The sequence below is a fragment of the Corallococcus sp. AB018 genome (assembly GCF_003986945.1).
Lineage (GTDB): Bacteria > Myxococcota > Myxococcia > Myxococcales > Myxococcaceae > Corallococcus > Corallococcus exiguus.
On record NZ_RAWR01000024.1, the window covers coordinates 1 to 56,642 of the forward strand.

A 56,642-nucleotide genomic window follows, 5' to 3' on the forward strand; every position below is an offset into this window, starting at 1 on the left:
GCGTTGGATCGTCAGGGGGATGTGGCTGCTGGCCCTCGTGCTGGTGGGGGCGACGTGGCTGGTGGGCCGCGGGACGCAGGCGGCGCCGCGCGAGGCGGGGGGCGTGGCGGCGAAGGTGCGGACCGGGGACGTGGTGTTCCAGACGTCGGGGTCACGCCAGTCGAAGGCCATCCAGGTGGCCACGCACAGCCCGCTGTCGCACGTGGGGCTGGTGGAGGTGACGCCGGACGGGACGTTCGTGGTGGAGGCCGTGCAGCCGGTGAAGCGCACACCGTTCGCGAAGTGGAAGGCGCGCGGGGTGAAGGGGCGGCTCCTGGTGATGCGGCCGCAGGGGGTGGATGACGCGGCGAAGGCGCGTGCGGTGGAGGAGGCGAAGCGTCACCTGGGCAAGCCGTACGACGCGCTCTTCGGGTGGGGAGACGAGGCGATGTACTGCTCGGAGCTGGTGCGCAAGGCGTACGCGACGGGCGCGGGCGTGGAGTACGGGAAGATGGAGCGGCTGGGCGACCTGGACGTCGCGGGGCTGCAGCGTGAAATCGCGGAGCGCTACCGCGGTCCGGTGCCGGTGGACCTGGAGCTGGTGACGCCCGCGAGCCTGGCGGCGGATGCCCGGCTCGCGGTCGTGTATTCGAACTTCCCGCGGGCGCCCTAGCGCTTCACGCGCAGGACCTGGAACCCCTTCCCTCCGGTTCCGAAGCCCCTCAGGTTCTCCGCCCGCACCACCAGGTCGCCGCCGGGCAGCACGCCCCAGACCTCCGCGCGGGCCAGGACGCCGCTGGTGGCCCGCTCGAATCTCCGGGCCTCCGTCCACGCCACACCGTCCGTGCTGGTGAAGAGCCGCGCGTAGAGGTCCGACGCGGGCTGCACATCGCCCACGTCCGCCCTCGCCGTTCCCATCACGAAGCCGCCTCCCATCAGCGCATCCACCGAGTACGCCGGCCCCGGCAGCGTCATCAGCGCGTCCACCCGTCCGCTCGCGTACACGCGCAGGAGCTTCGGGTGCTCCGGCTCATAGAGCGTGGACTGCCCCAGCAGCAGCTCTCCTCCCGGCAACACCGTGCCCGTCACCGCGTTGGCAGCGTAGCCACCCATCACCTTCGTCCAGGTGCGCCCGCCGTCCGTCGAGCGCACCACCGCCGCCTGCGCGCTGCTGCTCCCGAACGTGGCCCACAGCACGCTGCGCGTCGCATCCGCGTACAGCGCCGTGCCGTGACGGTGGTCCTGGAACGTCGCTCGCGTGGCCCACGTCGCTCCGCCGTCCGTGCTCGCCCACAGCCGCAGCGGCGTGTTCCCGGAGGTGAACGTCTGGTACTCCAGGAAGAACACCGTGCTGCCCAGCTCCGCGAAGCTCGCGGGCGACATCGCGCGGTAGCTCCCCAGCGAGGCCACGTCCGCCCACGTGCGCCCGCCGTCCGTGGAGCGCTCCAGGTGGTAGCTGCCACCGCGGCTCATCTGCGCCAGCAGCGTCCCGTCTTTGAGCGCCGCCATCACCCAGAACGACGCGCCGCCCACGCCCTGCCCTCTCGCGCTGAAGGTGCGCCCGCCGTCCGTGCTCGCCCACAACTTCGAACGGCTCCCGTCCAGCGCCAGCGCGTACACCGTGCCCGCGCCGTCCACGGCCAGCACCTCGTGCGTGGTGTTCGTGAACACCGGCTCCAGCGTCACCGGTCCCTGCACGCCGCCATCCACCGGCGGAGTCCCCGCGTCCACGCCGGCATCCGTGCCCGCCCCCGCATCCGTGGTGCCCGCGTCCACGCCGCCATCCAAGGTGCCCGAGCCTGCGTCGCTCGAACCCGCATCCGGCGTTCCCGCGTCCACGCCGCCATCCGTGGTGCCCGCGCCGCCATCCGGAGTCCCGCCGTCCTGACCGGAACCGCCGCCTCCTTCCGGCTGGCGTGCCAGCGCCACGCGCATCACCCGGCCGCTGGAGTTCGCGTCCACCGCGTCGCCGTAGAAGCACGGCACCTCCGTGACGCTGTCCGGCAGCACGTCCAGGGTGCTCAGGTAGCCCTTGAAGCTCGTGCGCGAATCCAGCGTCACCGGGTCGCTGAACACGCCGTTGCGCAGCACCCGCACGCGGATCTCGTAATCCGTCGCCGTCTGGAAGTGATTGTAGAAGACATACAGCGCGTCCCCGATGCGCGTCACCGCGGGCTGCAACGCCCAGTCCGGCGTCCCCTCCACCAGGATGCGCGAGCCGAACGACGTCCCGTCGAAGCGCCGGTAGTACAGCCGCTCCGTCTCGTCCTTGTAGACCAGGTGGATGCCGCCCTTGCCGTCCTCCACCGCGCTCAGCGCCGCGCCGTGGTAGATGCCGTCGGAGAACGCGTCCCGCTGCGGACCCCACGTGTCCAGCGGATCCGCCGCGTCGCGCACCCGCAGCCGCGTGGGCTCGAAGCCGTCGTGCATGGCCCAGAAGAAGACGAGCTTGGACCCCACGCTGAGCAGCCGTCCCCCGCCCCGCTTCCGCGTGCGCCCCAGGTCCAGCTGCTTCTGGAAGCTCGTGCCCCCGTCCGTGGACACCGCCACCACCGCCGTGGAGCCGCCGTCCGACTCCAGCCGGAACGCCTGCACCCACAGCCGTCCCTTGGAGTCCCGCGCCAGCAGCGCCCGCGAATACGCCGTCGCACTGTCCGCGTTGAACACCCGCACCGCCGGCTCCGGCGTCCAGGTGTCCTGCGCCGCGTCGTAGCGCCACCACTGGAAGTACACGTCGTGCCGCGACGACGCCGCCAGTGAGGGGCCTTCGTACGCGTGGACCATCGCCACGTCGCGCCCCACCGCGACCAGCTCCGCCCGGTCGTGGTGCGACGCATCCGGCTGGATTTCCGCCAGCTTGGAGAAGCCCTGGAACCCGTCCTCGGAACGGAACAGGTTCAGCCCCTCGCCCTCCGCCCCCTGCTGCTGGATGGCCAGGAGCCACGTGGGCGCATGTCCATTGCCTGTCTCAATTCGCACCGCGTGCCGATGCGCCGGCAGCGTCAGGGCATTGCCCCCGCCGGCCGGCACCATGGGCACTCCTCCCGCCGCCACCACCGTGGTCAGCAGGGCCCCCACCCAGGACATCATGTGTTTTAGCGCCCCCTGTCGTATCCCCTCCCGAAAGGTAGGGATGACAGACCCGGGGGCAATCCGGCGGAGGCGGACCTAAAGGGCCCGGCATTCTCCACGCGGACAGGTGAACACACCGCACACCGCGCGACGCCCCCGGACCTGGGGAGCGTCGCGTCAGCGTCCTGCGACTACTTCTTGCGGCGGCGCGGAGCGACGGTGCCCGCGTCGGTGGCCGTGCCCGCGTCCGCACCCTCAATCGTGCCCGCGTCCGCGCCCGTGCCGGCGTCCGGCGTGACCGTGGTGATGGCCGGGGGCGGGTTCACCAGCTTCAGCGAGTTGAGGAACGGCTCCGCCGTGGTGTTGGGGTGGTTGGGGTTGTAGATGACCAGCAGCGTGTACAGGCGCGGGCCCACCAGGAAGTTGCGCGCCTTCACCTCGCCGTGGACAGGCGAGCTGACCGAGTAGGCCTTGCCGGGGTAGCCATCCAGGGTGATGTCCGACTCTTCCTTGAGGGTGCCCTGGACTTCCTTCACCAGGCCGTCCTTGCCCTCGTTCAGCAGGGCCTCCGGGGGACGGCTCGCCACCAGCCGCTCCGGGTAGTCCGCGGTGCTGACGGAGTAGACGGTGTTGTCCTCGGTGCGCACGGTGAAGGCCGCGGTGTTCACCGTGTTGGCGCCCAGCGGGATCTGCCTGCGCGCGACCTGGGGCTCCATCGGCATGCCGATGGTGAAGCCTTCCGCTGCCTCGTAGGGCTTGAATTCCGGGGCCGGAGTGGCCGCGGTGCCATCCGCGCCCGGAGTGGGCTCGTTGGGCACGTCCTCGATGGTGGAGGTGGCCGAGGGACCACCGGTGCCGCCCGAGGAGGAGCCGTCGGTCTTCTGCTGGTTGGCGCACGCGCCGGCGATGAGCGCGAGCGTGGTAAGCGAGGCAAGGAGGAGGCGGGACAACGGGCGCATGGGCACGCTTCCTGAGCGGGAAGTGGAAGAAAACAGCTTGTCTTGTCGGACGCTAGACGAAGTCCTCCGCCGCTGACTACCCGAGTTTCGACGCGGCGCGAGCAACTTGCCCTGGCCCCGCCCCCGGAAGCGTCCGGGGGCGGACACCGAGCCGGGGCCGGAAAGTCGGCGCGGGAGGGCTATTCCCCCAGGTACGCGCGCCGAATCTCGGCGCTCTCCAGCAGCGCCTTGCCGGGGCCGGCCATCACCACCTCGCCCGTCTCCAGCACGTAGCCGTAGTGGGCGGCGTTGAGGGCCAGGTGCGCGTTCTGCTCCACCAGCAGCACGCTGACGCCGGTGGCGTTCACCTCGCGCAGGGTGCGGAAGATGGTCTCCGTCACCTGCGGCGCCAGGCCCAGGGACGGCTCGTCCAGCAGCAGCAGCTGCGGCTTGCTGAGCAGCGCCCGGGCGATGGCCAGCATCTGCTGCTCGCCACCGGACAGCGTGCCCGCCAGCTGCTTCTGACGCTCGCGCAGCACCGGGAACAGGCTGAAGCCCTTGTCCATGTCCAGGCGCACCTGGGCGGTGTCCTTGCGCAGGTACGCGCCCAGCTCCAGGTTCTCGAACACGGTGAGGTTGGGGAAGATGCCCCGGCCCTCCGGCGCGTGCGCCATGCCGCGCGGCACCAGCTGGTGCGCCTTCAGGCCGGTGATGTCCTTCCCCGCCAGCGTGATGCGGCCCGCGGTCGGCTTGAGCATGCCGCTGACCGCGCGCAGGGTGCTCGTCTTGCCCGCGCCGTTGGCGCCGATGAGGGCCACCATCTCGCCCTTGCCCACCGTCAGGGACACGCCCCGGAGCGCCTGGATGGCGCCGTAGCGGACCTGGATGCCCTCCACCGACAGGAGCGGCTCGAACGCGCGCCGCTCGCCCAGCACCTTCACCGGCTCGCTCACGCCGCGCCTCCGTGGGACTCCAGGTAGCTGTCGCCCAGGTACGCCTCGATGACCTTGCGGTCGCTGCGCACTTCCGCCGGAGCGCCGCGGGCAATCGTCTCGCCGTGGTCCAGCACGGTGATGCGCTCGCAGATGCCCATCACCAGCTTCATGTCGTGCTCGATGACCAGCACCCCCAGCGAGAACTCGTCGCGCAGCCGGCGGATGAGCACCATCAGGTCCGCCTTCTCACGCGTGTTCATGCCCGCCGCGGGCTCGTCCAACAGCAGCACCTTGGGGCGGGTGCCCAGCGCGCGGGCAATCTCCAGCCGGCGCTGCTCGCCGTAGGGCAGGTTCTTCGCCTCTTCATCGCGGCGGTGCGACAGGCCCATGACCTCCAGCAGGTGCTCCGCCTGGCGCGTCAGCTCGCGCTCCTCGGCCTGGAAGCCGGGGGTGAGCAGCAGCGCGCGCCACCAGTCGCGGTAGTTGCGCATCGCCGTGCCCGCCTTGGCCAGCGGGCCCATGACCACCGGGTGCAGCGCCCCCTGCGCGCGGCAGGCCACCTTCACGTTGTCCAGCGCCGTCAGCGCGCGGAACAGGCGGATGTTCTGGAACGTGCGCGCCAGGCCCAGGTGGTTGATTTGATGCGGCACCCAGCCGTTCACCCGCTGCCCGGCCACGCGCACCTCGCCCTCGGTGGGCTGGTACACGCCGGTGAGCACGTTGAACGCGGTGGACTTGCCCGCGCCGTTGGGACCAATGAGGCCCAGCAGGTCGCCCTGGCGCACGGAGAGGTTGAAGTCCGTAAGGGCCTTGAGGCCCCCGAAGCGGATGCTCACGCCGGACGCCTGGAGCAGCGCGTCCCCGGAGCCCGAGGCGGAGACAGGAGTCACGGCGGCGCTCATGTCAGCCCCTTCTTCTTCCGGGGAAGCCACCGGGGAAGCACGTCCCAGAGCTCCTTCGTGCCGAACAGGCCCTGCGGCCGCGCCAGCATCAGCACGACCAGCAGGACGCCGTACACGGGCATGCGGATCTGATCCACCTTCTGCGCCAGGCTTCCCCCCGCGCCCAGCGCGCCGAACAGTGAGCGCAGGCCTTCGGGCAAGAGCGTGAGGAAGATGGCCGCGACGATGGCGCCCGTGCTGGAGCCCAGCCCGCCCAGCACCACCATGACGACGATCTCCATGGACTTCACGAAGGTGAACGAGCCCGGGTTGATGATGGGCACGAAGTGCGCGAACAGGCCGCCGGCGATGCCCGCGAAGAACGACGAGATGACGAACGCGCGGACCTTGTAGCCGGTGGTGTCCACGCCCATGGCCTCCGCGGCCACTTCGTCCTCGCGGATGGCCCACAGGCTGCGGCCGTGGCTGGAGCCCGCGATGCGCCGGGACACCAGCACCACCAGGAAGACCCAGAAGTACACCATGGCCACGCTGGAGTACTGCGGGATGCCGGACAGGCCCAGCGCGCGGCCGAAGGCCTCCGTGTTCTGCACCACCACGCGGATGATTTCACCGAAGCCCAGCGTCACGATGGCCAGGTAGTCCCCGCGAAGCCGCAGCGACGGCAGGCCCACCAGGAAGCCACACAGCGCCGCGCAGGTGCCGCCCGCGAGCAGCGCCACGGTGAAGAGCACCTGGTCACTGGCGGCCACCGGCAGGAAGGACAGCGCCACCTCCTTCAACTCCAGGGACGTGACGCCCGCGATGTACGCGCCCACGGCCATGAAGCCCGCGTGGCCAATGGAGAACTGGCCCGTCATGCCGTTCACGATGTTGAGGCTCACCGCGAGGATGATGTTCACCCCCACCACGGACAGCAGGTACGTGGCGAAGGGCGAGGTGTTCAGCAGCACATCCGCCAGGACCACCAGCGGCACCGCGATGAGCACGGGCAGGATGCCGCGCAGGGCCGGGGGCACGCGGCCCACGGACTCGTCCGACAGCGTCGTCACACCAGGGGCCGCCATCAGACCTTCTCCGCCGCGACGCGGCCGAACAGACCGCCCGGCTTCACCAGCAGCACCAGGATGAGGAAGCCGAAGGCCACCGCGTCACGCCAGGTGCTGGCCGCGTAGCCCACCACGAACTCCTCCACCAGGCCCAGCAGCAGCGCGCCCACCACTGCGCCCGGCACGTTGCCGATGCCGCCGATGACCGCCGCCACGAAGGCCTTGAGGCCCACGTACAGGCCCATGAGCGGGCTCACGGACGTGTCCTTGATGGCGTAGAGCAGGCCGGCGCCCGCCGCCAGCGCGCTGGAGAGCATGAACGTCAGCGCGATGATGCGGTCGGTGGGGATGCCCATCAGCGCCGCGGTGCGGTGGTCGTAGGACACCGCGCGCATCGCCTTGCCAAAGCGCGTCCGGTACACGAGGAACTGGAGCCCGGCCATCAGCGCCACGGCGATGATGAAGCTGATGACCTGCCAGTTCCACACCACCACGTCGCGGTCGCCAATGATGAACCACTCACTGGGGACGATGACCTCCGGGAAGGCCCGGGGGGACGCGCCCGGCAGGAAGCCGATGTCCAGCTGGAAGCCGTACGACAGCGCGAACGAGATGCCGATGGCGGTGATGAGCGCGGTGAGGCGCGGCTTCTCGCGCAGCGGCCGGTAGGCGAAGCGCTCGATGAGGAAGCCAAGCAGCGCGCACCCCACCATGGCCACCGCGAAGATGAGGACCACGCCCCACATGGAGCGCTGCGCCTGCCGCCCGAGGGCGAAGGCCGTGGCGTAGCCCATGTAGACGCCGACCATCATCACGTCGCCGTGGGCGAAGTTGATGAGCTTGAGGACGCCGTACACCATCGTGTAGCCCAGCGCGACCAGGGCGTAGATGGTGCCGGCGGCCAGACCGTTGATGAGGTGCTGGATGAGCTGCGACATATGCCGGGGTGGGCCCTGGGTTTAAGGCGAGATGGTGGTGACGTAGGTGGACTTGCCGTCCGCGACCTTCAGCACCACGGCGGACTTCACCGCGTTGCGCTTCGCATCCAGCGTGATGTTGCCCGCCACGCCGGGGAAGTCCTTCGTCTTCGCGATGGCCGCGCGCAGGGCCGGGCCGCTGGTGTCCGGGGCGTTCTTGAGCGCCTCGATGGCGACGCGCGCGGCGTCGTAGCCCAGCGCCGCGAGCGCGTCCGGCACCGCGCCGTTGTTGTCCGCCTTGTAGTCCGCGATGAACTTCTTCACGCGCTCGTCCGGGTTGTCCGGCGAGTAGTGGTTGGAGAAGTAGCTGCCGTCGATGGCGCTGCCGCCCAGCTCGAAGAGCTTCTCGGAGTCCCAGCCGTCGCCGCCCATCAGCGGCACCTTCAGGCCCAGCTCGCGCGCCTGGCGGGCGATGATGCCCACCTCGCTGTAGTAGCCCGGCACGTAGATGCCCTCCGGCTGCGTCTTCTTGATGGCCGTCAGCTGCGCGCGGTAGTCCGTGTCGCCCTGGCTGTAGCTCTCCGTGGCGGTGATTTTCCCGCCCATCTCCGCGAACTTCTGGCGGAACACCTCCGTGAGGCCAATGGAGTAGGCGCTCTTGTTGTCCTGGAGCACCGCGACCTTGTTCAGCTTGAGGTTCTCCCGCGCGAACTTCGCCATCACGAAGCCCTGGAACGGGTCGATGAAGCAGACGCGGAAGATGTTGTCCCCCTTCTCCGTCACGGAGGGGTTGGTGGACGACGGGGTGATCATGGGCACGCCGGCCGCCTGCGCCTTCTCCGCCATGGCCAGGGAGCTGGACGAAGCCACCTCGCCCAGGATGAGCGCCACCTTGTCCTGCGTGATGAGGCGGGTGACGGCCTGCGCGGCCTCCTCCGGCTTGCTCTGGTCGTCGTACACGCGCACGACCAGCTTCTTGCCCTTCACGCCGCCGGCCGCGTTGGCTTCCTTCACCGCCAGCGCGATGCCGTTGCGGGTGGAGATGCCGAACGTCGCCTGACCGCCCGTCAGCGCGCCCACTTCACCCAGCACGATGACGTCATCACCCGCCGGGGGCGTGCCGCCCTGCGCGGTGGCCGGAGCCTGCGCCGAGGGGGCGCCTCCCGCCTCTCCCGTGGGCTGCGTCTTCTTCTCGCAGGCGGCCGCCAGGACGGCGAGCGCGGCGAGGAGCATCGGGGCAAGTCGTCGCATGTGGGGGCTTCCTCCGGGGGAGATGACGGGCAAAGCCCCGGTTTTCTAGGGGAGCCCTCCCCATGGGTCAAGCGCACAGCTTGGCTCCGGAGTCCCGCCAACACCCCGAAACATCGCTGTCGCGCCCCCCTGCCCCAACCCCAAGTGCGCGCCAGGTCCGCTCAGGGCTCCAGCCAGTAGTGCTCCCGGCCCGATGGTCCCCGGCGGATCCTCGGGAGGCCCTGGGGTCCGGCCTCTGGTGCTTCGCGGTCCTCCCAGGGCGCCATGTCCTCGTGCGTCAGCGACCACCCGGCGGAGGGAGGGTCCTCCGGGTCCGGCAGCGCGGTGGGCGTCCAGGTGACGGGCTCCAGGACTGGCACCGCTTCCGGAATGGACTCCGGAAGCACCGCTCCCGCGCGACGGCGCCGGAGTCGGCCCGCCACCAGCAGTCCCACCGCGCCGGCCATCCACCCGAGTCCCCGGCCAGGCCTCGTGGCTCGCATCACAGGCTCCTCTCGCACGGGCCGGTCCATCCGGACTCGCGCCCTCACAGTGAGGTGTGGGGACGCGCGCTGCCAACGTGAAGCCCGGGGGTTCCGCTCCCGCATGCCTGTCCTCTGGACAGGGAGCAGGGAGGCGTCCGGCGCGGCGTTGCCAGCGGCGGACGGCGTACCGAGCCCCTGGAGCATCCAGCACCAGGGGTTTTCTTGGGCGTCATTGAACCCACTTTTCGGGTGATGGCCGTGGCGGACACTTCAGCGTCCACTTCCCCCCAGGAAACCCTCTCCAGCGCGCTGGACGGCCCTGACGTTCCGCTCGCGACCACATCCGACCCGACGTGAAGGCACAAGGAGCCAAGTCCATGATGATCAAGCGCAACGACATCAAGGAAGGGATGACGGTCCGCAGCAGCGACGGCGAGAAGCTGGGCAAGGTGTTCGCCGTGAGCGAGGGCGAGTTCCACATCGAGAAGGGGATGTTCTTCCCGAAGGACTACCTGGTCCGCTACCTGGAGGTGAGCGACATCCGCAACGGGGAGATCTACCTCAACCACGGCCGCGAGGCGCTGCGAGGGCTGTCCGACGCCGGCGCCGTGGGCGCGACGGCGGCGACGGCCACCGGCGGCACCATGGGTGGCATTGGCGCGGGGCTGAAGACGGGCACCACGAAGGTCGGAGACGTGGCCCGGACCGGCGCGGAGAAGGTCGGCATCAAGGACCGGGAGCTGAAGGAGCGCGAGCTGCGCACCGACATCCGAGCCGAGGAGCGCGAGCTGCGCACCGACATCCGAGCCGCCGAGCGCATCGCGAACGAGGACGTCACGCTGCGCACGCACCATGAGGAGCTGGGCGTCACCAAACGCCAGCGTTCCGCGGGCGAGGCGCAGGTGCGCAAGATTGTCGTCGAGGAGCGGAAGACGGTGGAGGTCCCGCTGCGCCACGAGGAGGTGGAGGTGGTGCGCCGGGCGGTGAAGGGCGACAACATTCCCGGCGACGTGGCGGACTTCCGGGAGGAGACCATCCGCATCCCCCTGAGCGCGGAGGAGGCGGAGCTGACCAAGCGCGCGTACACGGACGAGGAGATCACCATCCACAAGCGCCCCATCGAGGAGCGCCGCAGCATGGAGGGCCGCGTCCGCCACGAGGAGCTGGAGGAGGTGAAGGTGGTGCGCACCGAGCCCAACTTGGACGAGGAGAAGCGCCGCGCCGGCTACCGCGCGGACGCGGACATCGACCCGCTCAAGCGCTCGTAGCGCGGACGGGATGGAAGCCTCGAACAGTCCTTGTGCTCCGCCCCCGCATGCCGCGCCTTCACGCGCGCGGTGTGCGGGGGAGGTGGCGCATCGTCATGTCAGCGCGGAGTGCGGGTGGGCGGCGGCGCGCGGGTGGGGGCCTCCCGCTGGCGGTCCACGGCGGTCTCCAGCCGCTGCGAGTCGCGCAGACGCTCCGGGAACAACCGTCCCGCCAGCGCCGCCAGTGCCGTATCGCGCGCGGGGGGACACGCGGCCACCAGCCGGTCCGCCATGGCGTGCGCGGTGGGGAAACGGGCCTCGGGGTCCTTGGACAGCGCCACCGACAGCACGTTCCACAGAGGGGCGAGCACCTCCGGAGGCTTCGTCAACTTCTCCTGGCAGATGGCCTTCATGGTGTCCAACTCGTCCTCGCGCTCGAAGGCGCGCCGTCCCGTGAGGGCCTGGTAGAGGACGAGCCCCATGGCGAACAGGTCGCTTCGCGCGTCCAGCTTCTGGCCCAGCGCCTGCTCCGGGGACATGTAGAGCGGCTTGCCCTTCACGATGCCCGGCAGCGTCACCGTGCGCTGCGCGCGCACCTTGGCCACGCCGAAGTCCAGCACCTTCACCTGGCCATCGAAGCCCACCATCACGTTGTGCGGTGACAGGTCGCGGTGCACCAGTTCCAGGGACGCGCCGTCCTCGCCCTTGAGCGCATGCGCGGCGTGCAGCCCCATCAGCGCCTGCGACACGATGGCGGACACCACCGCCGGCTCCAGCGGCCCCTTGTTGGCGCGCAAGAGCCGGTCCAGGTCGATGCCGTTCACCAGCTCCATGGCCATGTAGTACGCGCCCTGCGCCTCGCCGAAGTCGTAGACGTGCACCAGGTTGGGGTGCGACAGCCGCAGGCCGATGCGCGCCTCGTCCAGGAACTGCTGCACCATCTCTGGCTGAGCCGTCAGGTGGGGCAGGATGCGCTTGAGCGCCACCAGCCGCCCCAGCCCCTCCGGCCCACGCGTGCGCGCGATGAGCACCTGCGCCATGCCGCCCGTGCCCAGGGGCTTCACGACCTCATAGCGGCCAATGCGCCCGCGGTTGACGGGCGTGCCCTCCACGTCCAGCTCGTCCAGCCGCTCCAGCGGTCCCCGGCCGTCCGTCAGCGCCAGGAAGGACAGCACCGCCGAGTCCAGCTGCTCGCCAATCGCCTCCACCAGCCCCATCACCCGCTGGCCGCCGTCCTCGAAGTTCCCATCCACCACCAGCCCCAGTCCGCCCAGGTTCAGCCGCCCCAGGGTGAGCTGCTGGCAGAAGAGCATCCGGCCTTCACGCAGCTTCCGGGGGCCGCTCCAGTGGGCCGCCTCGAAGACGTCCACGCCCAGCTCGCCCAGCACGCGCGTCAGCACCGGGCCTCGCGTGCCCCGGAGCGAAACGAAGCCCGCCTTCGCGTGCACCATGCGGGCGCACTGCGTGAGGAACACGTCCAGGCCGGTGTCGAGGTCCAGACCCCGCTCCAGGCAGTCCTCGAGGATGTCGTCGGCCATCCGGTTCACGGCCATCAGGCCGCGCAGGAAGGCCAGCTCTTCTTCCGGGGATTGGAATGCCACGCATTCATCAATACCCGAAAACCCGGCGGGGATGCAGCGCCCACCGGGTGGGGCGTCAGACGCGCTCGCGGTCCACGCGCACCATCGGCGACAGGCGCTCCGGCAGTTCACCCAGCTCCGGCGTCGCGCGGGTCACGGGGTGCTCCAGCAGCCCGTGGCGGTCCAGCATGTACTCCAGGTGCGCCACGCGCGCGCGCAGCGCCTCCAGCTCCCCCGCGGGCCGGGCCTGGACCTCGCGCACGCGCAGCCACGTCTCAATCACGGGCTTGAGGGCGAAGCGCAGCGTGAGGCCGAGCAGCGGCACACCGACGGTCATGCCGGTGACCATGATGATCATGACGGCTTCGGTCAGCTCCATGAGGGAGGCTCCAGGGGAAAAGAGAGGCGGACCCCCGTGCCTACGAACGGGGGGACCGGGCGATTGCACCGCCCGGCCCACGCCCGGGGTAAGGCATCAGCCGGACTTGGCCTGGTCCGTGTAGATGGCGTCCGCGATGCGGTACGCGCTGCCCTCCAGCCGCTGGAAGGCCTCCTTCAAGACACCGGCGTCGGAGGTGTTGAGCACGGAGCGCAGGCGCTCCAGGTCCGCCTGGATTTCGCCCTTGTCCTTCTCCGACAGGAGGTTGGCGTACTCCTCCAGGCTCTTCTCCGTGGTGTAGATGAGCCCGTCCGCGTTGTTGCGCAGCTCCGCCAGCTCCTTCTTCTTCTTGTCGTCCGCGGAGTGCGACTGGGCGTCGTTGATCATCCCCTGGATTTCGGCCTCCGACAGACCGGAGTTGCCCACCACGCGCACCTGCTGCTGCTTGCCGGTGCCCAGGTCTCGCGCGCTCACGTGCACGATGCCGTTCGCGTCGATGTCGAAGGACACTTCAATCTGCGGCACGCCGCGCGGCGCGGGCGGGATGCCGACCAGTTCGAAGCGCGCCAGCGTCTTGTTGTCCGCCGCCATCTCGCGCTCGCCCTGGAGGACGTGCACGGACACGAGCGGCTGGTTGTCCACCGCGGTGGAGAACACCTGGCCCTTCTTGCAGGGGATGGTGGTGTTCTTGTCGATGATCTTCGTGAAGACGCCGCCCGCGGTCTCCACGCCCAGGGACAGCGGCGTGACGTCCAGCAGGAGGACGTCCTTCACCTCGCCCTTGAGCACGCCGCCCTGGATGGCGGCGCCCACGGCGACGACTTCATCCGGGTTGATGCCCTTGTGGGGCTCCTTGCCGAAGAACTCCTTCACCTTCTGCTGCACGCGCGGCATGCGCGTCATGCCGCCCACCAGGAGGACCTGGTTGATGGCCTGCGCGGTGAGGCCCGCGTCCTTGAGCGCGATGCGGCACGGCTCGATGGAGCGGTCGATGAGGTCCGCGACCAGGGCCTCGAAGGTGGACCGGTCCACGGTCTCCGTGAGGTGCTTGGGGCCAGACGCGTCCGCGGTGATGAACGGGAGGTTGACCTCCGTCTCCGGGGCGCTGGACAGCTCGTGCTTGGCGCGCTCCGCCGCCTCCTTCAGGCGCTGGAGCGCCATGCGATCCTTGCGCAGGTCCAGGCCGTTGTTCTGCTCCGCGAAGCGCTTGGCCAGGTAGTCGATGAGGCGCTGGTCGAAGTCCTCGCCACCCAGGAACGTGTCGCCGTTGGTGCTCTTGACCTCGAACACGCCGGCGGTGAGCTCCAGGATGGAGATATCGAACGTGCCGCCGCCCAGGTCGTAGACGGCGACGCGCTCCGTGGTGGCGTCCTTCACCTTGTCCAGGCCGTACGCGAGCGCCGCGGCCGTGGGCTCGTTGATGATGCGCAGCACGCTCAAGCCCGCGATGCGGCCCGCGTCCTTCGTCGCCTGGCGCTGGCTGTCGTTGAAGTAGGCGGGGACGGTGATGACGGCCTCGGTGACGGGCTCTCCGAGGTAGTCCTCCGCCGTCTGCTTCATCTTCATCAGCACGATGGCGCTGACTTCCGGCGGGCTGTAGCCCTTGCCCCGGATTTCAACCCACGCATCGCCGTTGGGGCTGGACGCCACCTTGAAGGAGGAGACGCCAATGGCCTTCTTCGCCTCCGGCGAGTCGAACTTGCGGCCGATGAGGCGCTTGGCCGCGAAGACCGTGTTCTCCGGGTTGGTGATGGCCTGCCGCTTGGCAATCTGGCCCACCAGGCGTTCACCGGAGTCGGTGAAGCCCACCATGGAGGGCGTGGTGCGGCTGCCTTCGCTGTTGGGGATGACCACCGGCTCGCCGCCTTCCATCACGGCGACGCAGGAGTTGGTGGTGCCCAGGTCGATTCCAATCACCTTCGCCATGACTACTGACTCCCCCCGGAGGAACTGTCGGACGGCGCGGAAGTCTGGGGCTCCGCGCTCTTGCCTTCTTCAGACGCCTTCGGTGCTTCCGTGCCGGCCGCGGGCGCGGCGGCTTCCGGCTCCGCGGCAACGGGCTCCGGCGCCGCGACGACTTCTGGCGCGCGGGCGACGACGACCATGGCGGGACGCACCAGGCGGTCGTTGAGATGGAAGCCACGCGTCACTTCAAAGAGCACGTGGCCCGCCGGGACGTCCGCGGACTCCACCTGCTGGATGGCTTCGTGCAGGCGCGGGTCGAAGGGCTGGCCCTTGGCGGAGAAGCCCTTCACGCCGTGGCGGCCGAGCGAGTCCTCGAAGGACTTGCGCGTCATGGCCACGCCCTTCTGGAAGCTGTCGAAGTCGGGGGACTTGCTGGCGGCGTCGAGCGCGCGGTCCATGTTGTCCACCACGGGGAGCAGGTCCTTGAGGAGCTTCTCCACGCCGAACTTCTGGACGTCCTCCTTCTCCTTCTGCGCGCGCTTGCGGTAGTTCTCCAGGTCCGCGGCGGAGCGGATGGCCCGGTCCTGGAAGTCCTTGGCGCGCTCGTGCGCCTCCTTCAGGCGCTCCAGCGTCTCGCGGGCCTTCGTCTGGCTGAACTCCAGCTGCGCGCGCAGCGACTCCACCTCCTGGCGGAGCGCGGCCGCGTCCTCGGTGGGGGGAGCGACTTCGGGGGTGGAGACGTCCGCCTCGGCTGCCGGGGCGGAGACGTCCAGCTCCACCTCCGTCTCCGAGCCCGCACTGTCCGCGTCTCCGTCCATCCGACGCTCGACGCTGCGAACCGCCTCGTCGATCACGTCCTGCCCGATGTCCGTCTGGATGCTGTCCTTGTCTTTGGTACCCGACACGGCGCGCACTATCTCACGCGACGCTGAGCGATCCAACAGGACCCGGGGCGGTCGCGCATGCCCAGCGTGCGGGCAGGCGCGACTTCATGGGCAGCGGAACTTCACGCCCCGGGCGCGGGTTTCTTGCGGCCCAACGTTTTCTTGGAAGCTGGTTTCTTCGGGGCCCGGGCGCCCTTGGCGGCGGCGGGAGCGCTCGCGGTCTTCTTGCGCCCGATGGACTTGCTGCCGCCCTTGGACGCGCCGGAGCTCTTGGCGCGGGCCGGGCGGCTGGGGGCGGCCTCCTCCTCCGGGGCGGCCTTGGCCGTCTTGGCGGCCTTGGCTTCGGCGTCGGGCGCGGAGGCGGTGCCGTTGGTGGAGCCGGGCTTGAAGGCCTCCTCGACGGAGGTCTCCACGCGGCGCACGGCGGTCTCGATCTTCTCCGCGGCGGTCTTGGTGGTGGCGGCGGCCCAGGTGCGCAGCTGCACGAGGCCTTCCTTCACCTTGGCCTGCTTCTCCGGGTCCTTCACTTCCTTGAGGAGGCGCTCGGCCTCGCCGCGGAGGTCGTCCGTGGTGCGCTTGAGGTCTTCACCGGTGCGCTTGAGGAAGTCCATCAACTGCCTGTCCCACTTCTCGGCCATGACGCGTCTCCTCCGTCGTCTGCTCGAACCCATCCAACTGCACGTGTGAACCGCGCGCAAAGCCTTCCGCGCTGTCCGTGTAGGACGGCGGAGCGCGCCACTGATTGCCGTGTGGCAGTGCGTCAGGGGCTCCGCCGGGGTGCAAGCGGGGGCGCGCGCGACAGTCGGATGGCAGACACGTTAAGGTGCGTGCCCTCTTCCGGGGAGGCCGCGTTGGGGCGGGCCCGGTGCTGGAGTGTTCCCATATGCCGTCCCGGTCCTTCCGAGCGCTGTCCTCGCTCGTCGTGCTCACGTCCCTGCTCGCGCTGGCGGCCTGTGGCTCCAACGAACCGGAGTCCACGGGGCCCGTGCTGCCCCAGGTGACGCTGCAGGCGGCCACGGTGGGGGTGGCCTACGAGAAGGTGCTGACGGCGACGGGCGGCACGGCGCCGCTCACGTATTCGGTGGACCAGGTGCCGCCGGGCTTCTCCTTCTATGGAGACAGCGGGCGGCTGGTGGGCCCGGCGACGACGGCCGGCGAGTGGACGCTGACGATGGTGGTGCGCGACGCGAAGGGCGCCCAGCACACGCGGGCCTATGCGTTGCGCGCGTGGCCGGCGCCGGTCATCACCACGACGTCGCCGCTGCCCTCCACGAAGGAGGGCAGCCTCTACACCTTCACCTTCACCTCCACGGGCGGGGCGCCGCCCCTGACCTGGTCGCAGGCGGGCGGAGCGATTCCGGACGGCCTGACGCTGACGGAGGACGGGGTGCTGACCGGCACGCCCCAGGGCCCGGCGCTGTATGAGTTCACGGTGCGGGTGGAGGACGCCAACGGCGCCCGCGCGGAGGCGGTCATCCAGCTACCCCTGACCACGTCGACCGGCGAGCTGCCCGACGGCGGCCCTGTGACGGATGGCGGCACGAAGACGGATGGCGGCACGGACGGCGGGACGCAACCGACGGCGGTGCCGTTAAAGGTGGGCAACTGGAACATCGAGTGGTTCGGCTCCACGGCCGAGGGCCCCTCGGACGAGGCGCTGCAGCTGGCCAACGCGACCGCGGTCATCGCGGACGCGGGGCCGGACGTGCTGGGCGTGGCGGAGATCGTCGGCGTGGACGCGTTCAACTCGCTGACGGCGAACCTCAGCGGCTACAGCGGCCTGCTCGCGGGTGATGGCTGGTACGGCCCCACGGCCCAGAAGGTGGGCCTGCTCTACAAGACGAGCACGGTGCAGCTGGTGAGCTCGAACGTCGTGCTGACGGACTGCGCGCAGGACTTCGCGTACCGGCCGCCGCTGCGCGTGGACCTGAAGGTGCTCCGGGGCTCCTCGCCGGTGGACCTCACGGTGATGGTGCTGCACATGAAGGCGTACGCGGACTCGGATTCATACCTGCGGCGCAAGGGCGCGGCGATGTGCCTCAAGGACTATCTCGACACGAACCTGCCGACGCAGAACGTGATGGTGCTGGGCGACTGGAACGACGACGTGGACGCGTCCATCTACACGCCCAACGAGTCGCCGTACCTGAACCTGGTGAACGATGCCGCGCGCTACAAGTTCCTCACCCAGCCGCTGTCGGAGTCCGGGGAGCGCTCGACGGTGAGCAACAGCCAGTTCATCGACCATCAGCTGGCGACGAACGAGCTGGCGGCGTACCACGTGGCGAACTCCACGAAGGTGCTCAAGCCGAGCATCGTCAGCTACAAGAGCACCACGTCGGACCACTACCCCATCTTCAGCGATTTCAACTTCGGCTCGGCCGCGCAGTCGGGGAGCGTGCGGGTCACGGCGCCCAACGGCGGTGAGACGCTGAATGCGGGCCAGACGTTCAACATCACCTGGACGTCCAGCAACGTGTCGCAGGTGAACATCACGTACACGCTGGACGGGACGGTGTGGCGCGCGGTGGCGTCGGGCCTGACGGCGTCCACCGGCCGCTACGCGTGGACGGTGCCGAGTGAGTCCTCCACGCTCGCGCGGGTGCGCGTGGCGGACGCGGCGCGCGCGGACGTGGCGGACGTGAGCGACGGGGTGTTCACGCTGACGCGGCCGACGCAGCAGGTGTTCATCAACGAGTACCTTGCGCAGCCGCTCAATAATGCCGCGGGGACGCCGGATTACGACCAGCAGTTCGTGGAGATCTACAACGCGGGTCCGGGGTCGGTGGATCTGAGCGGCTGGAAGATCCACGACGCGAAGTCGTACTCGGGCGCGGACCCGGCACGGCACACGTTCGTGTCGGGCACGGTGTTGCCGGCGGGCAAGGCCTACGTGGTGTACTCGGGGTCGACCGCGCTGCCAGCGGGGGCGCAGTACGCGACGTACTCCAACGGCGGCTTGGGGCTGCGTTTCGACCGGGGCGTGAACCAGGGTGGCGCGGGTGACATCGTGTACCTGGTGCGCGCGGACGGGACGGTGCAGGACAGCCACTCGTACCAGACCTCCAGCATGCCGGTGACGTCTGGCTATTCGTTCAACCGCTCCCCGGACCTGAGCCCCACGGGGACCTGGGTCGAGGGTTACAGCCTCTACTATTACGCCGCGACCCCGGGCAAAAAGGCGAACAACACCGCCTTCTGAAGCAGCTCGCGGTGACATGACTTCCGCCTGGGCTTCTGCTTGGGTGGAAGGATGCGCGTCTGGGTTCATCTGAGAAGAATCGCCACGGCCGTGGTGTTGTGCGTGTGGCTCGCGGCCTGTGGCGGGACGCGTGGGGCGGTGGCTCCGCCTTCGCGGGAGGAGCTGCCCCGCCAGGTGCTGCTTCTGAGGGAGGCCCCGGATGGGAGCTTCACCCAGGAGTGGCGGCCGGCGGAGGACTTCGACCTCGCCCACTACGTGAAGGCCCCCGAGGGCCGGCGCATCGTGCGGACGGCGCGCTCCGTTCGGGACTGTGACGCGGAGAACCGCGAGTGCATCCAGGAATGCATGAGCCGGCCATTGGGGAGCGACTTCAGTCACATCACGAAACGGCCCGGGCTTGGTGGCAAGGAGGAGTACTGCGTCCGCCGATGCAAACAGCCCTACCTGGACTGCATCGACCTTGAGAAGCTCCGGCCGCAGGAGCTTTCCTCGCTGGATGCGGTCTCCGAATGGGCCCGGCGCAACCAACGCGCCATCCTGGTGGGCAGCGTGGTGGTCATCGCAGGGGTCGCGTTTGTCGTCGTCTCAGCGGGCGTGGGGCTCATCGTGCTCGCGCCCGCGCTGCTTCTGACGACGTCATCCGTGGCCCCAGCACAACACCTGGTGGAGAGCGCACCATGATGCACTTCTTCGACAAGTTGGAGGTGCTGGGACGGCACTACTCGGAGAGCACCTCCGAGGAAGAGAAGCAGGCCTTCCTCTTCGCGATGGACGCCATCTACTTCATCCTGGGCACCGGGCAGGGCACCGAGTTTGAAGCATATGTCCAAAGCCAGGAGGCTTCCGCGCCTCCGTTGGTCATCGCCCGCTTCAAGACCCGAGAGGAGGCGGAAGCCGCGATGAACGCGCGGAAGCCCCCAATCGACTCGGCACGCGTGCTGATTGGAGACGACTACTACTCCGCCATGTTCGTTCCAGCCACGGGGCGAACCCATCTGGTCCGGGCAGAAACGTTGGACTTCTACCTCCAGGCCATGGCGGATGAACGGCTCAAGCCTTCGGGCCTGTCCTTCGCCACGAAGGAGGAGGCAGAGGCGTGGATGAACCAGCAGCCCACGCCGCCCCAACAGGTGCTCATCGACGTCGCGGGGGCGCCGTATCTGGCCGCCTACCACCACCGCATCGACTACCGCGTCCTCTATCCCCTGCCCGCCCCCACGCCCCCATCCCAGGAGCCGTGAGGGCGGCACGGTGAGGACTACAGCCGGAACTGCACGCGCACGCCCGGCTGGATCCAGACGTGGATCTGCTTTTCATCATCGGAAAGGTCATTGCTGATTTCCGCGGCATTGCCCAAGCGGATCGCGCCCTTGTTGTACTGCCCCACGGACGCGGAGATGTAAGGCCCCACCGCGATGGAGCGGGTGAGCTGGAGGTCCACGCCGAAGTGGGCGTGGCCCAGGTCATAGCCCTCGAGCTTGAACCAGGCGCTGTTGGAGCCTTCGCCCACTTCCAGCGAGCCGATCTCATAGCCCACGCCCACGCCCACCCACGGCGAGACGAAGCCGGCCGGCCGGAAGTGGTAGTCCAGGTCGATGCCGAAGCGCAGGACCTTGCTCTTGCAGTCCGCGCCGTCCGCGCACTCGTCACCGGGACCGGAGCCGATGCCGTACTGGAAGTAGGCGCCCAGCGAGAGCTGCCGGTTGAAGAAGTAGGAGACGTCCACCTGCGGCGCCACGGTGCTGCCGAACGTGTCCTTCAGCGAGAGGTCCGTGCCGGAGTCGCCCACCGGAATGCCAAAGGCGCCGCGCACGCCCAGCGCGAGCCCGGAGCTCTTGGGCTCCTGGGCCGCCGCGGGCAGCGCGCCCAGGCAGGAGGTCAGCGCCAGCGATGCGATGAAGTGTCGAGCAGTCATGTCGTCCAGGGTGAAGGGGCCGTCTTCCGACGGCGTGGGTTGGGTGTTGGCGGCGCAACGCATTGCAAGCCCACGGCCAGGGTTCACAGGATGCGGGCGCCCGGGCTTCGCACGTCGTGGGGTCTTGGAACAGCACGGAAGCGCGACAGGAATGTCAGTCTTTCGTTTCAGCTCATGGCAGGTTCACACCGTGCCAGAGTCCTGGAGCAAGACATGTCCTCCCGCCTGACCGAAGACTCCGACATCGTCCGCTGGCTGCGCGCCGAGCGCGAAGCCCGTGGGCTGGCCCGCATCGAGCTGTCCGCTTCGTTGAAGCATCAAGGGGAGCTCCTGGATGACACGTTGATCTTCACGGCGCCGGACGGAGCGCTGACGTTCGGTTCGCTACCGGAAGCACCGCGCGCCCAGGTGCAGGGGCTGATGCGGTGGCATCACGCGTCCGCGCCTGGACTGGGGGACATCGCGCTGGCCATCGTCTGCGACGCGCACGCGGCGCCGCGCATCCAGATGACGGACGCGGTAACGCGGGAGCATGACGCGAAGGTGCAGGCCCGCGCGGAGGCCCACTTCGATTCGAGGCACTACGGGCGCGCGCTGGCGCAGCGGGTGGCGGAGCTGTTGGACGCGGGGGCGGACCTGTCCATCACCGTCGACCCGCGCGAGGGTGTGTCCCGCGCGCTGTGGCGGTCCGGGGATGGCACGTATGCGCAGGGGCTGCGGTACATCCAGGGAGACGCCCAGCCGAAGCGGACCTTTGAGTCACGGGACGCGTTCATCCGCTGGCTGGCGGAACAGAGCGACGAGTCCCTGGCGAAGGAGGACTTCCCGGACGACCCTCGCATGTGGGGCGTGGCGACGTTCAACCGCGAGTTCTTCGCGCGGAAGACGGGCCGGCGGTCTTAGCGGCATCCACACGAACTTGTCCGACAGTCGGACAGGTTTGGACGGCCTCGACTGGCCCCCTTTCAGCAGTGCACCCCAGTGCCGTCCCGGAACCCTGCGGCTCCTGAACGAGTGAACGTCACAATGCGCAAGGCACTCCTGCTCTTAGGGCTCATCGCATTGGCTGGCGGATGCGTTCGGCACAAGCCGTCATGGACGGGGGAGGTGCAATGGCCGGATGAACAGTCCTCGGCCTCCGTCCTCCCCTTCACCGACGCGGGAGCCGCCGTGGCCGCGGCAGGAGCGCTGCGGGAAGTGGTCCGGACCCATCCCCATCCGCAGCTCTTCCATGGCTGCGCGAGCCCGGAACAGGGACTCGATGTCGCCGTCTTCACCGGACCGACCACCGGCCTGTACTACGTCGCCGTGGAACAGCGGTTCAGCAGGTGTGGCGGTCCCATTGGCCGGGTCCTCGACTGGTGGCAGGTCTACGCGGTCACCCCCCAAGGCGAGGTGGTAGCGAAGGCCCCGCGCACACCCGACGTCCCCATGGAAGCGCAGCCCGATGCAGCAGAGGTCCCCGCTGACAGCCCTGCTCCGCCCACCGAGGAGCAGGCTCCGTCTCCGCTTCGAGAAGCACCTCCAACCGAAAATTCGAAGGCCGAGTAGGCCTTTCCCCACGCAATCCTTGAGGTAGGCTGGGTTTTCCTTGTCCAGCCGCCGCAACCAAAAGCCTCCCAGGCCCGTGGCCTCTCATGCGTGTCACCCCTATCTGTTAGGTTTGAAGGATGGAGGTGACCCGTGATGTCGCTGTCCACTTCGCTCATTCCCCTGGTGCTGACGATCCTGATGGGCACCACGGCGGTGGCGCAGACCCGCACTCCCGTGGTCAGGGAACGCAAGGCCCGGCAGCTCACGCTGCGCTCGGAGGAGCCTCCGGTGCTTCATCCGCTGCACGTCGCGGCCCATGAGGTGACCACTGTCACCTTCGATGCGCCCATCGTTCCGGAGTCCGTGGACCGGAGCGTGCTCGCGCCCTTCTTCACTCGCGTGGCGGTGCATGAAGACGTGCTTGTCCTCAAGGCGTCCATGGACGTTCCCGTGGGCAAGGAACCAGTGATCACCGTGCGCTTCGCGGGGCCCGGTGCTCCGGCGCAGGTGGGCTTCGTGCTCACGACCGTGGCGGCGGAGGTGGATTCACAGGTGGAGGTGTTCCGGCAGGGACGCACCGCGCAGGATTTGGGGAAGGAACTCGCGGACCTGAGGGCCCATTGCGCGGTCACCGAGGCGGGGCTCGCGACGCTGCGTGCGCAGTGCGCGCTCAGTGGACTGGGTGGGGCGGTGTTGACGGGGGCGGTGACCCAGGAGGGCATCACCGTGGACTACATCCGTGAGTCCCCCGTGAGCATGGGCATCGTCGCCGAGGGTCCCCACGTGATCTACCGCACCGCGAGCACCCGCGCCCTCTCCACCTCCTTGCGCAATCCCATGGGGGCGGCCCCCTGGCTCCCAGGCTTTGCTCGCGTGACACCTCGGGGACCTGACGCGGGTGGCATTCCCGTCCGCGAGATTCCCCTGCTCATACAGGTGCGACAGCTGGCACCTGGCGAGCGCTCCACCGTGGTGGTGGAGTGGAACGCACTGCCGGACCTGCCTCCAGGCGCGCACTTCACCCTGGAGCTCTTGGATGTGAAGGGCGAACGAGGCATCCGCTGGGAGCAGGTGTCGCCATGAGTTCGCATGAGGCAACTCCCGGTGATCCGGTCAGGTCCGAGCATCACACCTCCACGAAGCCCGCCCACAAGGCTTTCGGGGCGGCCCTGCCTGCCATGCGGCTGCTCGTAGTGGATGCGCTTCCTGCCGGAACGCTCATTGGTTCCTGGCGCGTCGTCCAACGATTGGCGTCAGGTGGATACGGCACGGTCTACGTCGTTCAGGCGAAGCGCCGTCCCCGCGGAAAGCAATACGCCCTGAAGCTGGCTCGCCAACCCGATAGCCCCTGGTTCTCACGCGAAGCGGCGGTGCTGTCCCGCTTGCCGCACCCGGGAGTGCCTCGCTTCGTGGATGCGGGCGCATGGCGGCCGGGCTCCGGGAGCTACCCATTCCTGGTGATGGAGCACGTGGACGGCGAGTCGCTGTATGAGTGGGCCCGCGCTCGCAACCCCACGGCTCGCGAGGTGGGTGCATTGCTCGTCCAGGCTGCGGACATCCTGAGCTTCGCGCACCGACACGGCGTCCTGCACCGCGACTTCAAGGGAGACAACATCCGCGTCCAGCCGGATGGACGGCTCACCTTGTTGGACTGGGGCGCGGGCTGGCACCCGGACGCACCGCCCCTGACCGGAACAGGCCAGCTTCCTCCCGGCACGGCGCACTACTTGAGCCCGCAGCTCCACCGCTGGCGGCTGGCAATGCCTTCAATGCCTGCGCAGGAGTGTCCTCGCTATGGCGTGGCGGATGAGTTGTACGCCGTGGGCGTCACCTTCTACCGGCTGTTGACTGATACCTATCCGGCGCTCCTTTTGAATGGTGAGGGACCGACGCGCGCATGGCCCGGCTCGCATGCGCCAGAGGCCCTGACCTCGCTCGTCACCCACCTGCTCGCCTTTGCGCCCGAGGAGAGGCCTCCGAGCGCATCCGCACTGGCCTCCGAACTGCATCAGGTCCTGGCCCATGCGGATGCATCCTGGGACTTGCCTCTCTTCGACTGGGCCACAGCGCCCTCCTCTTCTTCACGCACGACACAGGACGCGCCCGAAATGGTGGGGCCCGTGGCTCCCGGTCAGGAGGTGCCGCTCCAGCACGCACGTCTTCAGCGCCTGGACCGGCTCCAACGCATTCGCGAAGCACGCGAACTGCGCCGCCGGGCCCCCGCCCATGTCGCCCGCATGGAAGCCCGGTCCATCCTCGCCGCGAGCGCGGGTCGGCACCGTCAGACATTGCGAGCCCGCTGGCGCCGGGGGGCCGTGGGAGTCGCTTTCGTGCTGGCCTTGGGATGGCTGGCCTGGAGTCTGGGGGCCGTCTCCAAGGTCCGCATCGATGCGCCGGCGCATCCCTCTCCGCCTCCCGTGGCGCGGGGACCTGGGCCCGACCAAGCTGCCGCGTCCGAAGCGGCCCCTCCTTCCCCTGCGCCGCTTCCATTGGAGCAGGAAGCCATGACCCTTCCCTTGAAGCAGGAGTCCCCGGTCCGAACCCGTTCACTTGCGCGAGGCTGCACGCTGGCCGTCGGCGCGGCCTCCACGCTCATCGCTTGCGCGGGCGCGCAGGTGACGCCCAAGCCCCAGCGCTGCTCCTCGGAGGCGTTGGAGTCGATGAAGAAGCTGGACCTGCGGCGGGATGGAAAGGCGGCCATCACACTCGACGTCCGCTACCCCTTCCGCACGGATGCCACCCTGGTCTCCGTGAGTGACGGGAACATCGTGAGCGTCCAGAAGGAGCGACATGGCGGCCTTCCCGCTGGCACCCTCCTGTATGGACAGCTGTGGACGCAGGGAGAACACGTGGTGGGCCGCTACACGCGAGCGGAGACGCCTGCCGGCCGCACCCATCCGGTCTGCTTCGTCCTCGGAAACAGCGACGGCTGGTGGCCGAAGGATCCAAGCTCCAAACCCGGCACCGCACTGCTGCCCCGGAGCGTGGGCTACACCGTGGTGGACGCGTTCCCGTAGCGGCCCTCAAGGTCATGCGCCATGCGCCTGCGGTAAGCCCCAGGGGATGAGCCACATCCTGGCGAACGAAGCGCTCCGCTCCGTCGTGCTCTACCACCCCAAGCCCACCGAGGGCTGGCGCTACGCCATCTACACCCAGGAAGGCATCACGGATGGGAGGCTGCTCGACAGCACCCCATCCACTTCATTCGAGGAGGCCCGGGCCTGAATGGAGCAGACGCTGGTGGACCTCTTCGGCCGCCCTGCCACGCTTCGCTGGAAGGAGACCTCGCCGGGATGGTGGACGGGCGAAGCGCTGGAGACGCCCACCGACCCGGCTTGAGTCATTGCAGGATTCGAACCCACGGCCTTTGGCTCCGGAGGCCAACGCCCGGGCTCAATAAAACGCGCGCCGTGCGTGTGGGGACGACCCGAATTTCGGGGTCATTTCGTATCTCATTTCCAGAAGGGGCCCGGCCGGGCGCCTCCATGAGACGGAGCATTCCGCGTGCTGCCAGGAACCGAGCGGTCAGTCTTGGAGGCCTTCCGCCGGGGTGACACCGCCGTGCTCACCCAGGTCTACCGCACCTATTCACCTGAAGTGCTGCGCTACCTGTCCCGGCGCTTCTCCGTCCATTCGGAGACCGGCACCCGCTCCATCGCGCTCACGCCGCTGGACCTGGACGCCGCCCATCAGGAGACCTTCGTTCGGGCCTTCCGCCCCCACATGCGCCAGGCCTACGACGGCGTGCGTCCCTACCTGGGCTTCCTCCTCACCGTCGCGCGCTCCACCGCCATCGACCTGATGCGCGCCTCCGGCCGCGTGGCCCGGGAGGCCATCCCCCTGGATGACGCTCCGGAGCTCACCCATGCGCCCACCGAGAGCAAGAGCCCGGAAGAAGAGGCCCTGGGCGCAGAGGTCCGCTCCATCGTGCGCCGCTTCCTGGAGGCCCTGCCCGCCGAAGGGCGCGCCCTGGCCCAGCTGCGCTTCATGGACGGCCTGTCCCAGGAGTCCGCCGCCGACCAGCTGAAGCTCACCCGCGGCGAGGTGCGGGTGCGCGAACGCCGCCTGCGGTTGCAGTTCACCGAACACCTGAAGGACTCGGGCTGGCTGGACAGCGACACCGTCCCGGGACGCCTGCAATTGGGCGCCCTGCTCGCCACCCTGGCCCTGCTGTACGCCATCCCATTCGGGAGCCTCCCATGAAGTGGTACGAGCGACATGTGGACGCGGGACTGACGCGCTGGTCCCTGGGGGAGCTGTCCGCCCCCGAATCCTCGCGGCTCCTGCGTCACGCCCACGCCTGCGCCCGCTGCGGCGCCCGCTACGACAAGTGGGCCCGCGCCCACCGCGTCCTCGAGTCCGGCCAGACGGACGCCCCCACCTCCACGGAGCTGGAGACCCTCACCGCCGCGGGACTCGAAGCCGCCCTCAACGCCGCCTCGCCCCCGGACGCCGCCCCCGCGCGGTGGCCCACCCTCGCGGTGCTCGGCGCCACGCTGGCGGCCCTGTTCCTCGCGGTGATGGTGACCCCCTCGTCCTTCGGCCCCACCGCCTCCATCGAGCCCACCGAACCCGAGTTCAGCGTCCGGGGGGCCGTGCATGACCCGGCTCCACCCTCTGCTCCGGTGGCCCAGGCCGTCCTGCGCGTCTTCTGCGCGAAGCCCGGCCAGTCGCTGCACGAGCTGCGCGCTGGGGCCGCGTGCACCCCGGGCGCCACGCTGGCCTTCGCGGCGGGTGCCCGTCCGCCCTACACCCACGTCGCGGTGCGCGTGCGCGCCGGCGGCCACGAAGAGGTCAACGGCCCCTTCCCGCTCAGCGGCAAGGCCGGCGAGGAGCGCCCCCTGGAGCTGACGGTCGCGCTGCCCGCGGGCTCCGATATGGCGGAGGTCACCGCCACGTTCTCAGAGCACCCGGACGCAACCCTGTCAGCCCTGCACAGCGGGACGACAGCGGGGGTGGTGGTGCTCAGGCAGGAGGTCCGGGTAAAGGATTCTCCATGAAGAAGCTGGAAGTCCTCCTGGGGGCGGCGCTGCTGATGGCGGCACCGGAGGCATTCGCGGACACCGTGCGGCGCGCGCTCGTCATCGCCCACAACGGCAGTGACGACCCGGCGCTCGCGCCGCTGCGCTACGCGGATGACGACGGCGTGCTCTGGGCGGAGACGCTCAAGCGGCTGGGCGTGGAGACCACGCTGCTCGTCGACCCGGACGAACCCACGCGCAAGGGCGGCAGCCTGGTGCTGAAGTCCGCGCAGGCCCCCACGCGCGCCGCGGTGGAGCAGGCCGTGAAGCGGCTGCAGGCGGCGACGCTCGCGGACCGCGCGGCGGGACGCCAGACGGACGTGCTCATCGTCTACGTGGGCCACGGCAACACGGACGACGCGGGCCGCGCCTACTTCACGCTCGCCGATGCGCGCCTGGACCGGAGCAGCCTCTATTCGGAGGTCGTGGATCCGCTGGGCGCGGACTACGTGCACGTCATCGCGGATGCGTGCCGCGCCTCCGGCGTGGTGGGCAGCCGAGGCGGGACGCCGGACGCGGCGGTGCTGGCGGAGCTGCGCGGGGTGCTCGCGCGCGAGCAACTGGCGTCGCGTCCCCACGTGGGCGCCCTCTTCGCGGAGAGCGAGGACGGCGAGACGCACGAGTGGTCCCGCATCCGCGCGGGCGTCTTCAGCCACGTGGCCCGCTCCGGCCTCCTGGGCGGCGCGGACATCAACGGCGACGGACAGGTGGAGTACAGCGAGCTGGCCGCGTTCGTGGCCGCCTCGCTGCATGGCGTGAAGGGCATGCCCGCGCGCCTGTCCGTCAACGCCTTCGCGCCCACCGCGGAGCCCCGCCGCCCGCTGGTGGGCCCCGCGCCCGAAGGGCCTCGCGTCACCTTCCCCGCGGGCTTCGAGTACGCGCGCCTCTCCGTGGAGGACGCGGACGGCCAGCGGCTGGTGGACGTGCGGCGCTCGCCGCAGCAGTGGACGCAAATCCTGCTGCCGCCGCGCGACGTGTACTGGGTGCGCGCGCCGAACGCGGAGGCGCGCGTCACGCTGGCGCAGCTGTCCTCGGGCACGCCGGAGTTGCGCCCGCGCGAGCTTCAGGAAAGAGGTCCCGCGGAGGAGGCGCTCCGCCGGGGCCTGTTCGCCGTTCCGCTGGACCGGTCGTTCTACGACGAGTACGTCGCCGCCGTGGGGCTGGTGCCGGTGGACTTCAGCAATCCCTTTCAGCCGTCCGTCATTGGCGGGGCGCGCTCCCCGCTGGCCGTGGCGTCTCCGTCCGACTGGACATCGCGGTTGGAGCTGGGCCTGGGCGCGGGGCGCTCGCCGTTGGGGCTGGCGAAGTTCTCCGCCGGGCCCAGCCTGTCGTGGCGCACGCCGTCCTCCATGGACCTGCTCTACTACGGCGTGCGCGGGGCGTATGGCGTGACGCCGCTCGCGGCCCAGGACGGCATCCGGCTGCACCGCTTCACGGTGGAGGGGCTGGTGGGGTTGGAGCGTCCCGCGAACACGCCGCTGTTCGCGGAGGTGGGGCTGGGCTGGGGGCTCCTGGGCCTCACGGCGCCGGGCTTCCGCCAGGCGGACCCCGCGATGCTCACCGGCCACGTGGCCGCGGGCGTGACGGGGCGGTTCGCGGGAATGCCGCTGCGACTTTCAGCCCAGGTGGGCGTGGATCGCGTCACCGCCAACGGCAAGACCGTCATGGACGGGCAGTACGGCCTGGAAATCTCACTGAGGCGCTAGCGGACGCGGGCCGTCGGGCCCGGCCGTGTCCGTGCGTGGGTGCGCCGCTGTCCGCGCCCACCGCGCCAACCTCGAGCCCTGACGGTCCTTCCGTGTCCCGTTCATTCCTCATGCACACCGCGCTGTCGAGCGCCGCCGTGGCCACCGTGCTGCTGGCCGGCTGCGACCCCATCTGCACGAATGGGGTCTCCAAGTCCGGGCAGGGCCAGGTGACCCGGAGCGCCTCCGGCACCTGCGTGCAGCTCGTGGTAACCCGCCCCGACGCCGGGGAGGAGGACGACCCGGACGGGGGCGATGGCGGCGCGCTCCCCGACTCGGGCACGGATGGCGGCGAGTGCGGCGCCGTCCCAGGCTGGACGACCCGGGTGCTGGACGAGGGAATCGACATCATCATCGCCGCGTTCGTCTTCGACGCGCAGGGCGTGGGCCACTACGCCTATTCGAAGAACTCCCGCCTCCACGTGGGCACCACCCGGCCGGGCGATGTCCCGGTGCGCGTGGAGAGCGTGTGGACCGCCTATGACGTGCACATGGCCGTGGCCACGGACGGCACGCACCACGTGCTGTTCCAGCAGGGCAACAACGTCGGCTACGCACACGACACCGGCGGCGTCTGGCGGTCCCAGGTGCTGAGAGAGGGCTGGGCGGCGGCCATCACCCTCGACGCCCAGGACGCGCCCCACCTGCTCATCGGCCGGCCCTACCCCCAGGTGGGCTATCTGCACGGCACCCGTTCCAGCACGGGGAGCTGGGACATGGCGCCACTGGAGGCGGTGGGCGCCAAGGGCGACCGTGAGCGGATCGCCGTGGATGCCGCCGGGTACGTCCACATCGTGTTCGTGCGCATGGACGACATGGGGAAGTCCCAGGTCGTGTACGCGAGCAACACGTCAGGGGCGTGGCTCGCCGAGCCGCTGGACTGGCGGATTCCCTTGAGTTCACCGCGCTACCGCATCGCGCTCGAGGTGGACTCGGATGGACGCCCCTCCGTGGTGGGCTCCAGCACCCAGGGGGCGTGGCTGTGGACGAAGGAGGCCAGCGGCTGGACGTCGTACGGACTCGGGGCCTTCCTGAGCCGGGGTCCCGCGCTGTCGCGAAGCACCGCCTACCCGACCCTCCGCCATGCCCTTCTGGATGATGCGGACGCGAACGCGGACTCCAGCGGGAGCACCAGCCAGTTGGTCGTGAAGGTGCTGGACGGCACGAGAGCCGCCGGCGGAACGCTGCCGCTCACCGTGGAGACGCTGGACGGCGGGAATGCGTTCCCTGCTTCCTCCGCGGTGCAGCTGGACGCCCAGGACCGGCTCCAGGTGGGCTTCTCCTACGTGCACTACCACTACCCGCCAGACGGCGGCGCGATGGAGACGACGCGCGGCCTGCGCTACGCGCGCTACTGCCCCCGTTGAGACCCGCCAGGGAAGCAGGCGGTTGCGGGGCACGGAAGCGGGCGCCTACAGTCGCCGCGCCTTGAGCGAGTCCGTACCCTCCCTGAGTCCCCCGCCCTCTTCTTCCACGTCCCACCGGGCCCTCGTCGTGGCGCGAGCGCTGGCGGTGCTCGGCGGGCTGGGCTGGTTCCTGTGGCTGGGCGGCGGGCCGGTGCTGCCGCCCACGCGCATCGACTGGATGATGCGCGAGGACTGGGCCGCGCACATCTTCGGCTGGCTCTTCTTCCGCAACGCGGACTGGACGCTGCCCCTGGGCGCGGCGCCCAACCACTTCTACCCGTATGGCTCGTCGGTGGCGCTCACGGACGGCAACCCGTGGCTGGCGCTGCTCTTCAAGCCCCTGTCGCCGCTGTTGCCCGTGGACTTCCAGTACACCGGACCGTGGCTGGCCCTGTGCTACGCGCTGATGGGGTACTTCGGCGCGCGGCTGGTGGAGACGGTGTCCCCGCGCCCGGTGCCCATGGTGCTGGGCGGCACGCTGCTGGCGCTGTCGCCGGTGATGGCGGCGCGCTTCGGCCACCCCACGCTGTGCGCGCACTGGCTGCTGCTGGCCCTGCTGTGGCTCAACCTGCGGGACATCCCGGACGCGCGCACCGCGACGCGGAGCCTGGGCCTCGCGGCCCTCTTCAACGCCATCGCGTCAGGCACCCACCCGTACTGGGTGGGCATGCTGATGCCGCTGACGCTGTCGCTCGGGGTGCGGCTCGTCTGGAGCCGGAAACTCGGCCCCGCGCGCGTCGCGGCCCTGTGCGCGGGCATCGCGGCGCTGGACGTGGGGCTGTTCGCCCTCTTCGGCTACTTCGGCGGCGGCGGGCTGGGCGCGGAGGGCTTCGGAGAGTTCTCCGCAGACCTGGCCACGCTGGTGAACCCCATGGGTTGGGGCCGCTTGCTGCCGGACCTGCCCGCCGCGCCCCGGCAGGGCGAGGGCTTCGGCTACCTGGGCGCGGGGGCGCTGCTGCTCGGCGTCGTGGCTTGCGTGAGCCTGTTCGTGCGCAGGCGGGAGGCGCGCACGCTGGACTGGCGCCGGGTGCTGCCCGCAGCGGTGGTGGTGCTGCTCATGGCCGTCTACGCGCTGTCGTCGCGCGTGACGTGGCTGGGCCAGCCGGTGGCGGACCTGGGCTCGCTGTACGCGCCGCTGGTGAAGGCGACGAACGCGTTCCGCGCCTCCGGCCGCTTTGTCTGGCCGCTGCACTACCTGCTCGTCGTCGGCGCGGTGCTGCTGGTGGCGCGCCTGTGGCGCGGCGTGCCCGCCGTGACCGTGGCCGCGCTGACGGTGGCGCTGGCGCTCCAGGCGTACGACGTGCGCGAGGACAAGAGCGCCCTCTTCAAGCCCGTGCGCTTCCATCGCCTGAAGTCCGCGGAGTGGGACGCGCTGAAGGGCCCCTACCAACACCTGGCCCTCTTCCCGCCGCAGGTGCAGTGGGTGTGCCGCTATGACGAACCGCTGGTGAACGCGCTGGCGTATCAGGCGTACCGGCTGAAGCTGACGTTCAACAGCGGCTACGCGTCGCGCACGCCGGAGGCACTGGCGGCGGAGTGCCGCGCGCAGCTGCCTACGGGTGGCCTGGACGCGAGCACCGCGTACGTCGTCCTGCCGCCGCATGTGCAGCCCTTCCTCGACGCGGGCGCCAACTGTGGCCTCGTGGAGGACCTGCCGGTGTGCGTGGTGGGGAGCAACACGGATGCGTTCGCGCAGGGGCTCGCGCGTCAGCCCCGCCGTTGACGCAAGGCGACACTGAAAATCCTTTCAGTCCTCTTCTGATCCGCTGTTACCTTGCAGGTAGCCCGGGTTTCTCCGGGCGCACAGCGAGGGGAGCGACGATGCCTGCGATGACGAAGCACGCTGCGGGGACGGTGTCCTGGGTGGACCTGGCGGCCTGGGACCTGGAGAAGGCCCGGGACTTCTACGGGGCGCTGTTCGGCTGGACGTTCGACCCCACGTCCAAGGACAACGGCTACTACACGATGGCCCGCAAGAACGGCCAGCACGTGGCGGCGATGATGCCGCGCCCCAAGGACGCGCCGTTTCCGCCGGCATGGAACACCTACTTCGCCGTGGAGAGCGTGGACCGCTCCGTCGCCCGCCTGAAGGAGCTGGGCGGCAAGGTGATGATGGAGCCCATGGACGTCATGGAGGCGGGTCGCATGGCCTTCTGTACGGACAACACCGGCGCGGCCTTCGGCTTCTGGCAGCCGAACCTGTTCAACGGCGCGGGCCTGGTGAACGAGCCCGGCGCCATGACCTGGCACGAGGCCAAGACGCGCGATGGCGCGAAGGCCGTGGCCTTCTACAGGGACCTCTTCGGCATGACGGCGGACAAGATGCCGGAGGAGCGGATGCAGTACTGGGTCGTGAAGAAGGACGGCCGTGAGACGGCCGGCGTGATGCAGCTCGACGACAAGACGCCCGCCGAGGTGCCGCCCCACTGGATGGTCACCTTCTCCGTGGCCAACACCGACGAGGCCGCGGCCACCGTCACCGCCAAGGGCGGCAAGGTCATCATGCCGCCGTTCGACTCACCCTACGGCCGCATCGCCGTCGTCACCGACCCCGGCGGCGCGGCCTTCGGCGTCATCACCCTGGCGCAGCCGGCTTAGTCAGCGTCCCGAGCCTCAGGGCGTGAGGGCCGCCATCGCGGCGGCCATCACCTGCTTCACCGGCACGCCCGCGGCCCGGGCCAGCCGGACGCAGTCGTCGAACTCCGGGTGCGCGTTGAGCACCCGGCCGTCCCGCAGGCCGCGCTTCACGCGGACCTTGCCCCAGGGCGTGTCCACCTCCACGAAGTCGCGCTCCAGCGCGTGGCGCTCCACCCGGTGGTAGCGCACGCCCAGCGACGTGGACTCACGCAACAGCACGTCCACCACCGCCTCGCGCAGGCCGCCCTCCACCAGCGCGCCCAACAGGTGCGCCGGCCGGCCCTTCTTCATCACCACCGGGGCCACCCACGCGTCCTTCGCGCCCACCTCCAGCAGCCGCTCCACCAGGTGCGCCAAGAGCTGCGGCGTGGCGTCATCCAGGTTCGCCTCCACCACCCACAGCCCTTCGGTGGCCTGCGTCTCCACGCGGCCCAACGACGCGCGCAGCACGTTGGGCCGGTCGCGGAAGTCCTTCGTCCCCACGCCGTAGCCCACCTTCTCCACGATGAAGTCCGGCGGGTGGCCAATCTTCGTCAGCACCTTGAGCAGCGCGGCGCCCGTGGGCGTCGTCAGCTCGCCCACGCCCTCGAAGCGCACGGGCACGTCGCGCAGCAGCTCCAGCGTCGCGGGCACGGGGATGGGCATCTGGCCGTGCGCCACCCGGATGGTGCCGCTGCCCAGCGGCGGCGGCGCGGCGTGCACCTCCGGGTCGCCCAGCAGCTCCAGCACCACGGCGGCGCCGCAGATGTCCACGATGGAGTCCACCGCGCCCACTTCATGGAAGTGGATGGCGTCGATGGACACGCCGTGCACCTTCGCCTCGGCCTCGCCGATGGCGCGGAACACCGCCAGGGCTCGAGCCTTCGCGCGCTCCGGCAGCGTGGGCGCGGCTTCAATCAGCTGGCGGATGTCCGCGTAGGCGCGGTGCGGGTGCGCTTCCTTCGCGTCCAGCACCACGTCCAGGTGCGTGCCGCTGATGGCGTGGCGCACCGCGCGCGACACCGCCAGCTTCCAGCCCGGCACGTTGAGGCCGGAGAGCGCCTGCGCAATCGCGTCCGGCGACACGCCCAGGTCGATGCCCGCCGCCAGGAACATGTCCCCGGCGATGCCGCCCACGGGCTCCAGGTAGAGGATGCGCCGCATGGCCTGTCAGCTCCGTCCCTTGGTGCGGGAGATGAGCGCCGCGTAGAAGCCGCCGCCAAACCCGTTGTCGATGTTCATCGTGGCCACGTTGGAGGCGCACGAGTTCACCATCGAGAGCAGCGCGGAGATGCCCCCGAGGTTCGCGCCGTAGCCCACCGACGTGGGCACCGCCACCACCGGGATGCCCACGAGTCCACCCAGCGCGCTCGCCAGCGCCCCCTCCATGCCCGCCACCGCCACGGCGACGTGGCACTCCTGAATCTCTTCACGCCGGCGCAGGAGCCGGTGGATGCCCGCCACGCCCACGTCGTAGACGCGCCGCACTTCCGCGCCCATGGCCTCCGCCGTGAGCGCGGCCTCTTCCGCCACGGGGATGTCGCTGGTGCCGCCCGTCACAATCGCGACGCGGCCCGCCTTCACCTTGCGCTGGGGCAGGTGGAAGATGCGCGCCACCGGGTGGTACTGGCCCTTGGGGAAGCGCGCCACCAGGACCTCCGCCTTGTCCGGTTGCAGCCGCGTCACCAGCACCGTCTGCTTGCGCTCCACCAGCGCGCCGACGATGCCCAGCAGCTGCTCCACCGTCTTGGGCTCGCCCAGCACCACCTCCGGGAAGCCGAACCGCAGGTTGCGGTGCGTGTCCACCGTCGCGTAGCCCAGCTCCGCGTATGGCAGGTCCTTCAGCTTGCCCACCGCGTCGTCCAGGGTGACCTTGCCCGTCTTCACTTGGCCCAGCAGGGCCCTGAGCGCCTTCTCGTCCATGGGCGAGCGGTCTACCCCAGCCGCCCCCGCGCCTCCAGGCGGACCTAGAGGCCCAGCCGGGACAGCAGCGCCTGGGCGCTCCCGCGCTCCAGCACCAGCAGCATCTGTCCGCCCAGCGGCGTGGGCCCCGAAGCCGAGAAGCGCGCCGCCAGCACCACGCCGGGCCCCGGCTCCACGTCGCCCAGCACGCCCGCCAGCACCGGCCGCACCGGCCCGCGCTGGAGCTGGGGCACGGAGGGCAACAGCCGCCAGCCCGTCAGCCGCCCGATGGCGGACAGGCACGCGCTGGCGAGGATGTTCGCGGCCTCGGCCAGGGCGCTCTCGCGCTCCTCGGGGGACGCGGGGTGGCCTCGCACCAGCGCGGACTCCAGCGCCTCCGCGTCCACGGACGGCAGCGCCAGCACCAGCGCGCCGCGCAGCTCTCCCGTCATGCCCAGGCGCACGGCGACGGCGGGGGCGTCGTCCGCGAAGAGCGCGGGGCCCTGGGTGGCGTCCGTGACGCGCACCTCGGGGATGGACAGGTCCACGCGGCCACCCACCAGCCGGGCCAGGGCGTTGGCGCCGTGTCCACAGCCGATGTTGGCCACCTCGCGCAGGGCGTCGAGCTGCGCGTCACTGGGCAGGGGGGGGCTCACGCGGTCAGTAACCTCGGGACGTCCAGGATGAACACGGGACGACCGCTGCCCAGGATGGTCACGCCGGACAGTCCCGGCAGCAAGTCCAGGGGACGGGACAAGGGTTTGAGAACGACTTCCTCCTGCCCCAGGAGGCGATCCACCGCCAGCGCCACCTTGCCGGTGCCGGCGTCTCCTTCCATCACCACGAAGGGCCGGTAGCCGGGCATGGGGGACGCGGGCACACCCAGGAGCGTCTCCAGGGCGTGCACCGGCAGCAGACCATTGCCGTGAGGCAGGAGCGCCGTCTCACGGCTGCGGCTCAGGGACTCCGGGTCCGCCTCCGTGGCGCCCACCACCTTGGCGATGGGCAGGCCGAACACCTCCTCCCCCACTTCGACGAGGAGCAGGTGCACCACGGCGACGGTGAGCGGCAGGCGCAGCGTGAAGGTCGTGCCCCGGCCGCGCTCGCTGTCGATTTCGAGCGTGCCACCCACGCTCTCCACCACGCGCTTCACCGCGTCCATGCCCACGCCGCGGCCGGAGATGTCGGTGATGTCCTTGGCGGTGGAGACGCCCGGCAGGCACGACAGGAGGAACGCGTCGCGGTCCGCCATGCGATGGGCGGCGTCCTCGGTGATGAGCCCGCGCTTGAGCGCGGAGGCCTTGAGCTTCGCGGGGTCCATGCCCCGGCCGTCGTCCTCGATGTCGATGATGACGCGGTCGCGCGCACGGCGCACGGTGACGGTGACGCGGCCCCGCGCGGACTTCTTCGCGGCCGCCCGCTCCTCCGGGGACTCCAGGCCGTGGTCGATGCAGTTGCGCAAGAGGTGCAGCAGCGGGTCGGCCAGCTCGTCGAGGATGGCGCGGTCGAGCTCGATTTCAGCGCCGGTGATGACCAGCTCTACCTCGCGCTCCTTGCGGCGGGCCAGGTCGCGCGCGGCGCGGGGCAGCCGGTCGGTGATGAGCGACAGCGGCGTCATGCGCGCGCTCATGACCTTGTCGTGCAGGTCCTTCACCAGCGTGTGCAGCCGGTAGACGCCCTCCTCCAGCGCGGGGCGCGTGTTCTCCGGCAGCACCTTGCCCACTTCGCGCAGGCGCGCGGTGGCGAGCATCAGCTCACCCACCGTGTCGAGGAAGTAGTCGAGCAGCTCCGTGCGCACGCGCACCGTGCGAGAGCCCGCGTCCGCGGTGGCGCGCGCCGGGTCCGACGCGGGCGCGGCCACGGGGAGCACGGGCGGCTCCGGGACGGCCGGAGCGACGGAGACGACCTCCACCTCCGCCACGTTGCGCAGGGCCGCCTGGATGCCGGCGTCGCCCACGCCGGTCTCCACGTCCACCTGGATGTAGCCGTCCGGGATGCGGCCGGCCTTGAGCTCCTCCAGAGGGGGGCGCAGGTCCACCAGCGTGCCCAGGGAGGACAGCCGCTTGTGCACGAGGAACGCGCGCACGCCGGGCACCTGACAGGTGGGGGAGATGCGCAGGCGCACCGACCAGCGGGGCGCGCCGGCCTTGCCGTCCACGCCGCTGGCGGCGGCCTTGAGCCCCGAGGCCAGCGCCACCACGGAGGTGGAAAGGTCGTTCTCCGGCAACACCGCCAGGGACCGCGCGGCCGGGGCACCGTAGAGGGCCTCCGGGCCGCTCAGGTCGCGAGGCGGCATGAGCGTGGCCGGCGGCATCACCGCCAGGGCGGAGGGCGGCGCCGCGCTGGAAACGCCCGGACTGGCTGTCCCAGAGGCCGCGTCACCGCTGGACGTTCCCGAACCGGAGGTTCCCGGAGTCGAAGGCCCGGCCCCGCTCGACGCGGAGGTTCCCGAGCCCGAAGCCTCGGCGCCAGAGGCTCCCGAGGCACCGGCCGCGCTGCCCGGAGTCCCCGAACCCGACGCGGGCCCGGCGGAGCCACCCGGCGTCCCTGAACCCGAGGCACCCGAAGGGCCCTCGCCCCCTCCCGAGCCCTCCCCGTCATCTCCTCCGGACGGGGTCGCGGGCTTGAGGGCGGTGACATGGGCCACGCGGGTCGCGGCGGGGGCGTGGCCGGTGAGCGACTGCACGCGGGCGCTCAACTGATTGAGCAAGCCCTCGGCCTGCTCCGGTTCGCGGTTGGACGAGACGGCGCGCACCTGGGCCGTCAGCGTGTCCGTGGCGCTCAACAGCAGGTCCACCAGGTCCCGGTCCAGGAGCTTGCGGTCCTGCCGCACCGCGTCCACCAGGTCCTCCACCCGGTGCGCCAGCATCGCGATGGGCTCGAAGCCCATGGACGACGCCATGCCCTTCACCGAGTGGGCGTGCCGGAACATCGAGTCCACGGTGCTGGCGGTGGCCTCGCGCTCCAGCTCCACGAGGTCCCGTCCGAGCGCCTCCAGGTGCTCGGTGGCCTCCGAGATGAAGAGGCCCAGATACCGGGACATGTCCATCGTCATGACCCGGCACCTCCTTCACAGGCGGAAGGGGCCGCGACCCGGGCGGGAGCGGTCCCTTGCGCGCCGATTCAGGCCTCGCCCAGCACCTTCTTCACGACCGCCAGCACGTCCTCCGCCCGGAACGGCTTGACGATGAAGTCCGAGGCACCCGCCTCGATGGCCTCCATCACCAGGCTCTCCTGTCCGAGCGCCGAGCACATGATGACGACCGCGCTGCTGTCGGCCTTGATGATTTCCCGCGTGGCTTCAATGCCGCTCTTGAAGGGCATCACGATGTCCATCGTCGTGAGGTCCGGCTTCAACTCCTTGAACTTCTCCACGGCCTCCAGGCCGTTGGCCGCCTCACCGACGACCTCGAACCCTCCAGACGCAAAGATGTCCTTGATCATGTTGCGCATGAAGATGGCGTCGTCGACGACCAGCACCCGCTTAGCCATGTGAAGAACTCCGCCTCCGTTTCAGGCCTAGAGGGAGCGCACCCTATCACCGGCCGTTTCCGGGGGGCTACTCACTTGGAGGGAGTGAACAAGGCAACGACCGCCGCATCAAGTCCTTCCGGATCCAGCACGGTCACTCCCAGACCGCCCAGGCGGGCAACGCCGCGAACCGCGGGCATGGCCTTGCCCGGCGCGGCGCTGACGCGTTCCACCGCTTCGATGCCGTCCACGTCCGTCACAAGGAGGCCCAAGTCCCTGCGACCCCGGTCCAGTAGCACGACACGGCACAGGGGCGTGGGACCTTCTGGCAGGTGGAGCAGCTGGCGGAGCTCCACCACCGTCACCACCCGGCCGCGCAGGTTCATCACCCCGGTGATGGCGGCCGGGGCCCGCGGTACACGTGTGTAGCGCTCCGGGGGGACCACGACCTCCCGGACGGCCGACAAGGGCAACCCGTAGCGTTCCTTCTCGACCCGGAAGATGACGTGCCGCACGGTGAAGGCCCTTGTGCCGCAAGGCGGCGACAGGCGGGGGACGGGGCGCTCAGGGCCCCAGGCGGAAGCTGCGCACCACGCTCTGCAGCTCCACGGAGAGGTTGGTCAGCTCGCTCGCCAGCGACGTCATCCGCGACACCGCGGCCGTCTGCTCCTGGATGACGGCCTGGATGGCCTCCGTGGAGCTGGCGTTGTTCTTCGCCACGAGCTTGATCTCCTCGATGGCCTTCACCATCTCCTCGCTGCCCTTCATCTGGTCGCGGGTGCTGTCGGAGATGAGCGTCACCTTCTCCGCGCCCTTGCGGGCGGTGTCGGTGATGGCCCCCATGGAGCGCATGATGTCGGTGAGGTCCTCACGGCCCTCGGCCAGCTCCGCGATGCCTTCCTTCATGGCGCTGACGACGGAGGTTGACTGGCCGGAGATGTCGCGCGCCAGGCGGGAAATCTGCTCCGCGGAGCGGCCGGCGCTCTCCGCCAGCTTGCGCACTTCATCCGCCACCACCGCGAAGCCGCGGCCGTACTCGCCCGCGCGCGCCGCTTCGATGGTGGCGTTGAGGGCCAGGAGGTTCGTCTGCTGCGCCACCTGGGTGATGGCGTCGACGATCTTCGAAATCTCCTGCGTCTTCTCGCCGAAGGCGAACACCTGCTGGCTGGCGGACTCGATGCGGTTGAAGACCTTCTTCACCTTGTCGCCGGCGAGCCGCGCCGCCTTGGAGCCGTCCTCCGCGCTGCTGCTGGTCTCCGCGGACGTGCGGGCCGCGTCCAGGGCGCTGGCCGCCGTGCGCTGGATGCTGCCGGCCATCTCCGTGATGACCTTGGAGGCCTGCGACACCAGCTGAGACTGGGTCTCCGCGCCGCTGGCGATCTTCTCCATCGACGAGCCCACTTCCTCCGTGGACCCGTTGACGTTCTCCGCGCTGCGCTGAAGGTCGATGGCGGTGTCCGCCACGCTCTTGGCGGTGTCCTGGATCTTGCCCACCAGCTCGCGCAGGTTCTCCTGCATGCGGGAGATGGCGCCCGTCAGCTCGTCGATTTCGTCGCGGGTGCTGTGCACCTCCGCGGCCACGGGCTTGGACAAATCGCCCTGCGAAATCTCGAAGGCGGAGCGGCTGAGCACCTTCACGCGGGTGACGCGCGCCAGCAGCGACGGCAGGACCGCGGCGCCGCCAAAGGTGATGAGCACGCCCACGCCCACCCGGATGATGAAGCTCCAGCGGCCCCAGGACGCGTCGAAGAGGCTCTCCGTGCAGAGCAGCCAGGTGCCCAGCAGCAGGCCCAGCAGGATGTAGCCGGTGGTGATCTTCCGGTGCAGGGACTGCTCGCGAACCGCCTTGGGGCCATCGACGGCGCGCAGCAGTCGCTGCACCGGCTCGCGTCGGGGGGTGAGGCCAGAGGAGGGGTCGTCGCGAAGGGGGCGGCGCACGGGGTGCTTTCAGCGGGAGGGGCGGAAAACAGCCCAGGGGTTTAGCCTTGCTGTCTGGTACGGGTCAATCATCCGGCCGGATCTGCCTGCTTGACCGGGCGAAGTGATCGAATCCCGCCGGAGGGGTCAGAAGATGCCCCCCCGCGTCTCGAATTCGCAACGTCTGCTCCTGGGTGAGCACTCCCATGCGCGTCACCTTTTGCCCGGCGCGGGCGCACGCACGCTCGAACGCCTGCATGCGCGAAGGTGGGACGGCGAGTAGCAGTTCGTAGTCCTCCCCTCCCCGCAAGGCACCCTCCGGCCCCAGCGCCGCGCGCACGGCGGGCGACAGGGGCAGCCGGTCCAGCTCCAGCTCCACGCCCACCCGGGACGCGGCGCACAGGTGGCCCAGGTCCTGCGCCAGTCCATCCGACACGTCCATCCCGGCGGAGGCGAAGCGCGCGGCCAGCTTCCCCAGGGCGATGCGGGGCTCGGGGCGGCGCTGGCGCTTCACGGCCGCGCCCCGCCGGACGCCGGACTGGAGGTGCTGGAGTCCCAGGCGCGCGTCGCCCAGCGTGCCGGAGACATAGAGGAGGTCGCCGGGCCGGGCGCCCGAGCGGGTGATGGGCGCGTGGGACAGCTCCCCGGTGACGGTGAGGGTGACGGACACCTCGCGCGCGGAGGTGAAGTTGCCGCCCACGAGCATGATGCGGTGGGCCTTCGCGAGCGCGGCCATGCCCCGGCCCATGGCGGACAGCTCACGGGCGGGGAAGTCCCGGGGCAGCGCGAGCGCGCAGACGAACCAGCGCGGCGTGGCGCCCATGGCGGCCAGGTCCGACAGGTTCACCGCGAGCGCCTTGTGGCCGATGTCCGCGGCGGAGAACGTCGCGCGGGTGAAGTGCACGTCCTCCACCACGGCGTCGGTGGTGACGCACAGCGCGCCCTTGGACGGGGCAAGCACGGCGCAGTCGTCCCCCGGCCCCACCGGCACCCGCGCGCGCGGGAAGCAGGCGAGGAAGCGTTGGATGAGGTCGAACTCGCCGGGCATGGCGGCACTGAAGACCACGCTCGCGCCAGGGGACGCAATGACGACCCGCGAACGGGCGAGCGGGATGGAGGCACGTGGCGTTGACGGTGTCGGACCTCCCAGGCATAGGACAGGGAGTGCCCTCTTCCGCCACACCCATGGATTTGCGCCGCCGGCTGGTGACGGAAGCGCTGGGCTGCGGGCTGGTGGTGGTGGCGCTGGAGGGGTCGCACCACGTCGCGGAGCACCTGGGCGCGAGCGCCACGGAGGGACGCCTCTTCATGTCCCTGTCCTGCGGCGCGGTGCTGGCGTGCCTGTTGTGGGTGCTGCGTCCGCTTTCGGGCGCGCATTTGAATCCGGCGCTCACCTTCGCGGACGCGCTGGGGGACCGCACGCCCTGGCGCGAGGTGCCGCTGTACGCGCTGGCGCAGCTGTCCGGCAGCCTGGTGGGCAGGCTCGTGGCGCACCGCATGTGCAATGAGCCGCTGCTGCTCACCGCGAGGATGCCCGTGGCGGACGGGGCCCGGTTCCTCACGGAGATGGTGGCCACGTTCGGGCTGCTGGTGGTGGTGCGAGGCTGCGTGCGTACGCGCCCGTCCGCGACGCCGCTGGCCATCGCGGGGTACGTGGCGGCGACGGTGTGGTTCACGGACTCGCGCTCGCTGGCGAACCCGGCGCTGGTGCTGGCGCGCGCGGCCAGCGCTCACGTGGGCGTGATGAGTCCGTGGGAGGTGGAGTCCTTCGTCGCGGCGCAGCTGTTGGGCGCGGCGCTGGCGGTGTTCCTCTTCCGGTGGCTGCTGGGCAGCCCGCCGAAGCCCGCCCCCACGGCCGTGGAGACCGTCGTCTTCGAGTGCGCGGAAGCAGGGCCCGCGCACCTGGCCGCCGCCCTCTTCAACTCGCTGGCGCACCCGGACCGGGCGCGAGCGGTGGTGTCGCCGCCGCCGGGCTCGGGCCTGGATGATGGGCCGCCTCCCGCGGTGGAGACGCTGATGCGGGAGGCGAACCTGCGCGCCGCGCCCCTGCGCGACCGGAACGTGCCCGCGTCGCACTACGTCCTCATCGACGTCGCGGACCATGCCCCGGGCATGGACGCCCGCGTGCGCGAGCGCTGGTCACTTCCCGCGCTGTCGTTGAAGGAGGAGGCCGGAGCAAAGGCGCTCCAGGCGGCGCTGCGGCCGAGGCTGCACCAACTCCTGGCGCGACAAGGTTGGGAGCGGCTGCACGTCGTCAGTGGCGGACCCGCCCCCGAAGGCCCTCGCGCCCTCACCTGACGCGGGTCCCTTTCGCGTGACGGGGTGCGGCGTTGACGTCGGCCCGACACGCGAGCATGACGGTCCGAGAGAGGTTTTCGCATGATGGAAGGTCTTCCCCCCGTCGTCTCCTGGCCACCGCTGCAGACGTTGATGCGGCTGACGCTCGCGCTCGCGGTGGGCCTGTTCGTCGGGCTGGAGCGTGAGTGGCGTGGCAAGGAGGCCGGCCTGCGCACGTTCGGCTTCGCGGCGCTGCTGGGCGGCATGGGCGGCCTCCTGGGCCCGAACTTCGCGCTGCTCAGCCTCGCGCTGCTGGGCGTGCTGCTGTGCTTCCTCAACTGGCAGTCCCTGCGCGCCAACGGCGGCGCGGAGCTGACCACGTCCGCCGCGCTGCTCGTCACGGGCTTCGCCGGCGTGCTGTGCGGCCTGGGTCATACGGTGACGCCCGCGGCGGTGGGAGTGACGACGGCGGGCCTGCTCGCGTGGAAGGAGCGGATGGCCACCTTCAGCCACAAGATCACCGCCGAGGAGCTGCGCAGCGCCATCCTGCTGGCCATCCTCGCCTTCGCCATCTACCCGGTGCTGCCCTCGCAGCCGGTGGACCCGTGGGGCCTCATCGAGCCGCGCGCCGCGTGGGTGACCGTCATCCTCATCGCGGCCATCGGCTTCGTGAACTACATGCTGTGGAAGGTGTTCGGCACGCACGGCGTGGAGGTCACGGGGTTCCTGGGCGGGCTCGTCAACAGCACCGTCACCGTGGCGGAGCTGGCCAACCGCGTGCGAGAGACGTCCGGACGCCTGCTCGACGTGGCCTACCGGGGCGTGATGCTGGCCACCGCCGCCATGGCGCTGCGCAACGCCGTGCTGCTGGGGCTGCTCTCGTTCCGCGCGCTGGTGGACTCCGCCATCCCGCTGGTCCTCATCCTCCTGTCCAGCACGGGTCTGGCGCTGATGCGCTCGCGCGTGGAGGCCACGCCCAGCGCCGAGCCTCCCGCCCTGCCCCTGAAGTCGCCCTTCTCGCTGCCGTCCGCGCTGAAGTTCGGCCTCATCTTCCTGGCGCTCCAGGTGGTGGGCACCGTGGGCCAGACGCTGCTGGGCCGCTGGGGCTTCTACGCGGTGAGCGCCGTGGGCGGACTGGTGTCCAGCGCGTCCGCGGTGGCGTCCGCCGCGTCGCTGTGCGCCAACGGCACCATCTCCCCCACGACGGCAGGAGTGGGCGCCATCATCGCGTCGCTCGCCAGCGCCGCCATCAACTTCATCCTCGTGGCGCGCGTGTCGGAGCAGCGGTCGCTCACGCTGCGGCTGGGCCGCGCGCTGGGCGTGGTGATGCTGCTGGGGCTCGTGGGCGCGTTCGTGCAGACGCGGCTGCCCACGTTCCTTCCGGCGGACGCCGGAGGCGCGGAGCTGTTCAAGCCCCACGCCTCCGAACAGCCCCACGCGGACTAGCGAAGCGGGCTCAGACGCAGAAATAGGTCGCGTCCGTCCAGCCCCACTGGCCGGTGGACAGGCGCTGCACGTACATCCAGTTGCCGTCGCGGCTGTACACCTCCACGCCCTCGCCGTAGTTGATCTGCGCGTACACGGCGCCGCCCGGCGAGGTGCGCAGGCCCACGGTGTTCGCGTTGCACACCCAGCGGAAGTACTTCGCGTGCACCGGGCGGTCGTTGTTCTCCTCCTGGGCAGGCGCGTTCACCTGCGTACCATCCTGCGGCTGCGCCTCCATGTCCTCCGGCGCGCCACCACAGCCCACCGTCAGACCGGCAATAGCGAACACAGCCACGCCGAACGCGCGGATCGAGAACGTCTTCATGGGCAACTCCAATGTCAGCGGGGTTGGGAACTACAGAAAACAGACTATACAGCTTTTTGCTCAAATCAAGCTTAAGCCGTATAAACTCTAAATTCAGGATACGGCTCCAGCCATCCGCCTGCTCCGTGGCTGGCGCGCCGCGGCATGCTGCTGTCTGCCTTTAGAAGCGGTCCGGCTCCGACATGGGAGGCGCGGCCGTCAATCCGCGCTCCTGCATGGGCGGGTGCAGCGGCAGCTGGACGATGAAGCGCGAGCCGTGGCCGAACTCGCTCTCCACGCGCACCCGGCCGCCGTGGCCCTCCACCAGGCTCTTCACGATGGCCAGGCCCAGCCCCGCGCCGCCGAACTCGCGCGTGGAGCTGCCGTCCACCTGGTAGAAGCTCTGGAAGATGCGCTCGAACTCCTCGGCGCGGATGCCCACGCCGGTGTCCTCCACGCTGATGCGGTAGCCGGGCACGCCCAGCTCCTGCTGCATCGCCGCGTCCGACAGCGTCACCTTCACCCGGCCGCCCGCGGGCGTGAACTTCACCGCGTTGGCCAGCAGGTTCACCACCACCTGGCGCAGCTTGTCCAAGTCACCCGCCAGCCGGGGCTGCGGCGTGTGCGGCAGCCGCACCTCCAGCTCCAGGCCCTTGCGCTGCGCCTGCGGCAGCACGCTGGAGACCGCCGTCTGGATGACGTAGCCAGGGTCCACCGGCGCCATGGACAGGCGCAGACGCCCGGCTTCAATCTGGCTCAGGTCCAGCAGCGAGGAGATCATCGAGAGGAGCGTCTCGCCCTTCTCCACGATGGTGCGCACGTACTGGAGCTGCTCCGGGTTGAGCGGCCCCGCCAGCCCCTCCGCCATCATCTCCGAGTAGCCCAGGATGGACGCGAGCGGCGTGCGCAGCTCGTGGCTCACCGTGCCCAGGAAGGTGGACTTCAGCCGGTCCAGCTCCTTGAGCCGAGCGTTCGCCTGGAGCAGCCGCGCGTTCTGCGCCTCCAGCTCGCGGTGCACCTCCAGCGTGGACTCCAGATGCAGGTGCGTGGCCAGGTACGCCTTCTGCCCGCTGGCGACGAGCGCGCCCAGCACCTGACCGAAGTGGCCCAGCACCTGCGCGGCGGTGCGCTCCGGCACGCGGCGAACGCGGCCCAGCAGCTCCTGCGCGCGCTCCAGGTCCAGGCCGTGGATGCTGGTGAGCGTCTCCGGGAAGTCCGTCAGCTCCTCCGGCGTGAAGGGCCCCAGGATGACCCGGCCCAGCAGGTCTCCGTCCCAGCGAACCGGCATCACCACGTAGCGCAGGCCGGTGAAGCAGGTGAGCGCGATGAGGCCCGCGGCCTCGGAGACGTCTCCGTCCGCCACGCGCCCGCCGGCCTCCGGCAGCACGGGGCCGTCCTTCACCCGGCCCACCATGGCGGTGCACGCGTGGCGGCCGTCCGGGAAGGAGAAGACGTAGGCGCAGAAGTCGCCGTGGCCCACCTTCACGTCCGCCAGCTTGTTGCCGCGCGTGTCCAGCACCTTGATGCCCACGCGGTACAGGTCGCTGAAGCCCTTCACCACCTCCGTGAAGGACGGCAGGTCCAGCAGGTCCCCCAGCGACAGCCGGCGCTGGAGCGCGGACTCACGCCGGGGCGCGCTCGCGGTGTTCCGGGATCCTCCGCCTGCCGCGCCGTTCATGGCGCCCTCCCGCTCTCCCTGCCGCCAGGAATGGCGCCGGGGCCGTACCGCCCCTCCAGCGCCGTACCGCTCAGGTCGATGTGACGGAAGATCTGCCCCAGGAACTCTTCCTCGCTCAAGCCCACGTTGCGCGACAGCTGCGCCCGGCCCTCCAGCGCGCGCCAGGCCGTCTGCACCACGGCATGGAAGGTCTCCACCACGCCCTCGCCTCGCACGGCCACGGAGCCCACCACCGGCTGGCTGCCCCGGCGCTGCACCTCCGCCAGCTCCTCGTCCGTGAGGCTGTCGGGCAGGTCGCGCTTGTTGAACTGGATGACCACCGGCACCTGCGTGGGGTCCAGCTCCATCTCCCGCAGGTTCTCCTGCAGGTTGCGCCAGTAGGCGTTGTTCTCCTGCGCCGCCCCGCGCCGGCTGTCCGCGATGAAGACCACCGCGTCCGCGCCCTGCAGCACCACCCGCCGCGTGGCGTTGTGGATGACCTGACCGGGCACGGTGAAGAGCTTCACCTTCACCTTGAAGCCCGTGGAGGTGGAGAAGAAGACGGGCAGCAGGTCGAAGAAGAGCGTCCGGTCGTCGTGGGTATCCACCGACAGGAGGCGCCCTCGCACGTCCGCCCGCGCCCGCGCGTGCAGCTTGCGCAAGTTCGTCGTCTTCCCGCTCAACCCGGGGCCGTAATAGACGATCTTGAGCGTCAGCTCGCGCTGGGCGTGGTTGAGTTGCAAGGGGCTTAAACTCGGACCGAGGGGGACCCGGACAGGGGTTTTATAATGGCCTCACGCTCCGCGCGGAAGGCCGCTCGCAGTCCAGACGGCGGAGCAGGACGCGTCTTCCCGGAATGACGCGCCCGTAGGCGGCGTTTCGACAAGTTCCGGCTCCCCGCCTGGGAGGAGGACGTCTCCCCACACGGAAAACAGGACAATGCGCGCGGAATGATCGCGTGCATGGGTACGGGGGGACCGGTTAGGATCGCGGACGCGACGGAGGAGCAAGGCGATGACGATGAAGCAGGTGGACCCTGGCGTCGAGGTGGCGGCCCCCACGCCGGTGCTGGACGGAGCGACGCTCCCCAACGAAATGGTGACCGGGGTCAAATTCGGTCCGCCCACCGACGAGGACCTGACGACGGTGTCGGCCCTGCGCGCCAACTCCGAGCCCTGGAAGGGGCGGGGTGAGTCGCAGGAGGAGAGCCTCAAGGCCCTCACCCAGCTGAAGCCCTTCATCCACGTGGCGCGGCTCCAGAGCCAGGTGGTGGGCTACGTGACGGTGGAGCGCGACGGTCCGGTGCCGGGCGCGGCCTACCTGCGCAACATCGTGGTGAAGCCGGAGCTGCGGCGCCACGGCCTGGGCGCCATGCTGCTGGACAAGGCGCTGGACGCGGCGCGCGACATGTACCGCAAGACCATCGCCCTGCGCGTGGATCCTGCGAACGCGCCCGCGGTGGGCTTCTACCGCAAGGCGGGCTTCACCACGGTGGCCACGGTGGTCTCCAAGAAGTCCGGCAAGCTGCGGCTCCTGATGTCGCGCGAGCTGTAGTCCGCGGTACCCCAGCAATCGGTTGGACCCGACGGGAGGGGCCCTCGCACGGCCGCTCCCGTCGTGCGTTTGGGGCGTGCCCCCAGGGTGACCTGGAGCGCGGCGGTCGACTATCCTTTCGGGAGTTTCCACCCCGCCGGGCCTGACGCACGGCAGCGGTGGGGCTTCCCCCTGAATGAAACCGCTCGCGGAACTGCTGCGTCATCTCTCGCGTCCTGGAATCACCGAGCTGGCCCTGGCCAGTGGCCGTCCTCCGATGGTGCGCGGCGCCAACGGTTACGAGCCCGTCGATCCAGGCGCCCTCTCCACCGATGAGCTCGTGAAGGCCCTCCAGGCGATGGTGGGCATGGCGCGCGCGTCCTCTGTGTCGGAGACGCCGGTGCAATGGACGGTGAACGCCACCGGCCTGGGTTCCCTCAACATCGCCGCGGTGCGCCGGGGCGAGCTGATGAACGTGCGCCTCACGCGAAGCGCGGAAGGCGCGGCGGCCGCCGCGGCTCCAGCGACCGCGGCGGCTCCGGCGACTGCAGCGGCTCCGGCGGCGCCTGCCGCGCCCACGCGGACGCCCTACGCGGGAATGCCGGCCGTGTCCGCCCAGGCGCCCACGCGCACGCCCTACGCGGGAGTGCCCGCGGTCTCCGCGCCCGTGGACGCGCGGGCCACGCAGCCTGGTGGAATGGGTGCGGGAGCCGCCGCGCGCGGAGTTCCTGTCAGCGCGGCCCCTCACGCGGGCGCTCCTTCACACGCAGGCGCGGGCGGATACGCGAGTGCGCCTGCCCACGCGGGTGCTGCGGCCCATGCAGGCGCTGCGGCCCATGCAGGTGCGGCGGCCCATGCAGGCGCTGCGGCTCATGCAGGCGCTGCGGCCCATCCAGGCGCTGCGTCCCACTCCACCGCCAGCGCGAATCCCCCCGCGCGGATCATCCCCATCTCGCGCGCGACCTCCGCTCCGGGCCGCGACCTGACCGTGCTGCTGGAGCAGGCGCGCAGCATGAGCGCCAGCGACCTGCACCTGGTGGCCGGACGGCCTCCGCTGCTGCGCCTGGCCGGAGAGCTGCTCCCGCAGGACACGCCGCTGTCCCCGGAGACGGTGGAGCGGCTGCTGCTCCCCATCATCCCGGAGCGGCTGCGCCACGTGCTGGAGAAGGACGGCAGCGTGGACTTCGCGCTGGACTCCGAGGAGACCGGCCGCTTCCGCGTCAACGTGTGCCGCCAGCGCACGGGCCTCAAGGGCACCTTCCGCGTCATCCCCCGCGAAATCCCCACCCTGGAGTCGCTGGGCCTGCCCGCGGACATCGCCAAGGCCACGCACCACCACCAGGGCCTCATCGTGCTCACCGGTCCATCCGGTCACGGCAAGACGAGCACGCTCGCGGCGCTGGTGGACATCATCAACCGTGAAACGACGCACCACGTGCTCACCGTGGAGGATCCGGTGGAGTACGTGCACCCGCGCAAGCGCGCCCTCATCAGCCAGCGCGAGGTGGGCACCAGCACCCGCACCTTCGCCAGCGCCCTCAAGGGCAGCCTCCGCGAGGACCCGGACGTCATCGTCGTGGGCGAGCTGCGCGACACGGAGACCGTGCGCATGGCGCTCGCCGCCAGCGAAACGGGCCACCTGCTCATCAGCACCATGAACACGCCCAGCGCGGCGAAGACCATCGACCGGCTCATCGACCTCTTCCCGCCGGCGGACCAGCAGCAGGTGCGGCTGTCGCTCTCCAGCGGCCTGCGCCTCATCGTCAGCCAGCGGCTGATGCCTGGCACGGACGGCAAGTCCCTGGTCGCCGCCGCCGAGGTGCTCACCGGCTCCGTGGCCCTGGGCAACCTCATCCGCGACAACAAGACGTATCAAATCCCCTCCCTCCAGCAGCGCGGCAAGTCGCTGGGCATCATCCGCTTCGAGGACTCGCTCTCGGACCTGGCCCGCTCCGGAAAGGCGACGCTGGAGACGGTGAAGGGCTTCGCGGAGAACCCGGACGAAATCGAAGCCATGGTGACGGGCAAGCGGCCCGGCGCAGCTCCCACCGTGCCCCCGCCCGCCACCGCCCAGGAGGGCGCGCGGATGCTGTCCAAGGTGGGCTCACTGCTTGGCAAGAAGGGCGCCTGACATGACGGACACCCCTCGCATCGCCGCCTGGTTCGACATCCTGCTCGACAAGAAGGGCAGCGACCTGCACCTGGGCGTGGGCTACCCGCCCCTGGGCCGCATCCGCGGCGAGCTCATGCCCCTGCGCGAAGAAGCCCTCACCACCGAAGAACTGGAGTCATTGCTCTTCGAAATCTGCTCGCCCGAACAGAAGCGGCAGATCACGGAGGAGCTGGACCTGGACTTCGCCTACGGCTACGGCACCAAGGCCCGCTTCCGCGCCAACTACTTCTACCGGATGACTGGCATTGGCGCCGTGTTCCGCACCATCCCCAGCAAGGTGCTGTCGCTGGAGGACCTGAAGACGCCGGAGGTGGTGCGCAAGATGGCGGACCGCCGCAGCGGGCTGGTGCTGGTGACGGGCCCCACGGGCTCGGGCAAGTCCACGACGCTCGCCGGGATGATCAACCACATCAACAAGACGCGCCCGGCGCACGTGCTCACCGTGGAGGACCCGGTGGAGTTCGTGCACGAATCGCTCAAGTCCCAGGTCACCCACCGCGAGGTGGGCCCGCACGCCTCCAGCTTCGCCACCGCCATCCGCTCCGCCGGCCGTGAAGACCCCAACGTCATCCTCATTGGCGAGCTCCGCACCAACGAGACCATGAAGCTGGCGCTCCAACTGGCCAGCTTCGGCGTGCTCGTCTTCGCCACGGTGCACACCAACAGCGCCCCCGCCACCATCGACCGCATCATCAACTCCTTCCCCGCGGACGAGCAGGGTCAGGTGCGCGGCATGCTCGCGGAGTCGCTGGCCGGCATCGTCGCCCAGCAGCTCATCAAGACCGCGGACGGCAAGGGCCGCGTCGCCGCGCTCGAAATCCTGGTGGGCAGCGCCGCCATCGCCGCCATGATTCGCGAGGGCAAGGTGTTCCAGATCGCCTCCAAGATGCAGGCCGGCCAGAACCAGGGCATGCAGACCCTGGACATGCACCTGGAGCGGCTGGTGAAGGACGACGTCATCCTCCCCGAGGCCGCCCTGGAGAAAGCCCAGGACAAGGAGAATTTCGTGAAGGTCATCCAGCGGCTGAAGCCGGACTGGCAGGTGCCGGAGACGCTCAAGGCCTGAGCGGCCTCCCTCGGGCGGGGGAAGGAATTTGCTTTCTCCCCCCGACTTCGCCTTTGTTCGGGAGTGAACTTGGATCCGCCCACGGAGGTGGGTCCTACACTTCCGAGGGGGAAGTCGCTCATGAACGAAGAACAAGCAGAGATGATGCGGCAGGCGATGGAGCAGCAGCAGTCCCAGTCCTCCGGGCCGTTCGCCATCGTGATGTCGCTCGTCTACCTCGCGGTCATCGCCGTGGTGATCGCGGGCATGTGGAAGATGTTCGTCAAGGCGGGGCAGCCCGGCTGGGCGGCGATCGTTCCCTTCTACAACCTCTACATCATGCTCACCATCGTGGGCCGCCCCATCTGGTGGATGGCGCTGTTCCTGCTGTGCCCGCCCGCGGGCTTCATCGCGGGCATCATCATGAGCATCGACTTGGCCAAGTCCTTCGGCAAGAGCACGGGCTTCGGCATTGGCATCGCGTTCCTGGGCTTCATCTTCATCCCGATGCTCGGCTTCGGCGACGCGCAGTACCAGGGCCCGGCCGCCTCCGGCGGTGGCATGGCTGCGGCGTAGTTGTTCCCCACGGCCTTCCGGCCGTGAACGGCGGCGGTGGAGTGGCCCTCCGGGCGCTTCACCGCCGTTCGTGTTTCTGGAGCCCGCCATTGCTCGCCCGGGAGCACGACATCCAGTAGAGCGGGCCCGATGCCTGGACCTCGCGCCGTCTCTCGCTCGTCGCTCTCCCATCGCCTCGCATGGGCGTTGCTGTTGCCCGGCGTGGCCACCGCGCAGACGGTGGACGCGGACACGGCCCGCGAGCCGGAGGCCGCCGCGCTCGTGGCCCCCGCCGAGCCCGAGCCTCAGCCCGAGCCTCCTCGCGACACCCGCACCGTCGTCACCGCCACGCGCCTGCCGCGGCCGCTGCGCGACGTGCCCGCCACCACGGTGGTGATTCCCCGCGAGGAGATGGAACGCAGCCCCACGCTCACGCAGGACGCGCTCATCCGCACGCTGCCGTCCGCGGCCACGTTCCGCCGCACGCCGTCGCTCGTCGCGGACCCCACCGCGCAGGGGCTCAACCTGCGCGGGCTCGCGCCCTCCGGCGTGGCGCGTGGGCTGGTGCTGCTGGACGGGCTTCCCTTCAACGACCCCTACGGAGGCTGGGTCTTCTGGCGCGCCCTGCCCCGCCTGGGCCTGGACCGCGTCGAGGTCGTCCCCACCGGCGGCTCCGCGCTCTATGGCAGCGCCGCGCTGGGCGGCGTGGTGCAGCTGTTCTCCCGGCCCATCACCGGCCCGGTGCTCGACGTCGACCTGTCCGCCGGCAACCTGGGCACCGGCTTCGCCGCCGCGCGCATCGCGGACCGTTGGGGCCGCGTGGGCGCCTCGTTGGAGGTCGAGGGCCTCACCAGCAACGGCTACCGCATCGTCCCCGAAGGCCAGCGCGGCCGCATCGATGGAGACACGCCCTCCAACCACGTCAGCGCCCAGGCGCGCGTCGAAGCTGCGGCCACCGACCATCTGTCCCTCTCCGCCCGCGCGGGCGTGTTCCGCGAGACGCAGAACGGTGGCACCCAGTACACCGTCGCCAGCGTGGACCTCATGTGGTTCGCCGCGAACGCCCGCCTCCGCACGGACGCCGCCGGCGCCTTCGAGCTGGGCCTCCATGGCCGCACCCAGCACTTCGCCCAGGACCGAGCGCGCGTCGCACCGGACCGCAACTTCGAGATCCGCTCCGCCCTCCAGGACGTGCCCGCGGACGACCAGGGCGGCTCGCTCGTCTGGACCGGTCCGGAGCTGACACTGGGCGGAACCCACGTGCTCGCAGCGGGCGTGGACGTGCGCCGCTCCCACGGCAGGGCCGACGAGGTGCTCTTCCCCGCCAGCTACACCGCCACGACGCTCTACGCGCGCAACACGCGGGGCACGCAGCTGTCCGGCGGCGTCTTCGTGCAGGACCTCTACACCGTGTCCCCCGCGCTGGAGTTCGCCGGCACGCTGCGCTGGGACACGTGGCGCAACTTCGACGGCAACCAGTTGGAGAGCTTCGCGAACGGCACCACCACCGCCACCGACTTCGAGCCCCGCACCGCGCGCCAGCTCAGTCCGCGCATCGCCGCGCGCGTGCGCCCGTTGGAGTGGCTCACGCTGCGCGCCTCCGCGTACCGCGCCTTCCGCGCCCCCACCCTCAACGAGCTCTATCGCCCCTTCCAGGTGGGCACCGTCCTCACCGCCGCGAACCCGGACCTGGGCGCGGAGCGCCTCTGGGGCACCGAGGCAGGCGTGGAGGCCACCGGCCCGCGCGGACTCACCGGCCGCGTCACCGGCTTCTGGAACGTGCTGGACGCGCCCGTCACCAACGTCACCCTCGCCACGCCCCTGCCGGACGGAGCCACGCGCCAGAGACAGAACCTGGGCCGGGCCCGCGTGCGAGGCGTGGAGCTGGGCGCGGACTGGCGCATGTCCCGGCAGTGGACCGCGCTCGCCGCCTATACCTTCGTGGACCCCGTCGTCACGCGCGCCCCCGGTCAGCCCGACCTCGTGGGTCGCCAGCTTCCGCAGGACCCCAGGCATCGCGGCTCGCTCGCGGTCACCTTCGATGACCCGCGCATCGTCTCCGTCACCGCGCAGCTGCGTGTGTTCGGCCCGCAGTACGAGGACGACCTCAACACGCGCGGCATGGGCGGCGCGGCGGTGGTGGACCTGTTCGTGAGCCGCCACCTGTTCTGGAAGGTGGACGCCTTCGGCGCGGTGGAGAACCTCTTCGACCGCCAGTACCTCGCGGGCCGCGCGGGCGTGGACACCCTGGCCCCGCCCTTCCAGGCACGCGTGGGCCTGCGCCTGCGCGACGTGTTCAGCGAATCGAGCGCACGGGCGGCACCGGGCGCACCGGGCCGTTGAACCAGCGGCTCAATTCCGTCGTGTCCTCCATCCGCTTCGCGGGCGGAAGGCTGGAGAGGAACACGCGGCCGTAGCCCTTGGTCACGATGCGGCGATCCAGCATCGCGACAATGCCCCGGTCCGCCTGCGTGCGGATGAGCCGCCCGAAGCCCTGCCGCAGCGCCAGCGCCGCCTGCGGCAGCTGGTACTGGTCGAACGGCTCTTCACCGCGCGCCTGAATCTGACGGATGCGCGCGGCCACCAGCGGGTCGCCGGGAGACGCGAACGGAAGCCGGTCGATGATGACCAGGCTCAGCGCGTCCCCAGGCACGTCCACGCCCTCCCAGAAGCTGTGCGCGGCGAAGAGCACGCTGGGCGTCTGGCGGAACGCATCCAGAAGCTGCTGCTTGGGCCGCTCCCCCTGGAGCAATGCCTGATAGGGCAGCCGCGTCGCCGTCAGCTCGTACGCGCGCACCATGTTGCGCAGGGACGTGAAGAGCACGAACGCGCGCCCGCCCGTCACTTCGCACAGCTGGATGATTTCCTCCGCCGCCGCCTCGATGAAACCCGGGGCGCTGGGGTCCGGCAGGTGCGTGGGCAGGTACAGCGCGGACTGGCGCGGGAAGTCGAACGGGCTGGGCACCGCCAGCGTGCGCACGCGCGTCACGGGCTGGCCCTCGTCGTCGTACATGCCCATGCGCTTGGCGAAGAAGTCGAAGCGGCTGTCCGCCGCGAGCGTCGCGGAGGTGAACACCACCGTGTCCAGCGCGCCGTAGAGCCGGTCGCGCAGCTCCTTCGCCACGTCGATGGGGCTCGCGCGCAGGAACAGCCCCTTGCCGCGCGCCTCCGCCCAGTACACGTGGTCCGCGGACTCGGACTTCTCCAGGAAGCTGAGCTGCTCCGCCATCTCCTCCGCGCGGCGGTGGATGGCGGCCAGCTCCGGCTCGCGCTCGCTGCCCGCGAAGGACGCCAGCGCGGCCAGGCCTTCCCGCACCTGCTCCAGCGCGCCGGACAGCTTGCCCATCGTCTCCGGGCGCAAGGCCACGGTGGACTCCTGGCTGGACATCCCCAGCGCGCGCGGCGCCTGGAGGAACAGCGCGTCCGCGTGCGAGCGCACCCGCTGGGCCAGCGCGGAGAGCGTCGCGTGCCGCTCATCCTTCGCCTGCAGGGCCGCCACCGCGTCGCGCGACAGCTCCTCCAGCCGGTAGTTGGACACGCTGCACCCGAAGTGGCCGCTGGCCGCGTCCTCCAGCGCGTGCGCCTCGTCGAAGATGACCGCGTCGTAGAAGGGCAGCACCCCTTCCGTGCGCTTGCCGGAGCTGCGCAGCGCCAGGTCCGCGAAGAACAGGTGGTGGTTCACCACCAGCAGGTCCGCGGCCTCCGCGCGCTTGCGCATCCGCGTGACGAAGCACGTGTCGTACTGCGAGCAGCGCGAGCCCAGGCACGTCTCCGACGTGGTGGACAGCCGGGACCACGCGGCGAAGGACTCCGGCAAATCCAGCTCCGCCCGGTCCCCCGTCTCCGTCTGCGTCACCCACTTCTTGAGCAGCGGCCACTGCTTCGCCTCTTCGCGCGAGACGAACTGCGGGTCCTTTTCGAAGGACTCGTAGCGGTGCAGGCACAGGTAGTTGCCGCGCCCCTTGAGGTACGCCGCCTCGAAGCGCAGGCCCAGCTTCTCACTGAGCAGCGGCAGGTCCTTGAAGAACACCTGGTCCTGCAATGTCTTCGTGGCCGTGGACACCACCACCTTGCGCCCCGCCAGGAGCGCGGGCACCAGGTACGCCAGCGTCTTGCCCGTGCCGGTGCCGGCCTCCGCCAAGAGATAACTGCCTTCGGAGAAGGCCCGCTCCACCGCGCGCGCCATCTGGAGCTGCTCCGGGCGGTGCTCGTACGCGGGCAGCGCCTCTTCCAGCGCGCCACCAGGCCCCAGCAGGCTGTCGACAGAGAGAGGACGGGTCGCGGGCGCGGACATGCGGCGGTTCGGGGGCAGGAGGGCGGAAAGGCGGCCCCGCAGGATAACAGCGCCCGGCGTCCCCCGCGCGTTCCCTGACGCGGCCGTGAAGCCCCTTCTCCCGCCCGCCCGGGAAGCGGGCCGGCCAGCGCTCCGCCGGACCCGCCGCCTAGAAGGACGCGCGCATCATCTGGAAGAGCACCAGCAGCAGCACCAGGGACACCACCAGCACGGTGCTCAGCACCGCGGTCTTCATCTTGCGCCCCAGCGCCGGTGAGGGTCCGTCGGAGATGAGCTGCGTCGTGGTCGTCACCCGGCGGACCACTTCATCCCGTCCGCGCAGCGCCTGGGCGTCGTTCGGCGCCCGGGCGAGCCGCACGCGGTACAGCCGGCCCACCATGGCCATCTCGCCCCGCATCATCGCCTGGGACAGCAGGCGGTCGTGCGCGTCCCAGTCGTGCCAGGTCTCCAGCAGCTCGCGCCACTCCTGGGCCAGGGCTTCGGAGGGCTGGTGCTCGTCCGGGATGAAGTTGGCGTAGACCAGTCCGCACGCGGAGCAGGACCCGGCGTCGTCGCGAATGGGCGCCACGCACTTGGGGCAGTGGCCCGGCGGCGCCTGGAAGGGATCTCCATCCAGCGCGAGCGGGGCCTCGGCGGGAGCATCCGGACGCACCACCCGCAGCGCGGTGACGCTGGGCCGAGCGAGAGGTGACGGCGGAGGGGCCGCGTAGGGCGCCGCCACCGCGAGGTCCTCCACGCCGTCATGCGCAGGAGTGGGCGCGGGCCGAGGGGATGCCGGCTTGGAGAGGGAAGGGGCCGCCCGAGTCCACGCACCACACGCCGGGCACGCCACGGCCAGCGCATGCTCCTCGAGGACGTAGGTCTCCACCTTGACCAGTCGGTCGCAGCTTTCGCACTGGTACTTCATGACCACACCTCTCGCAGCGGGATGGGCATCGCGCACCCTACCAGCGCCAACAGGCACAGCGCGCAGATGACCTTGCGCGAAGCGCTCAGGGGCTCCTCCGGCCGCAACACCTCCGGGTGGCCGAAGCCCACGACCTTGCTCGCCACCACCAGCCACAGGCCCCATGACGCGGTGACGAACAC

51 protein-coding genes (1 of these 51 running past the window's edge) are annotated in these 56,642 nt (G+C 70.3%); 23 read left to right on the forward strand and 28 right to left on the reverse strand.

From position 1 onward, the window contains the following. Window positions 1–652: YiiX/YebB-like N1pC/P60 family cysteine hydrolase (locus D7Y11_RS07850; RefSeq protein WP_306770422.1), on the forward strand; the 652-nt coding region annotated here is incomplete at its 5' end. Here the strand turns inward: D7Y11_RS07850 and D7Y11_RS07855 are convergent. The 8 genes from D7Y11_RS07855 to D7Y11_RS07890 form a co-directional block, all read right to left on the reverse strand. Further along, the gene (locus D7Y11_RS07855; protein WP_233607225.1) at window positions 649–3,069 is read right to left on the reverse strand and encodes a sialidase family protein; all 2,421 of its coding nucleotides are present in this window, start codon (window positions 3,067–3,069) and stop codon (window positions 649–651) included. The two genes, D7Y11_RS07850 and D7Y11_RS07855, sit on opposite strands and share 4 nt — an antisense overlap. A 173-nt stretch (window positions 3,070–3,242) precedes the next feature. Continuing rightward, window positions 3,243–4,010: a hypothetical protein gene (locus D7Y11_RS07860; RefSeq protein WP_211487286.1), complete on the reverse strand. Its 768-nt coding sequence runs from the start codon at window positions 4,008–4,010 to the stop codon at window positions 3,243–3,245. A 179-nt stretch (window positions 4,011–4,189) separates the two neighbouring features. After that, entirely contained in the window at window positions 4,190–4,942 is a 753-nt protein-coding gene (locus D7Y11_RS07865) for an ABC transporter ATP-binding protein (protein WP_120579539.1), read from the reverse strand. Then, the gene (locus D7Y11_RS07870; RefSeq protein ID WP_120579540.1) at window positions 4,939–5,826 is read right to left on the reverse strand and encodes an ABC transporter ATP-binding protein; all 888 of its coding nucleotides are present in this window, start codon (window positions 5,824–5,826) and stop codon (window positions 4,939–4,941) included. The genes D7Y11_RS07865 and D7Y11_RS07870 overlap by 4 nt, the downstream gene beginning before the upstream one ends. Beyond that, entirely contained in the window at window positions 5,823–6,893 is a 1,071-nt protein-coding gene (locus D7Y11_RS07875) for a branched-chain amino acid ABC transporter permease (RefSeq protein WP_121755520.1), read from the reverse strand. Before D7Y11_RS07875 ends, D7Y11_RS07870 begins: the two co-directional genes overlap by 4 nt. After that, entirely contained in the window at window positions 6,893–7,813 is a 921-nt protein-coding gene (locus D7Y11_RS07880; protein ID WP_120579542.1) for a branched-chain amino acid ABC transporter permease, read from the reverse strand. Before D7Y11_RS07880 ends, D7Y11_RS07875 begins: the two co-directional genes overlap by 1 nt. A 21-nt stretch (window positions 7,814–7,834) precedes the next feature. Beyond that, complete coding sequence (locus D7Y11_RS07885) at window positions 7,835–9,043, reverse strand: ABC transporter substrate-binding protein (RefSeq protein WP_120579543.1); 1,209 nt, start codon at window positions 9,041–9,043, stop codon at window positions 7,835–7,837. A gap of 161 nt (window positions 9,044–9,204) precedes the next feature. Continuing rightward, the gene (locus D7Y11_RS07890; protein WP_126933376.1) at window positions 9,205–9,525 is read right to left on the reverse strand and encodes a hypothetical protein; all 321 of its coding nucleotides are present in this window, start codon (window positions 9,523–9,525) and stop codon (window positions 9,205–9,207) included. A 359-nt stretch (window positions 9,526–9,884) separates the two neighbouring features. On the opposite strand from D7Y11_RS07890, the gene D7Y11_RS07895 reads away from it, so the two are divergent. Then, window positions 9,885–10,775 (forward strand): YsnF/AvaK domain-containing protein, encoded by an 891-nt coding sequence (locus D7Y11_RS07895; RefSeq protein WP_126933377.1) that lies wholly within the window; start codon window positions 9,885–9,887, stop codon window positions 10,773–10,775. A 98-nt stretch (window positions 10,776–10,873) separates the two neighbouring features. Here the strand turns inward: D7Y11_RS07895 and D7Y11_RS07900 are convergent, their stop codons facing one another. The 5 genes from D7Y11_RS07900 to D7Y11_RS07920 form a co-directional block, all read right to left on the reverse strand. Beyond that, window positions 10,874–12,307 carry a serine/threonine-protein kinase gene (locus D7Y11_RS07900; protein ID WP_121755523.1) on the reverse strand — a complete coding sequence of 478 codons (1,434 nt, stop codon included), beginning with the start codon at window positions 12,305–12,307 and terminating at the stop codon, window positions 10,874–10,876. 103 nt (window positions 12,308–12,410) lie between these two features. After that, entirely contained in the window at window positions 12,411–12,713 is a 303-nt protein-coding gene (locus D7Y11_RS43200) for a hypothetical protein (RefSeq protein WP_121778421.1), read from the reverse strand. A gap of 96 nt (window positions 12,714–12,809) precedes the next feature. Beyond that, window positions 12,810–14,639: a molecular chaperone DnaK gene (gene dnaK / locus D7Y11_RS07910; RefSeq protein ID WP_120578214.1), complete on the reverse strand. Its 1,830-nt coding sequence runs from the start codon at window positions 14,637–14,639 to the stop codon at window positions 12,810–12,812. 2 nt (window positions 14,640–14,641) lie between these two features. Beyond that, on the reverse strand, window positions 14,642–15,532 hold the full coding sequence (gene grpE / locus D7Y11_RS07915; protein ID WP_306770423.1) for a nucleotide exchange factor GrpE: 891 nt from the start codon (window positions 15,530–15,532) through the stop codon (window positions 14,642–14,644). Between the two features lie 92 nt (window positions 15,533–15,624). Beyond that, window positions 15,625–16,140, reverse strand: a complete 516-nt coding sequence (locus D7Y11_RS07920; protein ID WP_126933379.1) for a transcriptional regulator — start codon at window positions 16,138–16,140, stop codon at window positions 15,625–15,627. 245 nt (window positions 16,141–16,385) lie between these two features. On the opposite strand from D7Y11_RS07920, the gene D7Y11_RS44155 reads away from it, so the two are divergent. From D7Y11_RS44155 to D7Y11_RS07935, 3 genes are read left to right on the forward strand one after another with little or no spacing between them, the layout of a single operon-like run. After that, window positions 16,386–18,704 (forward strand): lamin tail domain-containing protein, encoded by a 2,319-nt coding sequence (locus tag D7Y11_RS44155; protein WP_233607226.1) that lies wholly within the window; start codon window positions 16,386–16,388, stop codon window positions 18,702–18,704. A 51-nt stretch (window positions 18,705–18,755) separates the two neighbouring features. Continuing rightward, window positions 18,756–19,385, forward strand: coding sequence for a hypothetical protein (locus D7Y11_RS44160; RefSeq protein ID WP_120578212.1), 630 nt, complete (start codon window positions 18,756–18,758; stop codon window positions 19,383–19,385). Next, window positions 19,382–19,945 (forward strand): head protein, encoded by a 564-nt coding sequence (locus tag D7Y11_RS07935; protein ID WP_126933380.1) that lies wholly within the window; start codon window positions 19,382–19,384, stop codon window positions 19,943–19,945. Before D7Y11_RS44160 ends, D7Y11_RS07935 begins: the two co-directional genes overlap by 4 nt. 17 nt (window positions 19,946–19,962) lie before the next feature. On the opposite strand, the gene D7Y11_RS07940 is transcribed toward D7Y11_RS07935, so the two are convergent. Then, window positions 19,963–20,619, reverse strand: coding sequence for an outer membrane beta-barrel protein (locus tag D7Y11_RS07940; protein WP_158627012.1), 657 nt, complete (start codon window positions 20,617–20,619; stop codon window positions 19,963–19,965). A gap of 213 nt (window positions 20,620–20,832) precedes the next feature. On the opposite strand from D7Y11_RS07940, the gene D7Y11_RS07945 reads away from it, so the two are divergent. The 11 genes from D7Y11_RS07945 to D7Y11_RS07990 all read left to right on the forward strand — a co-directional run bounded on the left by D7Y11_RS07945 (window position 20,833) and on the right by D7Y11_RS07990 (window position 32,922). Then, window positions 20,833–21,522 (forward strand): hypothetical protein, encoded by a 690-nt coding sequence (locus D7Y11_RS07945; RefSeq protein ID WP_126933382.1) that lies wholly within the window; start codon window positions 20,833–20,835, stop codon window positions 21,520–21,522. Between the two features lie 204 nt (window positions 21,523–21,726). Continuing rightward, entirely contained in the window at window positions 21,727–22,170 is a 444-nt protein-coding gene (locus D7Y11_RS07950) for a hypothetical protein (protein WP_233607227.1), read from the forward strand. 135 nt (window positions 22,171–22,305) lie between these two features. After that, on the forward strand, window positions 22,306–23,235 hold the full coding sequence (locus D7Y11_RS07955; protein WP_120578207.1) for a DUF2381 family protein: 930 nt from the start codon (window positions 22,306–22,308) through the stop codon (window positions 23,233–23,235). 95 nt (window positions 23,236–23,330) lie between these two features. After that, window positions 23,331–25,169 carry a serine/threonine-protein kinase gene (locus D7Y11_RS07960; RefSeq protein ID WP_158624459.1) on the forward strand — a complete coding sequence of 613 codons (1,839 nt, stop codon included), beginning with the start codon at window positions 23,331–23,333 and terminating at the stop codon, window positions 25,167–25,169. Window positions 25,170–25,215: 46 nt separating this feature from the next. Further along, entirely contained in the window at window positions 25,216–25,377 is a 162-nt protein-coding gene (locus tag D7Y11_RS43205; RefSeq protein ID WP_158624458.1) for a hypothetical protein, read from the forward strand. Window positions 25,378–25,656: 279 nt separating this feature from the next. Continuing rightward, window positions 25,657–26,355, forward strand: a complete 699-nt coding sequence (locus D7Y11_RS07965; RefSeq protein ID WP_126933384.1) for an RNA polymerase sigma factor — start codon at window positions 25,657–25,659, stop codon at window positions 26,353–26,355. Beyond that, on the forward strand, window positions 26,352–27,152 hold the full coding sequence (locus tag D7Y11_RS07970; protein WP_126933385.1) for a hypothetical protein: 801 nt from the start codon (window positions 26,352–26,354) through the stop codon (window positions 27,150–27,152). Before D7Y11_RS07965 ends, D7Y11_RS07970 begins: the two co-directional genes overlap by 4 nt. Next, the gene (locus D7Y11_RS07975) at window positions 27,149–28,879 is read left to right on the forward strand and encodes a caspase family protein (RefSeq protein WP_120578203.1); all 1,731 of its coding nucleotides are present in this window, start codon (window positions 27,149–27,151) and stop codon (window positions 28,877–28,879) included. Before D7Y11_RS07970 ends, D7Y11_RS07975 begins: the two co-directional genes overlap by 4 nt. A gap of 92 nt (window positions 28,880–28,971) precedes the next feature. Beyond that, on the forward strand, window positions 28,972–30,285 hold the full coding sequence (locus D7Y11_RS07980) for a hypothetical protein (RefSeq protein WP_126933386.1): 1,314 nt from the start codon (window positions 28,972–28,974) through the stop codon (window positions 30,283–30,285). Window positions 30,286–30,346: 61 nt separating this feature from the next. Then, window positions 30,347–32,047, forward strand: coding sequence for a DUF6311 domain-containing protein (locus D7Y11_RS07985; RefSeq protein ID WP_233607228.1), 1,701 nt, complete (start codon window positions 30,347–30,349; stop codon window positions 32,045–32,047). A gap of 107 nt (window positions 32,048–32,154) precedes the next feature. Next, complete coding sequence (locus D7Y11_RS07990; RefSeq protein ID WP_233607229.1) at window positions 32,155–32,922, forward strand: VOC family protein; 768 nt, start codon at window positions 32,155–32,157, stop codon at window positions 32,920–32,922. A gap of 15 nt (window positions 32,923–32,937) precedes the next feature. Here the strand turns inward: D7Y11_RS07990 and larC are convergent, their stop codons facing one another. The 8 genes from larC to thiL form a co-directional block, all read right to left on the reverse strand. Next, a complete protein-coding gene (gene larC / locus D7Y11_RS07995) occupies window positions 32,938–34,104 on the reverse strand; it encodes a nickel pincer cofactor biosynthesis protein LarC (protein ID WP_121754734.1) in 1,167 nt (388 codons plus the stop codon). Window positions 34,105–34,110: 6 nt separating this feature from the next. Next, entirely contained in the window at window positions 34,111–34,863 is a 753-nt protein-coding gene (larB, locus tag D7Y11_RS08000; RefSeq protein ID WP_126933388.1) for a nickel pincer cofactor biosynthesis protein LarB, read from the reverse strand. Window positions 34,864–34,907: 44 nt separating this feature from the next. Further along, entirely contained in the window at window positions 34,908–35,498 is a 591-nt protein-coding gene (locus D7Y11_RS08005; RefSeq protein WP_120578198.1) for a chemotaxis protein CheC, read from the reverse strand. Further along, window positions 35,495–37,897: a chemotaxis protein CheA gene (locus D7Y11_RS08010; RefSeq protein WP_121754737.1), complete on the reverse strand. Its 2,403-nt coding sequence runs from the start codon at window positions 37,895–37,897 to the stop codon at window positions 35,495–35,497. Before D7Y11_RS08010 ends, D7Y11_RS08005 begins: the two co-directional genes overlap by 4 nt. Window positions 37,898–37,965: 68 nt before the next feature. Then, the gene (locus D7Y11_RS08015; protein WP_014400067.1) at window positions 37,966–38,334 is read right to left on the reverse strand and encodes a response regulator; all 369 of its coding nucleotides are present in this window, start codon (window positions 38,332–38,334) and stop codon (window positions 37,966–37,968) included. A 71-nt stretch (window positions 38,335–38,405) separates the two neighbouring features. Beyond that, complete coding sequence (locus D7Y11_RS08020; protein WP_120578197.1) at window positions 38,406–38,828, reverse strand: chemotaxis protein CheW; 423 nt, start codon at window positions 38,826–38,828, stop codon at window positions 38,406–38,408. 49 nt (window positions 38,829–38,877) lie between these two features. Continuing rightward, complete coding sequence (locus D7Y11_RS08025; protein ID WP_126933389.1) at window positions 38,878–40,251, reverse strand: methyl-accepting chemotaxis protein; 1,374 nt, start codon at window positions 40,249–40,251, stop codon at window positions 38,878–38,880. A gap of 64 nt (window positions 40,252–40,315) precedes the next feature. Continuing rightward, on the reverse strand, window positions 40,316–41,278 hold the full coding sequence (gene thiL / locus D7Y11_RS08030) for a thiamine-phosphate kinase (RefSeq protein ID WP_121755107.1): 963 nt from the start codon (window positions 41,276–41,278) through the stop codon (window positions 40,316–40,318). Window positions 41,279–41,394: 116 nt separating this feature from the next. On the opposite strand from thiL, the gene D7Y11_RS08035 reads away from it, so the two are divergent. Further along, a complete protein-coding gene (locus D7Y11_RS08035) occupies window positions 41,395–42,528 on the forward strand; it encodes an aquaporin (RefSeq protein WP_306770424.1) in 1,134 nt (377 codons plus the stop codon). A gap of 81 nt (window positions 42,529–42,609) precedes the next feature. Beyond that, the gene (locus D7Y11_RS08040; RefSeq protein WP_120579083.1) at window positions 42,610–43,953 is read left to right on the forward strand and encodes an MgtC/SapB family protein; all 1,344 of its coding nucleotides are present in this window, start codon (window positions 42,610–42,612) and stop codon (window positions 43,951–43,953) included. Window positions 43,954–43,963: 10 nt separating this feature from the next. Here D7Y11_RS08040 and D7Y11_RS08045 read toward each other — a convergent pair whose 3' ends face one another. The 3 genes from D7Y11_RS08045 to D7Y11_RS08055 form a co-directional block, all read right to left on the reverse strand. Next, window positions 43,964–44,317 carry a hypothetical protein gene (locus D7Y11_RS08045; RefSeq protein WP_126933390.1) on the reverse strand — a complete coding sequence of 118 codons (354 nt, stop codon included), beginning with the start codon at window positions 44,315–44,317 and terminating at the stop codon, window positions 43,964–43,966. Between the two features lie 160 nt (window positions 44,318–44,477). Further along, complete coding sequence (locus D7Y11_RS08050) at window positions 44,478–45,974, reverse strand: ATP-binding protein (RefSeq protein ID WP_121755109.1); 1,497 nt, start codon at window positions 45,972–45,974, stop codon at window positions 44,478–44,480. Next, window positions 45,971–46,696, reverse strand: coding sequence for an ATP/GTP-binding protein (locus D7Y11_RS08055; RefSeq protein WP_121755110.1), 726 nt, complete (start codon window positions 46,694–46,696; stop codon window positions 45,971–45,973). Before D7Y11_RS08055 ends, D7Y11_RS08050 begins: the two co-directional genes overlap by 4 nt. 271 nt (window positions 46,697–46,967) lie before the next feature. Here D7Y11_RS08055 and D7Y11_RS08060 point away from each other — a divergent pair, with 271 nt between their 5' ends. From D7Y11_RS08060 to D7Y11_RS08080, 5 genes are all read left to right on the forward strand, one after another. Beyond that, window positions 46,968–47,507, forward strand: a complete 540-nt coding sequence (locus D7Y11_RS08060; protein ID WP_120579087.1) for an N-acetyltransferase — start codon at window positions 46,968–46,970, stop codon at window positions 47,505–47,507. Between the two features lie 175 nt (window positions 47,508–47,682). Next, complete coding sequence (locus tag D7Y11_RS08065; RefSeq protein ID WP_233607230.1) at window positions 47,683–49,617, forward strand: type IV pilus twitching motility protein PilT; 1,935 nt, start codon at window positions 47,683–47,685, stop codon at window positions 49,615–49,617. A 1-nt stretch (window position 49,618) separates the two neighbouring features. Further along, window positions 49,619–50,725: a type IV pilus twitching motility protein PilT gene (locus D7Y11_RS08070; protein ID WP_121781930.1), complete on the forward strand. Its 1,107-nt coding sequence runs from the start codon at window positions 49,619–49,621 to the stop codon at window positions 50,723–50,725. Between the two features lie 120 nt (window positions 50,726–50,845). Further along, complete coding sequence (locus tag D7Y11_RS08075; protein WP_199753704.1) at window positions 50,846–51,280, forward strand: DUF5684 domain-containing protein; 435 nt, start codon at window positions 50,846–50,848, stop codon at window positions 51,278–51,280. Window positions 51,281–51,409: 129 nt separating this feature from the next. Further along, window positions 51,410–53,602 (forward strand): TonB-dependent receptor, encoded by a 2,193-nt coding sequence (locus D7Y11_RS08080; RefSeq protein WP_126933391.1) that lies wholly within the window; start codon window positions 51,410–51,412, stop codon window positions 53,600–53,602. On the opposite strand, the gene D7Y11_RS08085 is transcribed toward D7Y11_RS08080, so the two are convergent. From D7Y11_RS08085 to D7Y11_RS08095, 3 genes are all read right to left on the reverse strand, one after another. Next, entirely contained in the window at window positions 53,556–55,553 is a 1,998-nt protein-coding gene (locus tag D7Y11_RS08085; protein ID WP_126933392.1) for an ATP-dependent DNA helicase, read from the reverse strand. The genes D7Y11_RS08080 and D7Y11_RS08085 overlap by 47 nt on opposite strands. 148 nt (window positions 55,554–55,701) lie before the next feature. Continuing rightward, the gene (locus D7Y11_RS08090) at window positions 55,702–56,460 is read right to left on the reverse strand and encodes a hypothetical protein (protein ID WP_126933393.1); all 759 of its coding nucleotides are present in this window, start codon (window positions 56,458–56,460) and stop codon (window positions 55,702–55,704) included. Further along, a protein-coding gene (locus D7Y11_RS08095) for a site-2 protease family protein (RefSeq protein ID WP_126933394.1) crosses the window boundary here: on the reverse strand, window positions 56,457–56,642 show its end. 816 nt of this gene lie beyond the right edge of the window; only the last 186 of its 1,002 coding nucleotides appear in the window; its start codon lies off the right edge, out of view — the gene reads right to left on this strand; its stop codon occupies window positions 56,457–56,459. The genes D7Y11_RS08090 and D7Y11_RS08095 overlap by 4 nt, the downstream gene beginning before the upstream one ends.

Excerpts from the sequence above, each read along its gene's own strand:
- D7Y11_RS07855 (WP_233607225.1), bottom strand. The coding sequence starts at position 3,069 with ATGATGTCCTGGGTGGGGGCCCTGCTGACCACGGTGGTGGCGGCGGGA.
- D7Y11_RS07860 (WP_211487286.1), bottom strand. The coding sequence starts at position 4,010 with ATGCGCCCGTTGTCCCGCCTCCTCCTTGCCTCGCTTACCACGCTCGCG.
- D7Y11_RS07870 (WP_120579540.1), bottom strand. The coding sequence starts at position 5,826 with ATGAGCGCCGCCGTGACTCCTGTCTCCGCCTCGGGCTCCGGGGACGCG.
- D7Y11_RS07875 (WP_121755520.1), bottom strand. The coding sequence starts at position 6,893 with ATGGCGGCCCCTGGTGTGACGACGCTGTCGGACGAGTCCGTGGGCCGC.
- D7Y11_RS07880 (WP_120579542.1), bottom strand. The coding sequence starts at position 7,813 with ATGTCGCAGCTCATCCAGCACCTCATCAACGGTCTGGCCGCCGGCACC.
- D7Y11_RS07885 (WP_120579543.1), bottom strand. The coding sequence starts at position 9,043 with ATGCGACGACTTGCCCCGATGCTCCTCGCCGCGCTCGCCGTCCTGGCG.
- D7Y11_RS07890 (WP_126933376.1), bottom strand. The coding sequence starts at position 9,525 with ATGCGAGCCACGAGGCCTGGCCGGGGACTCGGGTGGATGGCCGGCGCG.
- D7Y11_RS07895 (WP_126933377.1), top strand. The coding sequence starts at position 9,885 with ATGATGATCAAGCGCAACGACATCAAGGAAGGGATGACGGTCCGCAGC.
- D7Y11_RS07900 (WP_121755523.1), bottom strand. The coding sequence starts at position 12,307 with ATGGCCGTGAACCGGATGGCCGACGACATCCTCGAGGACTGCCTGGAG.
- D7Y11_RS43200 (WP_121778421.1), bottom strand. The coding sequence starts at position 12,713 with ATGGAGCTGACCGAAGCCGTCATGATCATCATGGTCACCGGCATGACC.
- dnaK (WP_120578214.1), bottom strand. The coding sequence starts at position 14,639 with ATGGCGAAGGTGATTGGAATCGACCTGGGCACCACCAACTCCTGCGTC.
- D7Y11_RS07920 (WP_126933379.1), bottom strand. The coding sequence starts at position 16,140 with ATGGCCGAGAAGTGGGACAGGCAGTTGATGGACTTCCTCAAGCGCACC.
- D7Y11_RS44155 (WP_233607226.1), top strand. The coding sequence starts at position 16,386 with ATGCCGTCCCGGTCCTTCCGAGCGCTGTCCTCGCTCGTCGTGCTCACG.
- D7Y11_RS44160 (WP_120578212.1), top strand. The coding sequence starts at position 18,756 with ATGCGCGTCTGGGTTCATCTGAGAAGAATCGCCACGGCCGTGGTGTTG.
- D7Y11_RS07935 (WP_126933380.1), top strand. The coding sequence starts at position 19,382 with ATGATGCACTTCTTCGACAAGTTGGAGGTGCTGGGACGGCACTACTCG.
- D7Y11_RS07940 (WP_158627012.1), bottom strand. The coding sequence starts at position 20,619 with ATGACTGCTCGACACTTCATCGCATCGCTGGCGCTGACCTCCTGCCTG.
- D7Y11_RS07945 (WP_126933382.1), top strand. The coding sequence starts at position 20,833 with ATGTCCTCCCGCCTGACCGAAGACTCCGACATCGTCCGCTGGCTGCGC.
- D7Y11_RS07955 (WP_120578207.1), top strand. The coding sequence starts at position 22,306 with ATGTCGCTGTCCACTTCGCTCATTCCCCTGGTGCTGACGATCCTGATG.
- D7Y11_RS07960 (WP_158624459.1), top strand. The coding sequence starts at position 23,331 with ATGCGGCTGCTCGTAGTGGATGCGCTTCCTGCCGGAACGCTCATTGGT.
- D7Y11_RS43205 (WP_158624458.1), top strand. The coding sequence starts at position 25,216 with ATGAGCCACATCCTGGCGAACGAAGCGCTCCGCTCCGTCGTGCTCTAC.
- D7Y11_RS07970 (WP_126933385.1), top strand. The coding sequence starts at position 26,352 with ATGAAGTGGTACGAGCGACATGTGGACGCGGGACTGACGCGCTGGTCC.
- D7Y11_RS07975 (WP_120578203.1), top strand. The coding sequence starts at position 27,149 with ATGAAGAAGCTGGAAGTCCTCCTGGGGGCGGCGCTGCTGATGGCGGCA.
- D7Y11_RS07990 (WP_233607229.1), top strand. The coding sequence starts at position 32,155 with ATGACGAAGCACGCTGCGGGGACGGTGTCCTGGGTGGACCTGGCGGCC.
- larC (WP_121754734.1), bottom strand. The coding sequence starts at position 34,104 with ATGCGGCGCATCCTCTACCTGGAGCCCGTGGGCGGCATCGCCGGGGAC.
- larB (WP_126933388.1), bottom strand. The coding sequence starts at position 34,863 with ATGGACGAGAAGGCGCTCAGGGCCCTGCTGGGCCAAGTGAAGACGGGC.
- D7Y11_RS08010 (WP_121754737.1), bottom strand. The coding sequence starts at position 37,897 with ATGACGATGGACATGTCCCGGTATCTGGGCCTCTTCATCTCGGAGGCC.
- D7Y11_RS08015 (WP_014400067.1), bottom strand. The coding sequence starts at position 38,334 with ATGGCTAAGCGGGTGCTGGTCGTCGACGACGCCATCTTCATGCGCAAC.
- thiL (WP_121755107.1), bottom strand. The coding sequence starts at position 41,278 with ATGCCCGGCGAGTTCGACCTCATCCAACGCTTCCTCGCCTGCTTCCCG.
- D7Y11_RS08040 (WP_120579083.1), top strand. The coding sequence starts at position 42,610 with ATGATGGAAGGTCTTCCCCCCGTCGTCTCCTGGCCACCGCTGCAGACG.
- D7Y11_RS08045 (WP_126933390.1), bottom strand. The coding sequence starts at position 44,317 with ATGAAGACGTTCTCGATCCGCGCGTTCGGCGTGGCTGTGTTCGCTATT.
- D7Y11_RS08050 (WP_121755109.1), bottom strand. The coding sequence starts at position 45,974 with ATGAACGGCGCGGCAGGCGGAGGATCCCGGAACACCGCGAGCGCGCCC.
- D7Y11_RS08060 (WP_120579087.1), top strand. The coding sequence starts at position 46,968 with ATGACGATGAAGCAGGTGGACCCTGGCGTCGAGGTGGCGGCCCCCACG.
- D7Y11_RS08065 (WP_233607230.1), top strand. The coding sequence starts at position 47,683 with ATGAAACCGCTCGCGGAACTGCTGCGTCATCTCTCGCGTCCTGGAATC.
- D7Y11_RS08070 (WP_121781930.1), top strand. The coding sequence starts at position 49,619 with ATGACGGACACCCCTCGCATCGCCGCCTGGTTCGACATCCTGCTCGAC.
- D7Y11_RS08075 (WP_199753704.1), top strand. The coding sequence starts at position 50,846 with ATGAACGAAGAACAAGCAGAGATGATGCGGCAGGCGATGGAGCAGCAG.
- D7Y11_RS08080 (WP_126933391.1), top strand. The coding sequence starts at position 51,410 with ATGCCTGGACCTCGCGCCGTCTCTCGCTCGTCGCTCTCCCATCGCCTC.
- D7Y11_RS08085 (WP_126933392.1), bottom strand. The coding sequence starts at position 55,553 with ATGTCCGCGCCCGCGACCCGTCCTCTCTCTGTCGACAGCCTGCTGGGG.
- D7Y11_RS08090 (WP_126933393.1), bottom strand. The coding sequence starts at position 56,460 with ATGAAGTACCAGTGCGAAAGCTGCGACCGACTGGTCAAGGTGGAGACC.